Raw genomic sequence first — 55,945 nt, 5'->3', positions numbered from 1 at the left:
CACCAGGGAGTCCGCGCTGCTGCGGGCCCTCGGGCTGACCCGGCCGCAGCTGCGCCGGATGTTGTCGATCGAGGCGCTGGTGCTGGGGCTGATCGGGGCGCTGGTCGGGGTCGTGCTGGGCGGTGTGTTCGGGTGGGCGGCCGTGATGGCGATGCTGGACGGGGCCGTGTTGTCGGTGCCGGTGCCGCAGATCGTGCTGTTCGTGGTGTTGTCAGGGGCGGCGGGTGTGCTGGCCGCTGTGCTCCCGGCCCGCCGTGCGGCCCGGGCCTCCATCGTCGGGGCGCTCGCCACCGGCTGACCGGGACAAAAGGCCAATTAAATGGATAAAACCGAAAAAATCGGATAGAGGGTACGCGCCGCGCTCAGGCTGCCCGGACATACCCGCGGCCCGCGCGCCGAAGGGTCGGGCGTCTTATGGGGGCGGCGCCCGGCCCTTCACCTTGGCGCCCGCTCATCGGGGGACGGGGCCCGGCCACAGCTCGGCCACCGTTTCCGGATCGAGCAGCGGCCGGGCCACCACCTCACCCGTGGCCCGGTCGATCACGATGCACCCACCGCCGACCGTCTCCGGCAACCTGCCGGGATCGTCGGGATCCAGCTCCCGCACCCAGGCGACATATCCGTCATGGAATCCGAAAATCCCCACGGGGAGCGCCTCGTCCAGGGGGCGCACCCCGTTGAAATACTCCTCGGCCAGCGCCCGAGCCTGATCCAGGTTCATCGCGGCCGCCCCTGCCGGTCGAGTATCACGCAGAACACCCCCGTCACGGTCGTGTAGGGAGGCTCGACGGACATGTGACCCCGTTGCGCGTCGATCCAGATGACCTCACCGTCGGCGTTGACCGCGTTCCAGGCGTGGGTCCCGCCTCCCGGCCAGCGCACCACGATGACCGCACAGGCCCCGTGCCCGGCCTCGATCAGCCGCCCCGCGATCATCGGGTACGCGTGCCGCCCCTGCCCGGCGTACTCCAGTCGCTGCCCCACCCACCGCTCGATCCTGGCCCGGCTGCCCCGCTCGCCGGCCAGCAGCGGGCGCCCGATCCTGTCGTACTCGGGGAGCCTGGGCGCGGCGGCGGCCGGCTCGCCGTGCCAGGTGGACAGGACCGCCAGCGCGCAGTCGGCGGCGTTGGAGGCCCGGAACGGGTCGTCGGCCGGCCCGCCGCCGTTGATGAGCCGTATCCAGGTGCCGCGGGGGTCGGGGAAGCGGCTGCCCGGGGGCAACGCCTCGATCAGGTCCCGCTCCACCTGCGGATCCGGGTGTGCGAGCCCACCCGGCACACCGTACGGGCGGCATTCGGCCAGCCTGGGGGGCCGGTGCGGCCGCTCGAACCAGTCGCCCTCCACGACCCGCTCGGCGGGCGCGTCCAGAATGTCGAACGCCCGATGGGAGGTCGCGGCGGCGCCGCGACCACTGCTCGACGACACCGCGCGGGATTCGCCTGGGAGCGCCGCACACGGGCCGGCCGGAGGTGTAAGACGGGACACGGAGGACGGAGGCGCAGGCCGGGATCCGGCCGGAGGCGTGGCTCGGGAGTCTGCCGGAGCCGCAGGGCGCGAGTCGGCCGCAGGTGCCAGGCCGGTCTCGGCGTCGGGCGCCGCACGGCATTCGACCAGGGGCGCCGGAGCGGATCTGGCAGGGGGCGGCGCATCGCCAGGCCGGCCCGTGCCAGGCGCGTCCACAAGCTCCGGCACGTCGAGAGGCTCTAACGTGGCCGCGCCTTGGAAACCCCCGCCCTCGGGCATGGACGCGGCGTCCATTTCAGCGGCCCGTTCATAGTCGAGCCACCGCACTCCCTCCCCGACCGCGGGGTTGTAATGCCCCTCGGGAAGGACCCACCGGACACTCGGCTTGCGCTCGCGGAACACGGCCTGCCTCCTGTCATCCTCGGTGACCGATCGTAGAGGAGTCGTCACTCACGGGAGGCGAAGTCGGGAAGATTCGGCGCTTGAACCACCAGTCGTACCTGGGCAAACAGGTCCAAGTGCACCCGGTTACGTTGACGGTTGGCCCCGCTGTCTCCTCGTAGTGGTAGCGGGCCGATGCCCTCGTACGGATCACGCAGGCTCTCCTCGATGAGCCGGCTGGGTTGGTGCCTGACGCATTGCACTGTGGTCCGAGGCAGTGATCATCGCGCCCTCATCCCCCGGCCATGTGAGGTTGCCACCGCACAGCCGGGGTGCGATTGGTCGGATCAGCACTCGATCACGTTGACGGCCAGCCCGCCTCGCGAGGTCTCCTTGTACTTGTCCAGCATGTCCCGGCCGGTGTCCCGCATCGTCTTGATGGCCTTGTCCAGGGCCACATAGTGCTTTCCGTCGCCGCGCAGGGCGATTCGCGCCGCTGTGATCGCCTTGTTGGAGGCGACCGCATTACGTTCGATGCACGGGATCTGGACCAGGCCGCCGATCGGGTCGCAGGTCAGGCCCAGGTTGTGTTCGATGCCGATTTCGGCGGCGTTCTCCACCTGCTCGGGCGTGCCGCCCATGACCTCGGTGAGGGCGGCGGAGGCCATGGAGCAGGCTGAGCCGACCTCGCCCTGGCAGCCGACCTCGGCCCCGGAGATCGAGGCGTTCTCCTTGAAGAGGACGCCGATGGCGGCGGCGGTGAGGAGGAAGCGGACGACGCCGTCGTCGTCGGCGTGGGGGACGAAGCGGGTGTAGTACGTCAGGACGGCCGGGATGATGCCGGCGGCGCCGTTGGTGGGGGCTGTGACGATGCGGCCGCCGGCGGCGTTCTCTTCGTTGACCGCCAGGGCGAACAGGGTCACCCAGTCCATGGCCTGGAGCGGGTCCTTCTCGGGGGGCTCGGTCTGCAGGCGGCGGTAGAGCTGGTTGGCGCGGCGCTTGACCTTGAGGCCGCCGGGCAGGACGCCCTCCTTGGCGATGCCGCGGCGGACGCAGTCCGACATGACGTGCCACAGGTTGAGGATTCCGGTGCGGATCTCCTCCTCGGTGCGGCCGAAGGCCTTCTCGTTCTCCAGCACCAGTGCCGAGATCGACAAGCCCGTGTTCGAGCAGTGTTTGAGGAGCTCCTCGCCTGTGGTGAAGGGGTACGGGAGCACGGTGTCGTCGGGCTTGATGCGGTCGGCGCCGGTGGCCTTCTCGTCCACGACGAAGCCGCCGCCGACCGAGAAGTAGACCTTCTCGCGCAGTTGCTCGCCGGAGGCGGAGAAGGCGGTGAAGCGCATGCCGTTCGGGTGTTCGGGGAGGGAGATCTTGCGTTCGAAGATCAGGTCCTCGCCGACGACGAAGGGGATCTCATGGGTGCCGTAGAGGGCGACCGTGCCGGACGCGCGCATCGCGGCCAGGCGGTCGTCGATCGTGTCCACGTCCACGAGCTCGGGCTTCTCGCCCGACAGGCCCAGCAGGACGGCCTTGTCGCTGCCGTGGCCCTTGCCGGTGAGGCCGAGTGAGCCGTACAGGATGGCCTTGACGCGCGCCACGCGCGGCAGGAGGCCGTCCTCGTGCAGGCCGCGGGCGAACTTGTGGGCGGCCGCCATCGGGCCCCCCGTGTGGGAGCTGGAAGGCCCGATGCCTATCTTGAAGAGGTCGAAGACGCTGATCGCCATTGATGGGGCGCCCTTCGTGCTAGGCCGGGGCCCGCGATCGGGCCCCGGCAAAATGGGTCAGGACTCGCCTGAGGTGAGCCCGGCGTACTCCTCGGCGGACAGCAGGTCCCGCGGGTCGCCTTCCACGCGGACGCGGAACATCCAGCCCTCGCCGTACGGGTCGCTGTTGACGAGCGACGGGTCGTCCGCGACGGCCTGGTTGATCTCGACGATCTCGCCGCCGACAGGCGAGTAGATCTCACTCACGGACTTGGTCGACTCCACCTCGCCGACGGAGTCGCCGCCCTCGACGTTCGAACCGACATCGGGGAGCTGCACGTAGACCACGTCACCGAGGGCCTCGGCGGCGTAGGCCGTGATGCCGACGGTCACGGTCAGCCCGTCATCGAGCCCGGCCACCCACTCGTGCTCCTTGGTGTAGCTCAGCTCGTCAGGGATGTTGCTCACTTCTTCCTCCTGTAAAAGGGCAGCTCTACCAGGTCCATAGGTTCTTGGCTGCCCCGGATGTCCACAGCCAGGCCTTCTTCGACGCCGGTGTCCACGTAGGCCATCGCGATGGGCTTGCCCAGGGTCTGGGAAGGCGCACCGCTGGTGACCTCGCCGACGACGGCGCCGTCTTTGGTGACCGGGTAGCCATGGCGCGGCACCCGGCGGCCCCGCGCGACCAGGCCGACGAGGCGGCGCCGCGGCGGGTCGTCCTTGACCGCCTCGAGCGCCGACCTGCCGACGAAGTCGCCGGGCTTGTCGAATTTCACCACTCTGCCCAGCCCCGCGTCGAACGGGGTGAGCTCGACGCTGAGCTCGTTGCCGTACAGCGGCATGCCTGCCTCGAGGCGGAGCGTGTCGCGGCTGGACAGGCCCGCGGGCTTGATCCCGTACGGCTCGCCGGCCGCCATGAGGGCGTGCCAGAGCGGCGCGGCGTCCTCGTTCGCGACGAAGAGCTCGAAGCCGTCCTCGCCGGTGTAGCCGGTACGGGCGATCAGCGCCTGCCGGCCGTCCACCACGCTGGGCAGGCCCGCGTAGTACTTGAGACCGTCGAGGTCGGCGCCGGTGAGGGTGGCCAGAATCTCCTGGGAGCGCGGGCCTTGGACGGCGATCAACGCGTACTGGTCGGAGCGGTCATCGACGACCACGTTGTACGCCTTCGCGCGCTCCTTCAGCTCATTTCCGACTTTTTCGTAGTTCGAGGCGTTCGCTACCACCATGAACTCCTCGTCCCCGAGCCGGTAGACGATGAGGTCGTCGAGCACTCCGCCCTGCCCGTTCACGATCATGGTGTATCTGGCCCGACCGGGCGTCAACGCCGACAGATGTCCGACCAGCGCGTAGTCCAGGGCCTGTCCGGCCTGCGGGCCCGTCAGGAAGATCTCTCCCATGTGGGAGAGGTCGAACAGCCCGGCCGCCTGCCGGACGGCGTTGTGCTCCGCGGACTCGCTGCCGTACCGGAGCGGCATGAGCCACCCCGCGAAGTCGGTGAGCGTGGCGCCGAGGCTCTCGTGAACGTCTCGTAGCGGTGTCGGTCGGGACATTTATCGCACCTCAGGACAGGATCGGATGCCAGCATCCTCCCCCTCTGTCATCGATGCCTGAGAGCTTCGCCCGGGTTTTGCCGGACTTTCACCTTCGGCGAGGCCCACAGGCCTGCTTTCCAGAGGTCACCTCGTCCGTGCGGTCCTTTGCCTTGAGAGGTTCGCGGGGAGGGCTTGCTCCTTCAGGGACCCTGACCGGCTTGTCAGGGTGCTCTCCCGCACGGTTTCGTCGGTGATGTCCGCAAGCCTAGTGCCGTTGTGGGGGTCTTGTCGCGTACGGGCCTTTCGTGAACCGCTCGGGTGGCGCCGACGTTTGAGTGGGCATGAATCGGCGAATGGCGGCGCTCGGACTCGTGGCCGCTCTGACCATCACGTCCTGCGGCGACCAGCAGGCCACAGTGCAGCCGGCTCGGTACGAGGCCAGCCTGACGGTGCTCGAAGGCGGTGGGCACGGCCCGCAGTTGTGCATGGTCGTGGCCGAGTCGCTCCCGCCGCAGTGCGGCGGCCCCGATGTCGTCGGCTGGGACTGGAGCAAGGTGAAGCACGAGTCGCTGCGCGGGGTGAAGTGGGGTGAGTACCGGGTGGTCGGGACCTGGGACGGCGCCAGGCTGACCCTGACGGAGCCGCCGGGGGAGCCGGTGCGGCGCCAGGAGGGTCCGGACGGCCACGACAGGTTCGCGAGCCCGTGCCCCGAGCCCGCGGGCGGCTGGCGGCCCGTCGAGCCGGCGAAGACGACCGAGCGGACCATGAACGAGGCGATCGAACGGGCCAGGACGGCCGAGGAGTTCGCGGGCGCCTGGATCGACCGGCTCGGGCCAGAGCCCGGCCCCGAGCAGGAAGAGACCCTCGACGCGCGTAAATACGTGGTCAACCTGAGGTTCACCGGCGAGTTGCAGGGCCGGGAGGCGTGGATCCGCGAGGTGTGGGGCGGCGCGCTGTGCGTGACCGGCGCCCGGCACGGCGAGGCCGAGTTGCAGCGCATCCAGCGGGAGGCCGAGGCCGCGGTGGGCGACGGCCTCGTGTCGGCGTCCACCGATGAGATCTCGAACCAGGTGAAGGTGAGCACCTGGCTTGCCGGCGACGACCTGCGCCGCACGTTCGACCAGAAGTACGGCGCAGGTGTCGTCGTCTTCGACAGCGTGCTCAAGCGCGTCGGCTAGCGGCCGGCCGCCCGATGGCGTGCTCAGCCCGTCCGCTGACGGCAGGCGGCCACGAAGGTTTCGAAGATCGCGCAGTCCTCGGCCGCCTCCGGGTGCCACTGCACGGCCATCGTGAACGGCCCCGAGTCCGTTTCGACCGCCTCGATCGTGCCGTCCTCGGCGGTGGCGGTGACCGTGAGACCGGCGGCGAGACGGTCGATGGCCTGGTGGTGGTAGTGCGGGACCGTCACGGGTTCCGTGCCCAGCGCCTTGGCCAGGCGCGTGCCCGGCACGGGGACGACGGGCAGCGGGCCGAAGCGGCCGGGCGCGGGGGAGTGCCCCTCGTGCCCGACCACGTCGGGGAGGTGCTGGTGCAGGGTGCCCCCGAGGGCGACGTTGAGCACCTGGAGGCCGCGGCAGATCCCCAGGTACGGCAGCCCGGCGTCGAGTGCCGCGCCCAGCAGGGCGAACTCGGCCTCGTCCCGGAACTTGCGGACGTAGCCGACCTTCTCCCCGGGCTCCTCGCCGTACCTGGCCGGATCGATGTCGCCCCCGCCGGCCAAAATGAGCCCGTCCAGTCGCTCGACCAGCCGCGCCGGATCGCCGGCCGGCGGCAATACGACCGGCTGCCCGCCGGCGCGGACGACCTGCTCCACGTACATGTACGGCAGCAGCGCGACGGTCATGTCCGCCCACACCGTGAACTTCGCCGGCTCGACGTAACAGGTGATCCCGATGACCGGACGCACGATTCCTCCTAGAGCGGCGTCACGTAGGCGCCGGAGATGCCGCCGTCCACCAGGAACTCGCTGGCCGTGATGAACGACGCGTCGTCGCTGGCCAGGAACGCCACCGCCGCTGCGATCTCCGTCGCCTCGGCGAAACGCCCCACAGGAACGTGCACCAGCCGCCGCTGCGCCCGCTCCGGATCCTTGGCGAACAACTCGCGCAGCAGCGGCGTGTTCACCGGCCCCGGGCAGAGCGCGTTCACCCTGATGCCCTCCCTGGCGAACTGCACGCCCAGCTCCCGCGACATCGCCAGCACCCCGCCCTTGGAGGCGGTGTAGGAGATCTGCGACGTCGCCGACCCCATCACCGCCACGAACGACGCCGTGTTGATGATCGAACCCTTCCCCTGCCGCCGCATGTACGGGATGACGTGCTTGCAGCACAGGTAGACGCTGGTCAGGTTGACCTCCTGGACGCGCCGCCAGGCGTCGATCCCGGTCTCCAGGATCGAGTCGTCGTCGGGCGGCGAGATGCCGGCGTTGTTGAAGGCGATGTCGACGCCGCCGTACGTGTCGTACGCCGTCCGGAACATCCGGACGACGTCGTCCTCGCTGGTCACGTCGGCCTTGACGAAGAGGCCGCCGACCTCGTTCGCGGCCTTGGCGCCCGCCTCCTCGTCGACGTCCACGCAGACGACCTTGGCACCCTCCTCGGCGAACCTGCGGGCCGTGGCCAGCCCGATGCCGCTGCCCGCGCCGGTGATGACCGCCACCCGATCCTGCAACCGCTGCACGATGTATCACTCCCAGGAGATGAAGACGTTCTTGGTCTCGGTGAACGCCGCCAGGGCGTCGGGGCCGAGCTCCCTGCCGAGGCCGGACTGCTTGAAGCCGCCGAAGGGGGTCCAGTAGCGGACGGAGGAGTTGGAGTTCACCGAGAGCGCGCCCGACTCGACGGCCCTGGCCACCCGCAGGGCCCGCCCGACGTCGCGGGTCCAGATGGAGCCGCTCAGTCCGTACGGGGTGTCGTTGGCGATCCTGACGGCGTCCGCCTCGTCCTTGAACGGCACCACCGACACCACGGGCCCGAAGATCTCCTCGGTGAACGCCCGGTCGGTGACGTCGGGAGTCAGCACGGTCGCCGGGTACCAGTAGCCCTTCCCCTGCGGGCACGTTCCCTGGAGGTAGGGGTCCTGGACGAAGCCGCGGACGCGTTCCAGGTGCTCGGCGCTGATCAGCGGGCCCATCTCGGTGCTCTCGTCGAGCGGGTCGCCGACCTTGACGGCCCGGACGGCGGGGACGAGGAGCGCCATGAACGCGTCGTACACGTCGGCCTGGACGAGCAGCCTGGAGCGGGCGCAGCAGTCCTGGCCGGCGTTGTCGAACACCGCGTAGGGCGCCGCCTTCGCCGCCTTCTCGAGATCCGCGTCCGCGAAGATGATGTTCGCCGACTTGCCGCCCAGCTCCAGCGTCACCCGTTTCACCTGCGCGGCCGCTTTGGCGGCGATCTCCTTGCCCACCTCGGTCGAGCCGGTGAACACGATCTTGGCCACGTCCGGGTGCTCGACCAGCCGGGCCCCCGCGACCTCCCCTGCCCCAGGCAGAACCTGGAGCACCCCCTCGGGGAGGCCCGCCGCCAGGGCCAGCTCCGCCAGCCTCAGCGCCGTCAGCGGAGTCCATTCCGCAGGCTTGACGATCACGGTGTTACCGGCCGCGAGCGCGGGGGCCACGCCCCACGACATGATCAGCATGGGGAAGTTCCATGGCACGATGACGCCCACGACACCCAGGGGCTCCTGGAACGTGATGTCCACGCCGCCGGGCACCGGGATCTGCTTGCCGTGGTCACGTTCGGGGGCGGCCGCGTAGAAGTGCAGGACGTCGCGTACGGCGCCGGCCTCCCACCTGGCGTTCGCGATCGGGTGCCCCGCGTTGGCCAGCTCCAGCCCCGCCAGCTCCTCACCGTGCTCGCCCACGAGGTCGGCGAAACGCCGCAGCAGCCGCGCCCGGTCGCCTGGCGTCACCTCCCGCCACGCCGGGTACGCCTTCCTGGCACGCTCCACCGCCCGGTCGACCTCGGCCGCGTCGGCCAGTTCGACCTCGGCGAGCACGTCTTCGGTCGCCGGATTAACGATCTTCATTCTCACATCCGTTCAAACCCGCGGAACAACTCCCAATCCGTCACCGCCGCGTCGAACGCGGCCAGTTCTACCCGTGCGTTGTTCGCGTAGTGCTCGACCACGTCCTCGCCGAACGCCACGCGGGCCAGCTTCGACCCCTCGAACAGGGCCAGCGCGTCGCGCAACGTGTGCGGCACGGTCTCGGCTCCGGAGGTGTAGGCGTTGCCCTCGAACGCGTCCTCCAGCGGCAGCTCGTTGTCGATCCCGTACAACCCGGCCGCGATCAGCGCCGACACCGCCAGGTAAGGGTTGACGTCGCCGCCGGGCACGCGGTTCTCCACACGCAGCGACAGGCCGTGGCCGACGAGGCGCAGCGCGCAGGTGCGGTTGTCGACGCCCCACTTGACGGCCGTGGGGGCGAAACTGCCGGGCACGTAGCGCTTGTAGGAGTTGATGTTGGGGGCGTACAGGAGGGTGAGCTCGCGCAGGCAGGCCTGCTGGCCGGCGATGAAGCGGGCGCCGAGCGGCGAGAGCCCGTACGGCCCTTCGCCCGCCATCACCGGGTCGCCATCCACAGTGCGCAGCGAGATGTGGATATGGCAGGAATTGCCCTCGCGCTGGTTCGGCTTGGCCATGAAGGTGATCGACTTGCCGTCCTGGGCGGCGATCTCCTTCGCGCCGTTCTTGTAGATGGCGTGGTTGTCGCAGGTCTTGAGCGCCTCGTCGTAGCGGAAGGCGATCTCGTGCTGGCCCAGGTTGCACTCGCCCTTGGCGGACTCGACGTACAGGCCGGCGCCTTCCATGCTCCGCCTGATGCGGCGCAGGAGCGGCTCGATGCGGGCGGTGCCGAGGAGGGAGTAGTCGACGTTGTAGAGGTTCGCGGGCGACATGTCGCGATAGGCGCGCTTCCAGGCGTCCTCGTAGCTGTCCTCGTAGACGCAGAACTCCAGCTCCGTGCCCACGTACGCGGCCAGGCCGCGCTCGGCCAGGCGGGTCAGCTGCTTGCGCAGGATCTGGCGGGGCGAGGCGGTCACGTCGCCGCCGCCCTCCCACGCCAGGTCCGCCATCAGCATCGCGGTCCCCTCCTGCCACGGCACCCGGCGCAGCGTCGCCAGGTCCGGCTTCATCACGAAGTCGCCGTACCCGCGGTCCCAGGACGACATCGCGTACCCGGCGACGGTGTTCATGTCCACGTCCACCGCGAGCAGGTAGTTGCAGCCCTCGGAGCCGTGGTGCAGCACCTCGTCGAGAAAGTAGCGCGCCGACAACCTCTTGCCCTGCAACCGGCCCTGCATGTCGGCGATCGCCAGCAGCACGGTGTCGATCCGCCCGGCGGCCACCTCGTCACGCAGCTCTCCGACGCTCAGGAACCCTTCGCTCACGTGACGTCGCTCCGATCTGGCCTAGCGCGCTTTCCCGTTGATTGGGCTAGTCTCAGACCATTGATGTGCATGCCGGGATCGCTTGTCAAGACCTGAGGACACGTTGGACGAGTCGGCGCGTTTGATGACGGTGTTGCGCCCGGTCAGGGCGGGCAACGCCTTCGAGGAGACCGTGGAACGGCTGCTCCAGGCCATCAAGCTGGGCGTGGTGGCGCCGGGCGACAAGCTGCCGGCGGAGCGCGAGCTGGCCGTACGGCTCGGCATCAGCAGGGTGACCCTCCGCGAGGCGATCCGCGCCCTGTCGGACGCGGGCTACCTGGATGTACGGCGGGGGCGGTATGGAGGGGCCTTCGTCACGTACGAGCCGCCCAAGCCCGACGCGGGCGACCTCCGGCAGGCCGTGGCGGAAATGGGCGTGGACGACCTCGCCGACGCGCTGACGTTCCGGCTGGCCGTGGAGTGCGGCGCGGCCCAGGTCCTGGCCGCCTCGGGGCTGACCGGCGAGAAGCGGGCCGACCTGCTCCGCAGGTTGTCGGAGCTGAACGAGGCGTCCCTGGAGGACTACCGCCGCCTCGACACGGCCTTCCACCTGTCCATCGCCGAGCTGACGGGCTCGACCCTGCTGGCCACGACCTGCGCCGACGCGCGGTCCCGGGTGAGCGACCTGCTGAACGCCATCCCGATGCTCCAGGTCAACCTGGACCACGCCGCCGTCCAGCACCAGGCCATCGTGGACGCCATCCTGGCCGGCGACCCAGACGCGGCGCGCCGGGCCATGACCGAGCACCTGGAGGGCACCGCCGCCCTTCTGCGAGGGTTCCTCTCCTGACGCGATCCCGGCAAGCGCCTCGTACCATCGTTCCTAAGTCATGGGGGATTGGTTTCAGCACGACATCGTCGCCACAGGACGGCTGCCGCTGTTCTGTTACTTCGTCACGCTCATCGTTGCCTTCATCGCCACGCGCATCAACGTGCGCCTGATCAGGGCGAAGGTCGGCTGGTTCCGCAACGTGAACGTGGGGGAGATGCACATCCACCACGTCGTGTTCGGCGTCATCCTGATGCTGATCGGCGGCGTGACCGGGCTCATCGTGTCGTCCGCCTCGCAGGCGGGGTACGTGGTCGCGGCCTGCGTGTTCGGTGTCGGGTCCGCGCTGGTGCTGGACGAGTTCGCGCTGATCCTGCACTTGCACGATGTGTACTGGGAGGAGGAAGGGCGCACGTCGGTCGACGCGGTCTTCATCGCCGTCGCCGTGACCGGCCTGCTGCTTATCGGCCTGCGTCCGTTGATATGGGACTACGGCACCTGGGTCAATCCCACCGCGCTGATCATCGCCAACCTGGTGCTGGCGGTGATCACACTGCTGAAGGGGAAGATCTGGACGGGCATGGCGGGGCTGTTCGTACCTCCCATGCTGCTGGTCGGGGCGATCCGCCTGGCGCGGCCCGGGTCGCCGTGGGCGCACTTGTTCTTCGCCAAGAAGTCGCCGCGCAAGATGGCGCGGGCGATCCATCGTGAGGAGAGGTGGCGGAGGCCGGTGATCCGGGCCAAGATCGCCTTCCAGGAGTTTCTCTCCGGGCGTCACGATCTGCCTTCCACACGACGTGGCCGTCGGCATAGTTGAGGTACGGCGCTTCCTTCCTGGTACGCGGGGCTGATGGAGAAGTCCCCGATTCCCTGGACGACCTCCCCAGCCCGGCTGAGGGCGCTGTGCCTCTGCCGCATGCGGTGTCGCCCGGGCAGCGGACGACGGCGACGTCGACTACGAGGCTGAGGACGTGCCCGATATCGACTGATCTTCGCGGATCACCGGTGTGAGCAGGGGGCGCTTGGCGGTGCGGCCGTCGCCTGAGGAGCGGCCGCGGAGACGGCGGCCGAACCACGGGCCCAGATACGCCGCCAGCCACCGCGCCTCCGTCGCCGCCAGCCGCCAGGCGGGCGGCGTGGGCAGCGGGGGCAGCGGAGCCATCCAGGTGTCGTCGCTGCCCGGCAACCCCAGGGCGTGCGCCACGGCGTCGGCGAACCTGGCATGGCCGGCCGGGCTCGCGTGCAGCCGATCGAAGCTCCACATCCTGGCGTCGGCGATGTACGCCAGCGGGAAGGTGTCGATCAGCGTGACCCCGTGACGGGCGGCGGCCGTGCGGATGCGGTCGTTGAAGTCGAGCAACCTGGGCACGAGCGGCCGGGCCAGCGGCGTGATTCTGGAGATGTCGGGGAAGGTCACGGTGACCACGTGGGCCCCGGCGCCGGTCAGGGCGGCGAACATGTCCTCGACCACGCCGGCCACCGCGGCGGGGTCGAAGCCGGGTCGGGTCACGTCGTTCATGCCCGCCATGACCGTGGCCAGGTCGGGGCGCAGCTCCAGGGCGGCCGGCAACTGCTCGTCGCGGATCTGGGCGGCCCGGCGGCCGCGGACGGCGAGGTTGGCGTAGAGCAACTCGGGATTGGCGCGGGCCAGGTGCTCGGCGACGCGGTCGGCCCAGCCGCGGTGGCCGCGGACGTCGTCGCCGTCGCCCAGGCCCTCGGTCTGGCTGTCGCCGAGCGCGACGTATCGGCTGTAGGTCATGAGGTCGTCCTTCCGGCGTGGGCGGCGCGCTCGCTCAGCGTCCGCGCGGTCTGCAGGCACCAATCGCGCATCTCCCGCTCCAGCCGGCATCCGGCCAGGCAGGACAGGTAGGGGCCGATGCGGCCCCCTTCTCGCAGGAACGTCGCCTCGTCCCGGTCGCCGCGCAGGCGCACCAGGGTCTGCTCGAAGGACGCCAGTTTGGCGGCGGCCTGCTCGGCCCGCTCCTGGAGTTGCGCGATCACCGGAGCCGGGTCGAGCACGTCCACGGCGTGGACCTTGACGGCCAGGTCCTCGCGAATGAGCAACGGCTTGGCCGGTGCCGCGGCGAAGGACGCCAGCTCCGCGACGCCGGCGTCGGTGACCTTGAACACTCGCTTGTTGGGGCGTCCTTGCTGGACGACCTCCCGGCCGGTCACCAGGCCTTCGGCTTCGAGCTTGGTCAGCTCGGCGTAGAGCTGCTGCGGGGCGGCGTACCAGAAGTTGGAGACGCCGACGTCGAAGATCTTGGTGAGCTGGTAGCCGCTGTACTGGCCGTCGAGCAGGGCCGCGAGGACGGCGTGTCGGAGGGCCATAGGCTAGTCATGCCCATGATTAGTCATGGACATGACTATAGGCCGGAGGCGGCCCTCACGCTAGAGGGCGATGACCGAGCGGAGGACGAGCCCCGTGCCCAGGAGCACGACCATCGTGGCCGTGCCGAGCGGGGCCAGGCCGGACACCTTGGCGGCCAGGCGGCGGCCGGCTGAGGCACGTTGTTCCAGGCGGTCCACCAGCTTGACCAGGAGCAGGCCGGTGATGGTGAGAGTCGCGGCCATGCCGATGCCGTAGGCGGTCACCAGCGCCACGCCGAACCAGGTGCGGCCGAGAGCGATCGCGCCGAGGAGGACGATCAAGGCTGATGGGCTGGGGACGAGGCCGCCGGCCACGCCGAGTCCGACAAGTCCGGCGCGCCGTCGCTTGCCCCGACCCTCGACCGCGTGCTCGTGCTCGTGTTCGTGCTTGTCCGGGTGCTCGTGCTCGTGGCCGTGCTCGTGGCCGTGGCCGTGGCCGTGGCCGTGCCCGTGGCCATGACTGTGGCCGTGGAGGGTGCCGTGGCGGGCGTTCAGGAGGAGGCGGAGGCCGATGACGGCGATCAAGGCGCCGCTGGCCACGCCCAGCCAGGCCAGCACCGACTCCCCGGCCAGCGCCGTGAACACGGTCAGCAGCAACCCCACCACCAGCACCCCGACCGTGTGCGTGGCCGTCACCGTCGCGCCCACCACGACCGCGTCGCGCGGACGGCCGCGCCGCCCGGCCAGGTACGCGGCCATGATGGTCTTGCCGTGCCCGGGGATCAGCGCGTGCCCGGCGCCCAGCACCACGGCCAGCCCGACGGCCAGCAGTCCGAGCGGCACCGTCAGCGAGTCCGAGCCGACCAGTTGGGTGAACGTCCGGTCCAGGGCGGTCAGCGCGTCGCCGATGGGCCTGCCGATCTCGACTCCACCGGGCACGGCCGCGCCACCGCCGCCGTCCGAGGCGCCCGGGGCCGACAGGCCAGCGCCCAGGCGGGACACGGTCAGCGTGGCCGTGCGCTGGTCGAGCGGGTCGGACAGCAGGTCGTCCGGGTACGCCCGCAGCTCCCGACTCACGCTCACGGCTGGCACCGACGAGCGCGTCAGGCGCACCCCGTCCCCGACGGCGGTGATCTCCCGCCAGCCGATCCTGTCCTGCTCGAACCCGTCGTTGAACTCCACGGCACCCGAAGCGCGGACCGCGGCGACGAGCCGGCAGGTCAGCCGGCTGATCTCGAGACCCCCTTCGCCGGGCGCGTAGGCGAACTCGGAGCCCGCCACCCGCCACGGCACCGCCCTGCCCGCGACCACGAGCCGCTGGGCAGCGGCGAGCGCGGCGCAGCGGCGGGCCGCGTACCCGGCGTTCACCTGCGGCTTGGCCTGCAGGGTCGGCAGCTCGGCCAGGTCCACGACGGCGAGGTTGCGCACCTCGGAGGGGGTGATCCGCAGGCCGTTGTAGTGGTTGACGGTGAACTTGCCCATCGGGTGTGACGACGACGCCTGGGCCGCGCCGGGCAGCAGGACGCCCGCGCACAGGGACAGCAGCAGGGCCGCCACGGCGGACAGCAGGCCGAGCCGGACCGGTCTCATGAGAACCTCGCGAGGGCGGACAGTGACGGATCGAAGCCGGGGTCGATGCGCATCGAGCGGCCGAGAGCCTGCTCGATCTTGGCGCGGTGATAGCTGAGCAGCGGGTTCCGCCAGCCGGTGGAGGTGGCCTTCTTCGCGTACGGCAGCGCCTCCTCCGGCTGGCCCGCCTTGTACAGGGACCAGGCGAGGGCGTCGGCGGCGACGGGGTTGGAGTTGCGGTCGTACTCGGCCCTGGCGTGCTTCACGGCCTGCTGCGGGTCCCCGTGGTCGGACTCGAACTCGGCCCACGTCAGGTGGTCCCGCACGCCCGCGGACTCGAAGAGTCGCCGCTGTGCCTTGAGCAGCGTCCAGTCAGGCTGCTGCCCGGCCTTGAGCTGGGTCTCGCCCTGCTCGATGAGGTATTGGGGGAGCGGGAGCCGTTCGACCACCCGCTCGTAGATGCCGAGCGCCTCGGTCAGGCGGCCGCCGAGCGCCGCCGCCTTGGCCTGGCCCGCGAGGGCCGGCGTGTAGGCGGGGTAGGCCTGCAGGGCCTTGGTGTACCAGTCGTTCGCGGTGGCCAGATCGCCGGAGTGAAGCGCCAGCTCGCCCAGGTAGTAGCGGGCGTAGGCGACGTCGGCGGGCAGCCACGCGTCCTTGTGCGCGTACTCCAGGTACTTGCGGGCACCGTCCACGTCGCCGCGCAGCTCGGCGGCGTACGAGGCGCGGGCGAACGCCGCCACCCCCGGGCGCAGGTCCAGCATCTTGGCCACCGCCCGCTCGGCGCCGCGCAGGTCCCCGAGCTGGGTCTTGGCGTCCGCCAGCACGCCGTAGGCCGCGGCCGAGTACGGGTTGGCGTCGAGAGCACGCTGGGCCAGCCGTACCGCGTCGGAGAACTCGTGGCGGCCCGCCGCCAGGGCGGCCTGGCCCGCGAGCACCGCGTCGTCGCCGGCCCTCAGCTTGGCGGCGGTGTCGAGCGCGCCCTCGGCCTTGGCGTAGTACGACGGGTCGCCGGTGATCCTGGCCTGGTCCACGTACTGGGAGGCGAGCTCCGCCCAGCCCCGGTAATCGCCGGGCAGGCGCTTGAGCCGCTCCTGGAGGGTCTCGGTGTAGGGCTTGGCCGCCGCGGCAGGCTCGGGCGCGGGCGTCACGGAGAAGGAGACGATCGTAAAGATCATTGCCCCGATGAGGGCGAATCCGGCGAATGTCGCGAGGGTGCGCATGTCGAAGGCTCCAGAGCTGGATGTCGGGCCGGCCGGCCGTGACGGGGAGCACGGCCGGCCGGCCCTCTCTGTGGCGGCAGACGATGGGAGACGGGAGTCTGCCGCCGGGGTGGACCGGCCGGTTCGGAGAGAGAGGGAACCGGCCGGTCGGGTCTAGCGCTGGTTCACAGCGACGTTGCTGGGCAGCGGGATGTACGGGAACGACTGCCCGAACGGCTTGTCGTTCCTGTCCACCTTGTCCGTCAGGCCGGGCACGAGCTTGCCGGACTGCGCGGCGCCGGCCACGGCCTGCAGCTCGATGTCCACGACGTCGTCGCCGAGGCGGCGGCCGTTCGGGAAGCCCTGCAGGTCACCGGCCAGGACGCCGAGCCTGTTCGGGTCCTTGGAGGGCGGGATCGACATGTTGAGCCGCAACTGCTCGGAGGGGCGCAGCTTGCCCGCGTCCTTGTTGAGCACCTGCGAGTTCAGGTCGGCCTTGATCGGGCCGTTCTGCTTGGCGATGCCGGTCAGGAAGATCTCGACCAGGTCGTTACGCGGGGTCGCGGGGGCCTTGATCCCGTAGATGGCCTCGAGCAGCCTCGCGACCTCGGGGTCGGTGACCCGCTTGACCAGCGCGTCCACGTCGGCGTCCTTCGACGGGTCCAGGGCGTTGTAGGCGTCCTTGAGCCCGGCGGGCGAGACGACCTCGTTCACCAGCGGGTTGCACAGGCGCGAGACCTGGACGAACCTGCTGCCGTTGAACTTGTCGGTCGTCGAGCAGATGCCGATCACCGGGTTGCGCGTGGGGTCGCCCTTGAGCGCCAGGTCCTTCTGGGGCACCTGCAGGCCGATCGTGTTGACGTTGTAGCCCCTGGTGGTGTCCTGGCCGACCTCGGACAGGTTGCCGCCGTAGAGCAGGTCGAACACGCGCAGGTCCAGGAAGAACGCCTCGTCCGACTGGCCGGCGAAGGTCTTGCCGCCGTTCGGCAGGTTCTTGATGGACTGGGCGCGCAGGGTGCCGTAGTCGGGCATGGAGGCCGGGCCGACGTTGCTCGGCGCGGCGATGCCGTCGGAGACCAGCGTCTGGGTGCCGCCCGGCGTGATGCGCTTGAGCGTGTAGCGCTGGCGGAAGAGCAGGTTGGGGTCGTTCAGCGAGGTGACGGGGCCGTTGTTGTACAGGAACGTGGTGTTGCCGCGCTTGTCCTCGTCGCGGAACGTCCACTGGTAGGTGATGTCGGTCTTCGCGTCACCGTCGTTGTCGATCTTGATGTTGTACCGCGCGCGGGTGTTCCACGGGTAGAAGTTGGGGCCGCCGTTGGGCTCCTGGAAGCCGTTCCAGTTGGCCAGCAGGGTCACCGAGTCGGGCTTGTCGGGGCTGACGAACGCGTACACGTCGGTGTTGTCGTGCTGCGGGTCACCCGCGATCATGGGAGCCTCGCGGTGCGAGGAAGCGATGCCGGAGTCGGTACGGAGCACGGCCAACGACGACGCGGCAACCGCTGCGGCGAGGCCAAGTCCGACAAGAGCGCGCCGGTTGATCCGGAGCTCCATTTTCGGTCCTTTCGAAGGGCTGATCGGTTGGTGCGAGGTTCCGGCCGGGTTCCTCGACGCCCTATTCGTCCGCGGGCCGCATCCGGATGTCGGTCTCCTCCTCAAGGATGAGGGTCAACCAAAGTTGACATACTTAGGTCGTCAATTTAGGTTGACCGGTGTGGATTTCGCGGTCTCGTTCGTTGGAGCAGATCGAGCTTTGTGATGTCGAGACGGGAGATATGATGATCAAGGAGCTGCTCGCCTACGTGCGGCCGCACCGGAAGGTCCTGCTCGTGGGCGGGGTGCTGAGCTTGATCGGCTCGGCGGCCGGGTTATCGATGCCGTTGCTGGCCAAGTACGTCGTGGACGCCTTCGGCGGAGCCGGATCCATGGCCGGGCCGCTGCTGGGGTTAACCGCGGCGGTGCTGATCGGTGCCGTCGTGTCGGCCGGCGGCAGCTACTTGATGGAGCGCACCGGCGAGGGGATCGTGCTCGGCGCCCGGCGCAGGCTCGTGGACCGGATGCTCCGGCTCAGGGTCGCCGACGTGGACCGGCTCAAGCCCGGCGACCTGCTGTCGCGGGTGACCGGTGACACGACGTTGCTGCGCTCGGTGCTGACCAACGGCATCGTCGAGTCGGTCGGCGCGGCGTTCATGCTGGTCGGAGCCATCATCATGATGGCGGCCATGGACGGCGTGCTGCTGCTGATCACGCTGCTCGTGATCGTGGTGATCGGCGGGCTCGTCGCGCTCATCATGCCGAAGATCCAGCGGGCGCAGTCGCAGGCCCAGGAGGCCGTGGGCGAGATGGGCGCGGTGCTGGACCGGGCGCTGCAGGCGTACCGGACCGTCAAGGCGAGCGGCGCGGAAGAGCGGGAGATCGCCGTGGTCGGCGACGCGGCGGTGCGGGCCCGCGACCGGGGGCTGCAGGTGGCCGGGTGGACGTCGCTGGCCGGGGTGGCGACGTGGATGGCGGTGCAGATCGCGTTCCTGTGCGTGCTGGCGGTCGGCGGAGCCAGGGTCGCGTCGGGCACGCTGGAGGTGTCGTCGCTGATCGCGTTCCTGCTCTACCTGTTCTACCTGGTGCCGCCGATCGGGCAGCTCGTCCAGGGCGGGGTCCAGCTCCAGCAGGGGCTGGCCGCGATGAAGCGCATCAAGGAGATCGAGGAGCTTCCGGCCGAGCCCGCTGAGCCGGTCGTGGTGGCGGGCGCGGTCGAGCCGATCGGGGTCACGTTCCAGGATGTGGTGTTCCGGTACGGCGAGGACCGTCCCCTCGTCCACGACGGGGTCAGCTTCGAGGTGCCGCCCGGCGGGCTGACCGCGCTGGTGGGGCCGTCGGGGGCGGGCAAGTCCACGGTCTTCGGCCTGCTCGAACGCTTCTACGAGCAGCAGGACGGGAAGATCGTGATCGGCGGGCGGGACATCCGCGACTGGCCGATCGGCGAGTTGCGCGCCGCGCTCGGGTACGTCGAGCAGGACGCCCCCGTGCTGGCCGGCAGCCTCCGCGAGAACCTGCTCTTCGCCGCCCAGGACGCCACCGAGGAGGAGTTGCGCCGCGCCATCGCCCGCACCAGGCTCGACGACCTGGTGGGCAGGCTGCCCGAAGGGCTGGAGACGGCGGTCGGGCACCGCGGCGTGCTGCTGTCCGGCGGCGAGCGGCAGCGGGTCGCCATCGCCCGGGCGCTGCTGCGCAAGCCCAGGCTGCTGCTGCTCGACGAGGCGACCTCCCAGCTCGACGCGGTCAACGAGATGCGGCTGCGCGAGGTCATCGCCGAGGTCGCCACGGAGACGACCGTGCTGGTCATCGCGCACCGGCTGTCCACGGTCACGAACGCCGACCGGATCGTGGTCATGGAGGCGGGCAGCGTACGGGCGGTCGGCACCCACGACGAGCTCGTCGGCGCGGACTCCCTGTACCGGGAGCTGGCGGCCACCCAGTTCCTGGTGAGTTAGTCTCTTCGTGAATGAGTCCATTCACGAAGGGGCCCGCCATGACCAGGACCGTTCGCGCGCCGCGAGGCACCACGATCACCGCCAAGGGCTGGCCGCAGGAGGCCGCCCTGCGCATGATCCAGAACAATCTCGATCCCGAGGTGGCCGAGCATCCCGAGCAACTCGTCGTGTACGGGGGATCCGGCAAGGCGGCGCGCGACTGGCCCTCCTTCGACGCGATCGTCAGGACGCTGACGACGCTGGAGGGCGATGAGACCCTGCTCGTGCAGTCCGGGCGGCCCGTGGGCGTGTTCCGGACGCACGAATGGGCGCCGCGCGTGCTGATCGCCAACTCCAACCTGGTGCCCGACTGGGCCAACTGGGAGGAGTTCCGGCGGCTGGAGGCGGCCGGGCTCACCATGTACGGGCAGATGACCGCCGGGTCGTGGATCTACATCGGCACGCAGGGCATCCTGCAGGGCACGTACGAGACGTTCGCGGCCGTCGCCGCCAAGCGGTTCGGCGGGACGCTCGCCGGGACGATCACGCTGACGGCGGGACTGGGCGGGATGGGCGGCGCCCAGCCGCTGGCCGTCACCATGAACGGCGGGGTGGCCATCTGCGTCGACTGCGACCCGCGCTCGGTCGCCCGCCGCATCGAGCACCGCTACCTCGACGTCGAGGCCGCCTCGCCCGAGGAGGCGCTGCGGCTGGCGTACGAGGCCCGCGACGCGCGGCGGCCGCTGTCGATCGGGGTCGTGGGCAACGCCGCCGACGTCGTGCCCGCGTTGCTGGCCCGCGGGGCCGAGATCGACATCGTGACCGACCAGACCTCCGCTCATGATCCGCTGATGTACCTGCCGCTCGGGGTCGCCTTCGAGGACATGGCCGCGTCGCGGGAGAAGGACCCCGCCGGGTTCACCGAGCGGGCCCGTGCCTCGATGGCGCGGCATGTGGAGGCCATGGTCGGGTTCAAGGACGCGGGGGCCGAGGTCTTCGACTACGGCAACTCCATCAGGGGCGAGGCGCGGCTGGCCGGGTACGCGCGGGCCTTCGACTTCCCCGGGTTCGTGCCCGCGTACATCAGGCCGCTGTTCTGCGAGGGGAAGGGGCCGTTCCGGTGGGCGGCGCTCAGCGGCGACCCCGCCGACATCGCCGCCACCGATCGGGCCATCCTGGAGCTCTTCCCCGAGAACGAGGCGCTCAGCCGGTGGATCAGGAAGGCCCGGGAGAAGGTGCACTTCCAAGGGTTGCCGGCGCGGATCTGCTGGCTGGGCTACGGCGAGCGCAACCTGGCCGGGGAGCGCTTCAACGACATGGTGGCGTCGGGCGAGCTTCAGGCGCCGATCGTGATCGGGCGGGATCATCTGGACAGCGGGTCCGTCGCGTCGCCGTACCGTGAGACGGAGGCCATGGCGGACGGGTCGGACGCGATCGCGGACTGGCCGCTGCTGAACGCGATGCTCAACACGGCGTCCGGGGCCGCCTGGGTGTCGATCCACCATGGGGGTGGGGTCGGGATCGGGCGGTCCATCCACTCCGGCCAGGTGACGGTGGCCGACGGCACCGCCTTGGCCGGGGAGAAGCTGAACCGGGTCCTCACCAATGACCCCGGGACGGGGGTCATGCGGCACGTGGACGCCGGCTACGACCGCGCCGCCGAGGTCGCCGACGCCCGCGGTGTCCGCATCCCGATGCGGGAGTCCTGACGCACCCGCCGGGGCCAGCCGGGATGAGAATGCCGGGCAGACAACGTTGGAGGTGGCGTGGCGGACGGATATCACGGTGGGCTCGGTGTGCTGCTGGACGGCCGGAGGTTGTCGCCCGTCCAGCGCAGGATCGCGCACTATCTCAGCGAGCACCTGGACGAAGCGATCTTCCAGTCCAGCGTCGAGCTGGCCGAGCGGGCCGGAGTCAGCCAGCCGTCGGTGACCAGGTTCGCCATGGTGCTCGGTTTCGCCGGATACCCCGAGCTACGTCAGGCACTGCGGCCACTCGTGCTGGGCGGCGGCGACGCAGGAGCGGTGGCCCAGCCGCAGGAGAGCCTGCTGCGCGGCGCCATCGACTGTGAGATCCGCAACCTGGCCCTGGTCCGGGAGCGACTGGCGGCGTTCCCGCTCAAGGAGCTGGGCGAGCAACTGGCCGCCACCGAGCCCCTGCCCGTCCTGGGCCTGCGGGTCTCCTGCGGTCTTGCCACCACGTTCGCCTACTATGCCCGCCGCATCCACCCCGACGTACGGCTGCTCACCCACGGCGGGTCGGAGCTGGCCGACGGGCTGCACGCGGCGCGGCGGGCCGGGGCGGAATGGCTGGTGGCCGTGGTGCTGCCGCGTTACCCCAGGGAGGCGGTGCAGGCCCTGGAGTACGCGGAGAAGCTCGGCCTCAGGGTGGCGGCGATCACCGACAAGCCGGACTTCCCCGCCGAGGTGGTGCTGGACGCGCCCGTCAGCGACCGGCTCGTGTTCGACTCGCACGCGGCGCCGCTGGCCCTGGCCATGGCCCTGGTGGAGGCCATGGCGGACGCGGCGCCGCTCCGTACGCAGGCCCGGCTCGAGGAGTACGAGCGGATGACCGACGAGACCGGGACGTTCCTACCCGGCGATCTTCCGTAGCGACCGCATCGACCAGATCGTGGTGAGCACCGCCAGCCCGATGAACACGGCGAACGCGATCGGGATCGACGTGTCCGCCAGCCGCCCGGCGAACAACGCCCGCCCCGCCTCGACCGCGTGGTAGAGCGGGTTGATCGGCGCGATCGCCTTCATCCAGTCGGGCGCGAAGGAGATCGGCACGAACAACCCCGCCAGCAGCATGATCGGCAGCATGAACAGGTTGAGCGTCTGCGACATGCCGTTCTCGTCCCGTACGGTCAGCGCCAGCCCTTGCGACAATCCTGACGCGAACAGCCCGGTCGCGGCCATGAGCAGCAGCACGAGCACCAGCTCGACGGCCCCGATGCGGACGCCCATCGCGATGGCCACGACCAGCACCAGGATCGCCTGGCACACCAGCACGATCATGTCCTTGGCGACCCGCCCGAGCACGATGGCCGGGCGCCAGGCGGGGCTGACGGCGTACCGTTCGAGCGAGCCGTTGCGCAGCTCGGCGATCAGGCCGAACCCGGAGAACAACGACCCGAAGACCGCGATCATCATCATCGCCGCCGGCGTGAACATGCGGAGTGCCTCCTCCGTCGAGCCGCCGGGCGTCATGGTCTTCAGCAGCGGTGCGAACATCACCAGGTAGAGCACCGGCTGCAGGATGCCGAAGAGCGGCCAGACCGGGTTGCTGAACGACTTCTTCAGCTCGTAGCCGGTGAAGAGGGCGGTGTGGCGGATCATGCGGCGGCTCCGGTGTCACGCAGCGAACGGCCCGTCTTGGCCAGGAACACGTCGTCGAGCGTGGAGCGGTCGAGCGCGATCGAGCTGAGCTTGACGCCCTGCTCCTCCAGCGCCCGCAGCAGCGCGGGCAGCGTGTGCTCGCCGTCGTCCACGTAGACGCGCAGCAGGTCGTCGTCGAGGCGGGTCTCGCGGGCCAGCGGGCCGAGCGTCTCGGCCGCCCGCGCGTGATCGTCGACCCTGAGCGTGATCACGTCGCCGGAGACCTCACGCTTGAGCTCGGCGGGGGTGCCCTCGGCCACGACCTGGCCGTGGTCGACGATCATCAGCCGGTCGCACAACACGTCTGCCTCGTCCAGGTAGTGGGTGCTGAGCAGCACGCTGGTGCCCGCCTCGCGGAGCTGCTCGATGCGCTCCCACAGGTTGGCCCGGTTCTGCGGGTCCAGGCCCGTGGTGGGCTCGTCGAGGAACAGCAGCGGCGGATTGTGCACCAGGCCGATCGCGATGGCGACCCGCCGCTTCTGGCCGCCGGAGAGCGTACGGCCGGGGCGGTCGGCGATCTCGGTGAGGTCGAAGCGCTCCAGCACCTCGGCCGTCGCCCGTGCCGGATCGGGGATGGCGTGGATCTTGGCGGCCATCATGATCTGGGCCCTCGCGCTGGTGGTGTCCTCCACCCCGCCGGCCTGGCTGACGTACCCGAGCTGGCGCCGGACGGCGGCGGGCTCCTTCAGCAGGTCGTGTCCCGCGATCAGGGCCGTGCCGGCGTCGGGGGCGATCAGCGTGGCGAGCATCCTGATCGTGGTCGTCTTGCCCGCGCCGTTGGGCCCGAGCACGCCGAAGATCTGGCCCTTCTCGACCTGGAGGTCGACGCCGCGCACGGCCTCGACGGTCTGCGGGCCCTTGCGGCTTCTCGTGGTGAACGTCTTCTTTAAGTCGTGCGCCTCGATGATCAAACGTGACTCCTATGGCAGTTCGCCGGCCTCGACCCGCGCGACGGCCTGCTCGACCCAGTCCAGCTGGGCCTGGAGCATGGCTCTCGTCAGGCGCAGGTTCTCGCGTATGTGATCCGGGGCGCCGTGGTGTCGTTTGAGGCCGATGATGTGGCCCATGGTTTCGACGCCCATTTTGAGCTGCGTCATCCTGCCATACATGGCGTCCAGAAGCTCCTGCTTTTCCAGCCGGTCCATGAACGTCATCGCCACCTGGAACGGGTCCACGATGGGTTTGACCTCATGCCAGGCACCCAGCAGCAGCCGCTGGAACTCCTCGCGCCCCGGCTCCGTGACCGCATAGACGATCTTGCCGCCTTTGCCGCCCTCGACGATCTCCAGCAGGCCCTCGTCGGCCATCTTGCCGAGCCCGTGGTAGATCGAGCCGTAGGCGACGCTGGCCCAGACGTCCGCGCTCATCGCCTCCAGACGCCTGCGGACCCCGTACCCGTTCATGGGGCCGTCGAGGAGTGCGCCGAGGATCAGGATGCGCATCGATGACATGGCTCAAGTTTGTACTCAAATTTGAGTATCCGTCAAGGTCAATAAGCTGACCCCATGACTGAACGACCAACGGCGCTGGTCACCGGCGCCTCGCGGGGTGTCGGCGCGGCCGTCGCCCGGGTGCTCGGGCCGACGCATCACGTCATCCTGGGCGGCAGGGACGAGAACGCGCTTGCCGGCGTGGCCGCGGAGCTGCCCGATGCCCGGACCTGGCCGGTGGAGCTGACGCGGGTCACGGAGGCGGACGTCGCGGGCATCGAGGGGCTCGACGTGCTCGTGCACAGCGCGGGCGTCGCCGGGCTCGGCCGGATCGCCGACCTCCCCGCCGACGCGTGGCGCCGGATGATGGACGTGAACGTCGTCGCGGTCGCCGAGCTCACCAGGCTGCTCCTGCCCGCGCTCCGCGCCGCCCGCGGCCACGTCATATGCATCAACTCCGGCTCCGGCCAGCGTGCCAACCCGCAGTGGGCCGCCTACGCGGCCAGCAAGTTCGCGCTGAAGGCGTTCGCCGACGCGCTGCGGCTGGAGGAGCCCGGCCTCAGGGTGACCACCGTCTACCCGGGCCGGGTCGCCACCGACATGCAGCACGACGTGCGCCGGTACGAGGGCGGCCCGTTCGAGCCGGACAAGTACCTGCGGGCGGAGAGCGTGGCGCGGGCCGTGCTGGCCGCCGTCACCGCCGGTCCCGACGCCCATCTCACCGAGCTGACCCTGCGACCGTCGGCCGGGCCGGCCAACTGAATGGGTCCATTCACTACAGTGGGTCCATGCTGGAACCACTCACGCACATAGGACGGGACCCCGCGACCGGCGGCTACGTCAGGGACGCCTGGTCGGAAGCCGACATGGAGCTACGGGAGTGGTTCGCGGGGGAGGCCGCGCGGCGCGGCCTCGACCTGCGCGAGGACCGCAACGGCAACCTCTGGGCCTGGTGGGGCGACCCCGCGGCCCGGCGCGGCGTGGTGACCGGTAGCCACCTCGATTCCGTGCGGCAGGGCGGCGCGTACGACGGGCCCCTCGGCGTGGTCTCCGCCTTCGCCGCCCTCGACCTGCTGAAGAACCGCGGCGTCACGCCCGGTCGTCCCCTGGGCGTGGTCTGCTTCACCGACGAGGAAGGCGCCAGATTCGGCGTGCCGTGCATGGGGTCGCGCCTGCTCACGGGCGCGATCCAGCCGGACAGGGCGCTCGGGCTGACCGACGACGACGGCGACACCCTGGCCGACGTCATGGCCAGGGCCGGGCGGAAGCCGTACGGGATCGGGCGGGACGAGGAGACGCTGGCGCACGTCGGCACGTTCGTGGAGCTCCACGTCGAGCAGGGCCGCGGGCTCGTCGACCAGGGACGTCCCGTGGGTGTGGCGAGCTCGATCTGGCCGCACGGGCGCTGGCGGTTCGACTTCCGCGGCCGGGCCGACCACGCGGGCACCACCAGGCTGGCCGACCGCGACGACCCCATGCTGCCGTTCGCCCGCATGGTGCTGGCCGCCCGCGCGGGCGCGGAGCGGCGCGGCGTGGTGGCCACGATCGGCAAGGTGCACGTCTCGCCCGGCAACGCCAACGCCATCCCCGGCCTGGTCTCCGCCTGGCTGGACGCTCGCGGGGCGGACGAGCGGGACGTGCGGGACCTCGTGGCGGAGCTGGCGGAGGGGCTGGACGTGCGCGAGGAGTCGTGGACGCCGGAGGTCGGCTTCGACGCGGCCCTCAGGGACCGGCTGGCCCGGGTGGCGGGCGGCGACACGCCCGCGCCCATCCTGCCGACCGGCGCCGGGCACGATGCCGGAATCATGGCCGCGGCGGGCGTGCCGGCCGGGATGTTGTTCGTCAGGAACCCCACCGGCGTGTCCCATTCCCCCGATGAGCACGCCGAACAGGCAGACTGCGAGTCGGGAGTCGTGGCACTGGCGGACGTGCTGGAGGATCTGTGTCGCTGACGTACTGGTGCGAGCAGGCCTGGGTGCCCGACGGCATCGCGGACGACGTGATCGTGGTGGTCGAGGGAGACCGGATCGCGCGGATCGGCCAGGGCCCGCCGCCCGCCGGCGCAGAACGGCTGGCCGGGCTCACCGTCCCCGGCCTGGCCAACGCCCATTCGCATGCCTTCCATCGCGCGCTCAGAGGCGCCGCGCAGGAGGGCAAGGGTGACTTCTGGACCTGGCGGGATCGGATGTACGAGGTGGCCGCCCGGCTCGACCCCGACGCCTACCTGCGCCTGGCCACGGCGGTCTACGCCGAGATGGCGCTGGCCGGGGTGACCTGCGTGGGCGAGTTCCACTACCTGCACCACGCGACGGGCGGCAAGCCGTACGACGACCCCAACGCCATGGGCCACGCGCTCGTCCAGGCCGCCCGCGCCGCCGGGCTGCGCATCGCGCTGCTCGACACCTGCTACCTGACCGGCGGCATGGGCGCACAGCTGGCCGGCGCGCAGGACCGGTTCGGCGACGGGAACGCCGAGCGCTGGGCGGTCAGGGCCGACGACCTGGCCGCCTGTTACGAAGGCCAGGCGGACGTGGAGATCGGCGCGGCCATCCACTCGGTGCGGGCGGTGCCGCCCGAGCAGATGCCGGTCGTCGCCGAGTTCTCCCACCGGCACGCCGCGCCCCTGCACGTACACGTCTCCGAGCAGCCGGCGGAGAACGCGGCCTGCGTCGAGAGGTACGCCGCCACGCCCGTCCAGCTCCTCCACGAGCACGCGGCGCTGGGGCCGCGCTCGACCGCCGTGCACGCCACCCACCTGACCGACGTGGACGTCGAGCTGCTCTCGCATTCGGGCACGTTCATCTGCATGTGCCCCACTACCGAACGCGACCTCGCCGACGGCATCGGCCCCGCCAGGACCCTCGCCGACCGAGGCGCGCGGATCACGCTCGGCTCCGACAGCCACGCCGTGATCGACCTGTTCGAAGAGGCGCGTGCGGTCGAGCTGGACGAGCGGCTGGCCAGCGGGAAACGCGGCCACTGGTCCGCCGCCGACCTGCTCGCCGCCGCCACCACGGCCGGCCACACCTCGCTCGGCTTCCCCGACGCGGGCATGCTCGTGCCCGGCGCGCGGGCCGACCTGGTGTCGGTACGCCTCGACTCCGTGCGTACGGCCGGCGCGAGGGGACTGGAGGCCGTGGTGTTCGCCGCCACGGCGGCCGACGTGCACTCGGTCGTGTCCGGCGGGCGCCGCGTGGTCGAAGACGGCAGGCACGTGCTGGGCGATGTCGGATCCCTGCTGGCCGAGGCGATAGGAGCCCTGCGATGACCACGACGCTCATCGACGGCATCGGGCTGCTGTACACCGGTGACCCCGAACGCGAGGAGATCGCCGGCGCGGCGCTGGTCGTGGCCGACGGCCTGGTCGCCTGGGCGGGTCCCGCCGCGCAGGCCCCCGACGCCGACGAGCGGGTGGACGTGGGCGGACGGGCCGTCATCCCCGGCTTCGTCGACAGCCACGCGCACCTGATCTTCGCCGGCGACCGGACGGCCGAGTTCCAGGCCCGCATGTCCGGTCAGCCGTACACCGGGGGCGGCATCAGGACCACGGTCGCCGCCACCCGGCGGGCCGGCGACGCCGAGCTGGCCGCCCGCGCCCGTGCCCTCGTCAACGAGATGCGCGGCCAGGGCACCACCACCGTGGAGATCAAGAGCGGGTACGGGCTGACCGTCGACGACGAGCGGCGCTCGCTGGAGATCGCGGCCGGGCTGACCGGCGAGACCACCTTTCTGGGGGCGCACGTGGTGCCCGCGGACATGGACGCCGACTCCTACGTGCGGCTCGTGGCCGGGGAGATGCTGGAGGCGTGCGCGCCGTACGCCAAATGGGTGGACGTGTTCTGCGAGCGCGGGGCGTTCGACGGGGACCAGACGCGGGAGATCCTGAGCGCCGGGATGAAGGCGGGGCTGGGGGTGCGGGTGCACGCCAACCAGCTCGGCGAGGGGCCGGGCGTGCGGATCGCGTGCGAGCTGGGCGCCGCCTCCGCGGACCACTGCACCCATCTGACCTCGGCCGACGTGGACGCGCTGGCCGCCTCGGAGACGGTGGCGACGTTGCTGCCCGGGGCCGAGTTCTCCACCAGGTCGCCGTACCCGGACGCCAGGCGGCTGATCGACGCCGGGGTCACCGTGGCGCTGGCCACCGACTGCAATCCCGGGTCGTCGTACACGTCGTCGATGGCGTTCTGCGTGGCGCTGGCCGTGCGGGAGATGGGGATGACGCCGCTGGAGGCGATCAGGGCGGCGACGTACGGCGGGGCGCGCGCGTTGCGGCGTACGGACGTAGGCTGGCTGCGGCCCGGAGCCCGCGCGGACCTGGCTGTGCTCGACGCCCCTTCATACGTCCATCTGGCCTATCGGCCCGGCGTACCCCTCGTTCACCAGGTGGTCCAGAACGGACTCCTCCTTGAGGAGGACATCCAGAACCCTCCCTCGGACGTAGTGCTTTAGGGAATCTTTGCATCTGGCCGGACGTTGGCCGGGTATAGAACGCAGCTGCGGAACGAGGTGCCTGGGGATGGCAAGGCCTACGGGGAGTCGCACGCAGGAGCAGCACGTCGCGGATCGAGATCTGCTGGGGACCTACCTGGCGGAAATCGGCCGGGTCCCGCTGCTCACGGCGGAGGAAGAGGTGGAGCTCGCCAAGCGGATCGAAGCGGGACTCTTCGCCGAGCAGTTGCTCGACAGCGGGGGCTCGGAGCCGCGCATCGGGGATGCGGCCGACGAGGAGCTGGAGCGTCTGGCCATCTCGGGTCAGCGGGCGAAGGACGAGTTCATTCAGGCCAACCTGCGCCTTGTGGTGGCGGTGGCCAGGAAATATTCGGGTCGGGGGATGCCGCTCATCGACCTGGTCCAGGAGGGGAACCTGGGCCTGGTGCGGGCGGTCGAGAAGTTCGACTACCGGCGGGGATACAAGTTCTCCACGTATGCGACGTGGTGGATCAGGCAGTCGGTGGGGCGGGCCATCCACGAGCAGGCGCGGCCCGTGCGGCTGCCGACGCACGCCGGGGAGCAGATGACCCGGCTGATGCGGGTACGCCGGGACATGCTGGCCGAGTTCGACGCCGAGCCGACCGACGACGATCTCGCCCAGATCCTCGACCTGCCGATCGAGCGGGTGCGTGAGCTGCGGCGCTGGGCCTCCGATCCGGTCTCACTCCAGCTGGGGGTGGGCGACGAGGACGAGACCGAGCTCGGCGACATGATCGCGGACGAGACGTGGGCCGACCCCGAGCAGCAGGCGATCGAGATCCTGGAGCGGGAGCGGCTGGAGTTGTGGCTGACCGGGCTAGAGGGCCCGACCAGCGAGATGTTGCGGTGGCGCTACGGGTTGTTGGACGGGCGTGAGCACACGCTGACGGAGGTCGGCGAACGGTACGGCATCGGCCGCGACCGCGCCCGCCGCATCGAACGCGACGCCCTGGCCCGCCTCCGCAAGATGGCCACCGCCGCAGCCTGACCCACCTGCCCTTCCCAGCCGTCGGCCCCGTCCACACGGAGCCGGCGGCTCGCCTTTCGGCACGGGCCCATGCGCCGCGGCGGGGGCTCGGCGCCTGTTGCGGTGCTCAGTCGGCGGGGTGGAGGAGGCGGCGGAGGAACTCTTCGACGGCTGCCTCGGCGGCGACGCGGTCGCCGCCCCTCGCCACCAGCAGCACGCTCTCGTTGATGGCCGCCAGCAGCATGTGGGCGTGCAGGTCCAGGAAGTCGGGCGGGACCGCCTTGGTGGCCTTCAAAGCGGATTTCAGCATGCCGAACGAATACCGCTCCTCCATGGCCCGCCACCGCTCCCACCCCAGCACCGCAGGCGCGTCGATGAGGACGATCTGCTTGACGACCGGGTCCCCGGCGAGCCTGATCCAGGCCAGGACCCCCGCCTTGAGTGACTCGGCCGGGGAGGTGATGCCGCGCACCGCATCCATGATCTTGACCTGGACGGCCGACTCCGTGGCCTCCAGCACCGCCTCGAACAGGACGTCCTTGCCCGCGTAATGGTGGTAGAGCGCCCCCTTGCTCAGCCCCGTCTCCTGCAGGACCGTCTCGACCGAGGTTTCGTCGTAGCCCCGCTCGGCGAACAACCGCGTGGCGATCGCCAGGACCCTGTCGCGGGTTGCCGCGCCGCGTTCCGCCTTGAGGTTCATGGACTCACTGTAGACAAACCGACCGTCAGTCTGTAATTTCATAGACCGACAGTCGGTCTGTAATTGGAGGGTTCATGGACGGTATCTCCTATGTGGACGTGGGCCAGGGGCCGGTCGCGCTGTTCGTCCACGGCGTCGGCACCAGCTCCTACCTGTGGCGCAACGTCATCGCCGAGCTCCGCGGCGAGCGCCGCTGTGTCGCCATCGACCTGCCGTCGCACGGTGGGAGCGCGCCGCGCGACGATCTGTCGATCCCCGCGCTCGCCGAGGCCGTGGAGGAGCTGTGCGAAGAGCTCGGCCTCAGCGAGGTGGATCTCGTCGCCAACGACACGGGCGGCGCCGTCGCCCAGGTCTTCGCGGTACGGCACCGCCACCGGCTCCGTACGCTCACCCTCACCAACTGCGACGTGCACACCAACACGCCGCCGGAGGCGTTCAAGCCGACCGTCGAGCTGGCGGCCAGGGGTGAGCTGGCCGAGCTCACCGCCGCCGTGCTCGACCAGCCGGAGCTGCTGGCCAAGACCGCCTTCGGCGACGGCTACGAGCGGATCGACGATCCGGCCGCGCTGGTGGACGCGTACCTGCGGCCCGTCTTCGCCAAGCCGGACGGCGGCCGGGCCTTCGAACGCCTGCTGACCTCCATCGACGCCAAGGACATGATCGCCATCGAGCCGCAGCTCACCGTGCTGACCGTGCCCACCCTCGTGGTGTGGGGCACGGGCGACGTGTTCTTCGACGTCAGCTGGGCCCGCTGGCTGCGCGACACGATCCCCGGAGTCAGGGAGATCGTCGAGATCGAGGGCGGGCGGTTGTTCTTCCCGGACGAGCGGGCCGCCGAGCTGGTGCCGCATTTGCGGCGCTTCTGGGCGCAGGAGTCATAGGCTGCGTTAGGTGCATGTCGAGACGCTGCGTCGTTATCCGGTCAAGTCGATGCTGGGCGAGGAGGTCGCGGCGAGCGAGGTGACCGAGCGCGGGCTGGCCGGTGACCGGGCGCGCGCGGTGCTCGACGTCGCCACCGGGAAGATCGCCAGCGCGAAGAACCCGCGGCTCTGGCGGGATCTGCTGACGATCGAGGGGGCACGCGTCCCGGGGAATGCGGAATTGTCCAGGCTGCTGGGGCGGGACGTGCGGCTGATCGACGTGCCGCCGGAAGGCGCCGAGTTCGAACGCTCCGTTCCCGAACGGGTGCTGGCCGAGGGGATCGAGGCGGAGGTGCCCCACACCGTCGGCACGCTAGGGGCCGCCGCGCCCGGCGGCACGTTCTTCGACTTCGCGCCGATCCACCTGATCTCGACCTCCACCGTGGAGCGGATCGGCGCGCTCAGCCCGCGCGGCCACGTCGAGGCGCTCCGCTACCGGCCCAACCTGGTCATCGCGACTGCCCATCAAGGCTTTCCCGAGAACGCCTGGGTGGGCAGGGAGCTGCAGGTCGGCGACGAGGTGGTGCTGGAGGTCATCGTGGCGAGCCCGCGCTGCGCGGTGCCGACGCTCGCCCACGGGCCGCTGGGGCGAGACGTCGACGCGCTGCGCACGGTGGCCAGGCACAACCGGGTGCCGGTGTTCGACATGGGGCCGCAACCGTGCGCGGGGGTGTACGCCCGCGTGGCGCGGCCCGGCCGGGCCAGGAAGGGCGACCCGGTACGCCTCTCCTGACTCAGGCCAGCGGCGCCAGGTACTTGTCCAGGTCGTCGAGGATCTTGCCGGCGGCCGTGACGCCGATGCCCAGCATCCAGATCTCGTCGTCCACGTTGTGGGCGTTGCCCGACTTGACCGCCTCCAGGCCCTTCCACAGCGGCCCGCCGGTCACCGTGGCCTGCGACTTGGCGGCGGCCTCGCCGTACGCGCTGTAGAAGATCGCGTCGGCGTCGGCCTTGGCGATGTTCTCCTGGCTCAGCTTGCCGAAGCGCTTGTCCTCCTGGTCGGCGAGCTGCTGCGCCGTGGGCCTGGGGATGCCGGCGTCGCCCACCACGATGCCGCTGAACGACTCGGGGCCGTACATCCGGATTTCGGTTGGCATGAACCGCACGATGCCGACCTCCAGCTTCGAGAACTTCGTGCCGACCTCCTTGGCCCGCGTCTCGTAGGTGGACAGCAGCTGCGTGGCCTGGTCCTTCTTGCCCAGCGCCTCGGCGTCGAGCAGGAAGTTCTCCTTCCAGGTGACGCCGACCCTCTCGGTGAACACGGTAGGCGCGATCTTGCTGAGCTTGTCGTAGAAAGCGGCCTGCCGGAACTTGGAGCCGAGGATGAGGTCCGGCTTGAGCGCCATGATGGCCTCGATGTTCGGGGCCTGGAGGGTGCCCACCGCCTTGGTGGCGGACAATGACGAGCCCAGGTACTGCGGCCACTTCTGGTTCTCCTGGGCCTGCGCCGCGCCCACAGGCGCCAGGCCGAGCGAGACCATCGTGTCGAGTTTGTCCGTGTCGAGCACCACGACCCGCTGCGGGGTCATCGGCACCTTCGTCTCTCCCATGGCGTGCTTGACGGTCCGGGTGGGACCGGTCTCCTGGGAGGAGGTGGCGGTCCCGCACGCGGCGAGGGTGAGCAGGGGGAGCATGGCGGCGACGGCCAGGCGGAGGCGCATGAGCATTCCTTGATCTCTTAAGTTAGGCAAACCTAAGTATCGCATGCCGGTAATCGCATCACCGAAATAGCGGGCCGTGAGGCGCCCGAAACGTACCTGAAACACCAGTGTGGCGAGATTCACGAATGTGAAACACACCTGGTCGCGCCACGAAACCCCAGGCGAACACGCTGTGGCCACACGTCACATGTAAGGAGGGTCGCTTCGATGATCGACAGCGGCACTACCGCCTGGATGCTGGTATGCACCGCCCTGGTGCTGCTGATGACTCCGGGCCTCGCGTTCTTCTACGGGGGCATGACCAGGGCCAAGAGCGTCCTGAACATGATGATGATGTCGTTCGTCAGCATCATCGTCGTCACGGTCGCCTGGGTGCTCTACGGCTACTCCCTCGCGTTCGACGCCGTCGGCGATGGCTCCGGCTTCATCAACAAGATCGTTGGTGGGTTGGACTACCTCGGCTTGAGCGGGGTCTTCAACGCCGTGTACGAGGGCCTCATCCTCGAGGGCGGCAACGTCACTGCCGAAGCCGCGGCGGCCGACAACTTCCCGCTCATGGTGTTCTCCGCATTCCAGCTGACCTTCGCCATCATCACCGTGGCGCTGATCAGCGGCGCGATCGCCGACCGGGCCAAGTTCGGCGCCTGGGTCGTGTTCTCCTTGCTGTGGGCCACGGTGGTCTACTTCCCCGTCGCTCACTGGGTCTGGGGCGGCGGCTGGCTCACCCAGCTCGGCATCGAGGACTTCGCCGGCGGTACGGTCGTCCACATCAACGCCGGCGCCGCCGCGCTCGCGCTCGCGCTCGTCCTGGGCAAGCGCAAGGGCTGGCAGAAGGAGCCCATGCGGCCGCACAACCTCACGCTGGTGCTGCTCGGCACCGGACTGCTGTGGTTCGGCTGGTTCGGCTTCAACGCCGGCTCGGAGCTGGCTCCCGACCAGACCGCCGGTCTGGCCTTCATGAACACCCAGATCGCCACGGCCGTCGCCGCCGGCGCCTGGATGCTGGTGGAGAAGCTGCGCGACGGTCACGCGACCACGCTCGGTGTCGCCTCCGGCGCGGTGGCCGGTCTGGTCGCCATCACCCCTGCCTGTGGTTTCGTCGACCCGTGGGCGGCCGTGGTCATCGGCCTGCTCGCCGGTGTGGCCTGCGCCTACGCGGTGGGCCTGAAGTACAAGCTGGGCTACGACGACTCGCTCGACGTGGTCGGCGTGCACCTGGTCGGCGGCGTGATCGGCGCCGTCTCGCTGGGCTTCTTCGCGGCCTACCCGTTCCTGCCCGGCCAGAACAAGGGCATCCTGATCGAGGGCGGGCAGATCAGCCAGCTCGGCCTCCAGGTGCTCGGCCCGGTCGTGGTCGGCCTCTACTCCTTCGTGATCTCCTGGATCCTCGGTAAGATCATCGACAAGACGATGGGCTTCCGGATCCCGGAAGAGGCCGAGGTCACCGGCGTCGACATCACCACCCACGCCGAGACCGGCTACGACATCGGCACCTTCCACGCCTCGGGCGTGACGTCCTCCAACGGCCCCGCCCCCGCTCCTAAGAAGGTGGACGCATGAGGCTCATCACGGCGATCATCAAGCCCTTCAAGCTGGATGACGTGAAGGCCGCGCTGGAACAGTTCGGCATCAAGGGAATGACGGTCAGCGAGGCGAGCGGCTACGGCCGGCAGCGCGGCCACACCGAGGTCTACCGCGGCGCCGAGTACCAGGTCGACCTGGTGCCCAAGGTCCGGCTGGAGGTCCTCGCCGAGGAGGATGACAGCGAGGACGTGATCGACGTCATCGTCAAGGCCGCCCACACCGGCAAGATCGGTGACGGCAAGGTCTGGTCCGTTCCCGTGGACACCGTCATCCGCGTGCGAACGGGAGAGCGGGGCCCGGAGGCCCTGTGATGGATCCGCAGCGAAGCGAGGACATCCATCACAGGATCGTCCTCGCGGAGCGAGGCCATTGACACGGCAGCGAAGCTCCGACAACGGCGTCGGAGCGGAGCTCGGCAGGGTTTCCATGATTGATCTGCGGCGAAGCTACGCCGATGACCCGGACAACGGTGTCCGGGCGAAGCTCGGCAAGGGGGCACAGGAGTGAGGGGAGAGGCCCGTTCGTACGCCGCGGCCCGCAAGGAGCGGACCGCGGACACCGACCGCTGGCTCAAGGATCTCTTCCGCACGGCGAGCGACGGCGACCACGTCTCATTGGTCGCCGTCGGCAGCCTGGGAAGGGGCGAACTGGCCCCCAGCAGCGACCTCGACCTGGTTCTGCTGCACAACGGTCGGCCCGACGTGGCCAGGATCGCCGACCGGATCTGGTATCCGATCTGGGACTCGGCGGTCAGCCTTGACCACTCCGTGCGCACTGTCGAGGAGGCCGTGGCCGTCGCCAGGCAGGATTTGAAGGCCGTGCTCGGCCTCATCCAGGCCAGGCACGTGGCCGGCGACCCCGAACTGACCAGGAAGGCCAGGGAGGCGGTGCTCGCCGAGTGGCGGGCGGACTCCCGGCGCAGGCTCGGCGAGCTGCGGGACGCGGCCGACAAGCGGGCCCAGACCAGCGGTGAGCTGGCCTTCCTCCTCGAACCTGATCTCAAGGACGGTCGCGGCGGGCTCCGTGACGTCCAGGCGATGCAGGCCGTGGCGGCGGCCTGGGTCGCCTCCGCGCCGGGTCCCCGGGCGCGGGAGGCGTACGAGTTCATCCTCGACGTGCGGCACGCGCTGCACGTCGTCACCGCCCGCGGCACCGACCGGCTGGTCCTGCAGGAGCAGGACGCCGTGGCGGGACTGCTCGGCCTGCTCGACGCCGAGGCGCTGATGCGCAGGCTCGCCGAGGCGGGCCGCACGATCTCTCATGCTTTCGACGGCACCTGGCGCACCGTTGACCGGCTCCTGTCAGGGCCGGCGCCCCGAGGCCGCCGTCCGCTGGCGGACGGCGTGGTGGAACACGGCGGCGAAGTGGTGCTCGCCCGTGGGGTCACCCCTCGTAAGGACCCTGTCCTGGTGCTGCGCGCGGCGGCCGCCGCGGCCGACTCCGGGCTGCCGCTCGCGCCCGCGACGGTGTCCGTTCTCGCAGCTCAGTCGCCTCCCATGCCGGTGCCGTGGCCCGACGAGGCCCGTGACGCGCTGGTGTCCATCCTCGGTGCGGGCCGCGCCGCCGTGCCCGTGTGGGAGGAGCTCGACCAGGCCGGCATTCTTGTCAAGCTGCTTCCTGACTGGGAGCGGGTACGCCACCGTCCGCAACGCCACCCGATCCACCGCTTCACCGTCGACCGGCACCTCATCGAGGCCGCCGCGAACGCCGCCAGCCACACCCGCGAGGTCTCCCGTCCCGACCTGCTGCTGATCTCGGCGCTCTTCCACGACATCGGCAAGGGCTGGCCCGGCGACCATTCGGCGACCGGCGAGGTCGTGGTCCGCGACATCGCCACCCGCATCGGCCTGCCCGCGCCCGACGTGGACACCCTGGCCACCGTCGTACGCCACCACCTGCTGCTGCCCGAGACCGCCACCCGCAGGGACCTCGACGACCCCGTCACGATCGAGAAGGTCGCCGCCACCGTCGGCTCGCGCGAGGTCCTCGAACTGCTGGCCGCGCTCGCGATCGCCGACGGCAACGCGACCGGTCCCGCCGCCTGGAACAGCTGGAAGGCCGGGCTGGTCGCGGACCTCGTGCGCCGGGTCAGGTCCGTGCTGGCCGGCTCGCCGCCACCCAAGCCGCCCACCCTGTCGGCGGAACAGGCCGGGCTGGCCAGGCACGGCGGCGGCGCCGTGCGCGTCAACGGCGGTTCCGTCACGGTCGTCGCCCCCGACCGGGTGGGGCTGCTCTGGAGCGCCGCCGGCGTGTTGTCGGCGCACCGCCTCATCGTGCGCTCGGCCTCGTCCGCCTCCGCGGGCTCCACGGCCGTGATCGAGTTCTCCGTGGTCCCCGAGTACGGCACCCCGCCGGACCCCGCCACCCTGGAGTCCGACCTCCGCCTCGTCCTTGCTGGTCGTCTTGACATCGAGCAGCGGCTGGCCCGCCGTTCGCGGGCCGTGCGGCCGCCCCGTGTACCCGTGGCCCCACCTCGGGTGACCCTGGTCGACGACGCCTCCGCGACGGCCACCGTCGTGGAAGTCAGGGCCCATGACAGGCCCGGACTGCTGTGGCGTATAGGACGGGCGTTCGGGGAGTGCGGTCTTGACGTGAGAGCCGCTCGCGTAGAGACTCTCGGCGCGGAGGCCGTGGACGTCTTCTACGTTGTCGATCGCGCCGGTCGCCCCCTCAGCGACGACGCGCAGAGGGCGCAAGTCCGCGATCAAGTGCTTTCCGCACTGCGATAACCAGCACACGACTGCCGTCACCTATGTAACGATTGTGTCGGAATTGCCGGTTTGGTCGGTTGCTCGGATACCTTGTGGACGGCTTGAGGGCCCGTTGCCAACGGGACGATGTGAGGGGTAGCGGAAGCAGTGACTACGGGGAACTCCGACAGCGGCGTCGCCGCGAAGCGGGACCGAGGGAAGCGGTCGCTGCCACGCTTTGGCCTGCGCAACTGGCGCGTGCGGTGGCGTCTCACCGCACTCATCCTGGTCCCGACGATCGCCGCCGTCGTGCTGGGCGGCGCACGCGTGGTGGGCTCGGTCCAGAGCATCGGCGACTACGACCGTACGGCCACCGCCGCCGAGCAGGCGGGCCGCATCCGCGACCTGGTTCAGGCGATCGGTCTGGAGCGTGACACCGGTGGCTGGATCGGCGCGAGCCGCGCGATGCGCAAGACGCTCGCCCAGCCGATCGCCGAGCGCAAGGCGGCCGTCGACAAGCTGGTCGCGACCGTACGCGACGACCTCGGCACGATCGACGACTCCTACGGCCCGCGGGTGGTGAAGGCCGCCGACCAGGCGCGAGGCGACCTGAGCCGGCTGACGAGGATCAGGGCCGAGGGCCAGACCCGCACCATCCAGTACGACTTCCTCACCGACAGCCTGCTCAAGCTGCACGACGAGCTGAGCCTCATGTCCGAGGACTCCCTGATCGTCGGGCAGTTCCGCGCGCTGAGCGCGCTCGCCCGGGCGAAGGAGGAGGTCTCCCGGCAGCGTGTCCTGCTGCTCCAGGCCTCCTACAACCCCAACAACGTGGACGCCAAGACCGTCGAGCAGTTCATCGCCTCCAACGCCCGCCAGCTGGACGACATCGCCACCGTCGGCACGGAAGCCGGCGTCGAGGCCGGTGTGGAGCTGTCCAAGCTGCTGACCGCCAAGCCCGAGTACGTCGGTGTCCAGCTCACCAAGTCCCGCGCGATCACGCTGGCCAGCGGCCGGGCGCCTGGTGTCCGGATCACGGACAACCTGATCTCCGCCAAGGCCAGCCGCCAGGAGTGGTTCGAGAACAACGGCGTCGTCATCGACGTCCTGCACGACCTCGAGCAGGACCTGGCCGCCAAGGTGAACCTGCGCAGCCAGGAGCTGCGCGAGTCCGAGATCCGCAGCGCGATCATCGCGGGTTCGCTGATCGTCGCGCTGCTGGTGCTGGTCCTGCTGCTCACCGTGGCCATCGCCCGCTCCATGGTCACCCCGTTGCGCCGGCTGCGTACCGAGGCCCTGGAGATCGCCGGCTTCCGTCTGCCCGACGTGGTCCGCCAGCTCCGGGTCAACGGCGACGCCGCGGTCGGCGACGTACGGCCGATCGAGATCGAGGGCAATGACGAGATCGGCGAAGTGGCGCGGGCCTTCGACCAGGTGCACCGGCAGGCCGTGCGCCTGGCGGGCGAGGAGGCGGAGCTGCGGGGCAACATCAGCTCGATGTTCGTCAACCTCTCGCGCCGCACCCAGACGCTGGTCGAGCGGCAGATCTCGCTGATCGACGGTCTGGAGAAGGGCGAGCAGGACGGCGCCAGGTTGTCCGACCTGTTCAAGCTCGACCACCTGGCCACCCGCATGCGCCGCAACTCCGAGAACCTCCTGGTCCTCGCCGGTCACGAGGCGACCCGGCGGCGCAGCCAGCCGGCGAAGCTGGTCGACGTCGTCCGCGCCGCGCTGTCGGAGGTCGAGGGCTACGAACGCGTCCAGGTCCGGGTGCACCGCGCCACGTCGGTGCTCGGCAGCTGCGCGAACGACCTGGTCCACCTGGTCGCCGAGCTGGTCGAGAACGCCATCCAGTTCTCCCCGAACACCTCCCAGGTCGTGGTCACCAGCAGTCTCATCGAGGGCGGCGGCGCGCTGCTGTCGGTGAGCGACACCGGCATCAGCATGACCGAGGACGAGCTGGCCGAGGCCAACCGCCGCCTGGCCGAGCCGCCGGTCGTGGACGTGTCGGTCTCGCGGCGCATGGGCCTGTTCGTGGTCGGCCGTCTGGCGCTGCGCCACGGCATCAGAGTGCAGCTCAGAAGGGGCGACGGCGCCGGTCTGATCGCCATGGTGCTGCTGCCGCCCACGTTGATCGCCGACGGCACGCAGCAGCCGCTGCCGCAGCGCCCGGCGTTCGGCGGTGGGACCGCGCCGGCGTTCGGTGCGAGCTCCGGTGCGCCCGGATCGCAGGCGCCCTCCTTCGGTGCGCCGGGACCGCAGGCGCCGGCGAACGGGACGTTCCGGTCGTTCGGCAACTTCGAGTCGGTGGACCGCGACCCGCGCTCGTACGACAGCATGCCTGGCCCGCAGCGACCCGGGCCCGGGCCCGGGCCGTTCGGCTCCGATCCCGGTCGCGCCGGGATGTCCGGGTTCACCGCCGACACCGACGGGGGCTCTTACCGCAGGCAGACGCCCTCGTTCGAGTCCGGGGCCTACTCGTCGTACCCGAGCGTGGGGTCGCACCCCTCTGGAAATGGCGCGTTCCAGACGCCTCCGTCGTACGCCACGAACGACGTCCGCAGACCTGACCCCACGCCGTCGGTCGAGGTTTCGCCGATGGAGCCGGAGCAGGAGGAGTTCCTGCCGATCTTCGCGTCGGTGGAGTCCGCCTGGTTCCGCCGGCCGCCCGGCGAGCAGCCGAAGCACGCGGCCGAGGTCGAGGGTAGGGCCACTCCCGCGCAAGCCGTACCCTCTGGGGAGGAAGCGTGGCGAACGGCCGCAGACGCCGGATGGCGGGCGGCGGCCGCAGCCAGCGAGCCCAGCCTCGGCGGCATCACCGCCGCCGGGCTGCCGAAGCGCACCCCCAAGGCCAACCTGGTGCCCGGCACCGCGAGCCAGCAGCCCGCGGCGCCGGCACAGCAGCCGCAGCAGCGGCAGGCGCCTGCGCAGCCGGTCTCCGCAGACCGGATACGCAGCCGGATGGCCAGTTACCAGCAGGGTGTGCGACGGGGCCGCCAGGAACTTCGTGGACAGGAGGAACAGAGTGAGTAAGCGTCCCGCCGGGGAGGATGCGTGACAACCCTTAGCCATGAAGCGCACAAGTTCGACTGGCTGATCACCGACTTCGTCCGCAACACGCCAGGAGTCGCGCATGCCGTCGTGGTCTCCGCGGACGGCCTGTCCTTGGCCGCTTCGGAGGGATTCCCGCCGGACCGGGCGGACCAGCTGGCCGCCGTCTCGGCGGGCCTGCTGAGCCTGACGGTGGGCGCGTCCAGGGTGTTCGAGGGCGGCGCGGTGACGCAGACCGTCGTCGAGATGCAGCGTGGCCTGCTCCTCGTCATGGCGATCAGCGACGGCTCGGTGCTCACGGTGCTGGCGGGTCCTGATTGTGACATGGGGTTGGTGGCGTATCAGATGACGCTGCTGGTAGACAGAGCGGGTCAAGCGCTCACGCCTGCCCTGCGCGCCGAACTCCAGGCCGCCAGGACGCGGTGATGTGATGGAACTGATGGGAGAGGGCCGTGTACGGCACTGACGGAATCGGGGAAGAAGAGCCCCTGTTCCGTCCTTACGCGGTGACGGGCGGCCGTTCCGAGCCGCGCTATCACCTCGCCATGGAGACGTTGATCTCATCCATGTCGATCCCGGACGAAGAGATGGTCCTGCTCACCCCCGAGCAGGAGGCCATCATGCAGCTGTGCAGAACGTTCCGGTCGGTCGCTGAGATCTCGGCCCTGCTCCGCGTCCCGCTGGGCGTGGCGAGGGTGCTCGTGGCGGACATGTCCGACGAAGGACTTGTCCGCCTGCACCAGCCACGCCTCAGCCAGGGACAGCCAGACCTCAACATGCTCGAAAGGGTGCTCAGTGGACTACGCAGGCTCTAGCCCCGGGCTTACGTCGACGAAGATCGTCGTCGCCGGGGGGTTCGGCGTCGGCAAGACGACGTTCGTGGGGGCGGTGTCCGAGATCCTCCCGCTCACCACGGAAGCGGTGATGACCGACGCGTCCGCGGGCATCGACGACCTCGGGATGACCCCGAACAAGCAGACCACGACCGTGGCCATGGACTTCGGCCGGGTCTCGCTCGACCGCGACCTGATCCTCTACCTGTTCGGCACGCCCGGGCAGCACCGGTTCTGGTTCATGTGGGACGACCTGGTGCGGGGCGCGATCGGCGCGGTGGTGCTGACCGACACCCGCCGCCTGGCCGACAGCTTCCCCGCGATCGACTACTTCGAAGAGGCCAAGCTGCCCTTCGTGATCGGCATCAACGGGTGGGACGGGCAGTTCCTGCACTCCGACAACGAGGTCAGGGAGGCGCTCGCGCTCCCGCCGCACGTGCCGGTGGTGCGGACGGACGCCCGCGACCGCGAGTCGGTGAAGTCGACGCTGATCGCGCTGGTCGAGCACGTCGTACGCCTGCGCGCGGCGCCCGTCCACTAGTCCAGGGCGCCCGGGCCGGCGAGTTGAGCACCGGGACGAGCTGCCGCACAGCCGGTCGAGGACGTCCTTGAGCTCCGGGAACATGCGTCCAGGGGGAAACGCCCGTCCAGACGCTGCTCGCGTACGAGCGGGCGCTGTCCGAGGACTAGCGATCGAGGCGCTGGTAGAGGCGGACGGACAGGACGAAGAACACGACGGTGATCGCCAGCGGCCACAACACCGCCATGAGGACGGAGTGCTGGGCCACCCACGAGACCCCGCCCCAGCCCGGGTTGCCGAACAGCTCCCTGGCCGCCGCCACCGTGGCCGACAGCGGATTCCACTCCGAGATCGTGCCCAGCCAGCCCGGCATGGTGTCCGGGGCGACGAAGGCGTTCGACAGGAATCCGATCGGGAACTCCAGAGTCTGGATCGCCACCACCGCACCCGGGTCCCTGGTCAGCAGCCCCAGGTACATCCCGGCCCACAGCAGCGAGAAGCGCAGGAGCAGCAGCAGGCCCACCGCGCCGAGCGCGCCCGGCAGCGTGGCCGGGCGCCAGCCGACCGCCAGCCCGCAGACCAGGAGGCCGGCCAGCACCAGCACCGAGTGCAGCAGGTCGGCGATGGCACGCCCGATGAGCACACCCGACGGCGCCATGGGCATCGAGCGGAACCGGTCCGTGACGCCCTTGGAGGCGTCGGTGGCGACCGCGACCATGGTGGCGCTCAGGCCGAAGAGCATCGTCATGCCGTACATGCCCGGCATGAGGAACGCGAAGTAGTCCGCCCCTTCCGGCACCTTCACCGCGCCGCCGAACAGGTAGCCGAAGGCCAGTGTGATCATCACCGGGAAGAGCACCCCGAAGACCACCGTCATCGGCTGATTGGCCCAGTGGATCAGGTCGCGCCGGGCGACCGTCCACCCGTCGGCCAGAGCCCACCACAGCCGACGTTCCTTCGTCGAGATCGTGCTCATTTCGCGCCGCCTCCCGTGAGGTCGAGGAAGACTTCGTCCAGAGTCGGCCTGCGCAGCGCGACGTCCTCGGCCTCGATCCCGGCCGCCGACAGCGCCGCCAGCACCTCCGTCAGGGCTCTCACCCGCTCGCTCACCGGCGCGGAGACGTGCCTGGTGTCGTGATCGACCTCGGCCGGGCCCGACGCGACCCGCTCGACGATGCCGGCGGCCTCCCCGACCCGCCCGGGGTCGTGGATCACCACGTCGAGCCGGTCGCCGCCGAGCTTGGCCTTGAGCTCGTCGGGCGTGCCCTCGGCCACCACCCGGCCCGCGTCGATCACCGAGATCCGGTCCGCGAGCTGGTCGGCCTCCTCCAGGTATTGGGTGGTCAGCAGCACGGTGGTGCCGTCGGACACCAGGTCGCGAACCACGCGCCAGATCTCCGCCCGGCTGCGTGGGTCGAGCCCCGTGGTCGGTTCGTCGAGGAAGAGCACGGGCGGGGCGAGGATCAGGCCGGCCGCGAGGTCGAGCCTGCGCCGCATGCCGCCCGAATACTCCTTGGCCGCCCCCTTGTGCTCGAGCCCGAAGCGTTCGAGCAGTTCGTCGGCCCTGACCCGGGCCGCCGCCCCGCCCAGGTGGTAGAGGCGGCCGAACAGCTCGAGGTTCTGCCGCCCGGTCAGCAGCTCGTCCACGGCCGTGTGCTGGCCGACGAGGCCGATGTTGCGGCGCACCAGGCGAGGCTGGGTCGCCACGTCGAACCCGGCCACCTCCGCGCGGCCGCCCGAGGGGCGCAGGAGCGTGGTGAGGATGCGGACGGCCGTGGTCTTGCCTGCGCCGTTGGGGCCGAGCAGGCCGCAGACCGTGCCATGGCCCACGTCCAGGTCGATGCCGTCGAGAGCCGCCTTGTCGCCGTACGTCTTGCGCAGCCCGTGCGCGAGCACTGCTGACATACCGCCTCCCTCTTCGTACGCTGTACCGTACGCCATACGAATCGAATCGGCAATCGTACGGTGTACCGTACAAGAGTGATGATCGAATCATCGGGAAAGGGCGACCCGGCCCGCAGCCTTGCCCTGCTCTGGCGCACCAGCGAGCGGTCCAGCCGCAAGGGCAAGCCAGAGCTGAGTGTGGACCGCATCGTGCGCGCGGCCATCGAGGTCGCCGACGCCGAGGGGCTGCAGGCGCTGTCCATGCGCCGCGTGGCCGAGCGGCTGGGCGTGGGGACGATGTCGCTCTACACGTACGTGCCGGGCAAGCCGGAATTGTTCGACGTCATGCTTGACACGGTCTACGGCGAGACCGCCAGGCCGGAGGACGTCCCCGGCGGCTGGCGGGGCAGGCTGGAGCAGATCGCCAGGGAGAACTGGGCACTCTACCTGCGCCACCCATGGTTGCTCCAGGTGGCGGCCAGCCGGCCGGTGCTCGGGCCGAACGTGACCGCCAAGTACGACTACGAGCTGCGTGCCGTGGACGGCATCGGCCTGACCGACGTGGAGATGGACTCGGTGATCACCTTGATCACCGGCTTCGTGCACGGCGCGGCGCGGGGCGCGGTCGAGGCCGCGCAGGTCGAGAACCAGACGGGCATGAGCGACGAGCAGTGGTGGGCCGCGCACGCGCCCTTCTTCGCCCGGATCGCCTACGCCGACCGGTTCCCGACGGCCGCCAGGGTGGGGCAGGCGGCGGGCGAGGCGCTCAACGCGGCCTACAGCCCGGAGCACGCCTTCGAGTTCGGACTGGAGCGCGTGCTCGACGGCATCGAGGCCCTGGTGAACAGGCGGGCGAGGCCTGGTTCACCGGACCGGTGAGCGAGCCTCAGCGGGGGATCCAGTCCTTCCACACGATCTTGTTCTCCGCCACCCACCGGACGGCCGCCTCCTCGGCGGTCATCTTCTCGTTGATCATGTCGCCGGCGACCGCGTTCTGGTCGTCGTTGGTCCAGTTGAAGTTGCGGACCAGCTCGTACGCCTTGCCGCCGTTCTCCGCGAACCGCTTGCTGACGATCTTGTCGAGCAGGTACGGCGGGTAGTCGCAGGCGACCTTCGCGGCGTCGGCGTCACAGCCCACGGCATACGGGGGCAGCGCGATCTTCACCAGTTTGACCTTGGTGAACAACCATTGCGGCTCGTAGAAATACATCAAAAGGGGTGTCCGGTTCCGCGTCGCAGCCTGGGCGGCCTTGATCAACGCGTCCTCGCTGCCCGAGTAGACGACCTTGTAATTCAGCTTGAGATTCTTGACGAGGGCCTCGTCATTGGTGACGAACGTCGGATCGCCGTCCAGGATTTGTCCGGCATTTCCGGTCTTTTCAGTCCGGAAAAGATGGGCGAAGTCGTTGAGGTTGCGGTAGTCCGTGATGCCGGGATATTTCTTGACCATCCACTCGGGGACGTACCAGCCGATCACACCCTTGTTCCCGGTGAGGCCGGCCGACAGGGCCACCTTCTTCTTCTCGATGTACTCCTTCTTCAGGTCCGGGTGGCCCCAGTTCTCGATGATCACATCCACCTTGCCGGATTCGAAATCCCGCCAGGATTGATCTTCTTTCACCGCCCGCTTGTTCACCTTGTAACCCAGTTCCCGCTCCAGCAGGTACGCCAGCACGGCGGCCTGGGCCTCATATCCGACCCAGGCGTGGATGTCGAGGTTGACGGTCCCCTTGGACCCGGCGGCGGTTTCGGGCTCCTCGCCGGTGCAGGCGGTCAGGAGCAGGGCCGCGACCAGCGGCCCGACGAGCGTCTTCAAGCGCATGAGAGGTCTCCGAGGTCGCGGCCCCCGGCCAATGAGGAGCCGCGACGTGACATGGCGATCTCATGCCGACTTCTGAGACCGCACGACAGGGTCACTTGGGGATCCAGGCCTGCCACTTGGCGGTGTTGGCCTCGACCCACTTCTTGGCGGCCTGCTCGCCGGTCATGCCGTTGTTGGTCATGTCGTCGGCGACGGCGTTCTGGTCCTCGTTCGTCCAGGTGAAGTTCTTGACGAGCTCGTAGGCCTTGCCGCCGGTGTCGGCGAACTTCTTGCTCACGATCTTGTCGAGGTCCATCTCCGGGTAGTCACAGGCGACCTTCTTGGGGTCGGCGTCGCAGCCCTCGGTGTAGGCGGGCAGGTTGACCCGGACCAGGTCGGTCTTGCTGAACAGCCAGTGCGGGTCCCAGAAGTAGAACAGCAGCGGCTTCTGCTGCGTCTGCGCCTGCTGGGCGCCCTTGATCAGGGCCGCCTCGCTGCCGCCGACCACGACCTTGTAGTTCAGCTTGAGGTTCTTGATCAGGGCTTCCTCGTTGCTGACGTACGACGGGTCGCCGAACAGCAGCTGGCCCTTGTCACCGGACTCGGAGGTCTTGAACAGCTCGGCGTACTTGTTGAGGTTCTTGTAGTCGGTGATGTCCGGGTACTTGTCGGCCATCCACTTCGGGATGTACCAGCCGATGACGCCCTTGTTGCCGGTGGAGCCCGCCTCGACCGCGACCTTCTTCTCCTCGATGAACTGCTTCTTCAGGTCCGGGTGGCCCCAGTTCTCGATGATGACGTCGACGTCGCCGGTCTCGAAGCCCTCCCAGGCCAGCTGCTCCTTGATCTCGGGCAGCTCGACGGTGTAGCCGAGCTCGTTCTTCAGCAGGTACGCGACCACGTTCGCGCTGGCCTCGTACCCGACCCACGGGTTGATCGCGATCTTGACAGTGCCCCCGGCGCTGCTGGCACCGCCCTGCGGCGCGGCGGTGGAGCTGGGCGAGGTCTCGACCGTGGCCCCGCCGCAAGCGGTGGCGAGACCAAGGGTGAGTCCAGCAGTGAGCAGGCCTGCGAGCAGGCGAATCTTCATGGGGACTTCCTCTTTCGGGGGGAAGAGCGCCTGTCGGCGCCCTGCGTGATGCGGTCGAGCATGACTCCGAGCAGCACCGTCGCGATGCCGGCGACGAAGCCGAGCCCGAAGTCGGTCCGCTGGGAGAAGCCGAGGACCACGTCGTAGCCGAGCGCCCCGGCCCCGACGAGGCCGCCCACGACGACCATGGCCAGCGTCATCACGATGCCCTGGTTGGCGGCCAGCAGGATGGCTTGCCTGGCCATCGGCAGTTGCACCTTCCACAGCAGCTGCCCCCGCGTCGAGCCGGCCGAGGACGCCGCCTCGACGACCGTGGCGGGCACGGCCTTGATGCCGTCCTCGACCAGGCGCACCACCGGCGGAACCGCGTAGATGATCGAGGCGAAGATCGCGGTGAACCTGGTGGTCTCGAACAACGCCAGCGCCGGCAGCAGGTAGACGAAGGCCGGCATGGTCTGCGCGGCGTCGAGGAGCGGACGCTGCACGGCCGAGTACCGCGGCGAGCGGGCCGCGGCCACCCCGAGCAGCAGGCCGATGACGAGGGTGACCAGCACCGCGACGGCGACCGTGGTCATCGTCTGCATGGCGTGCTCCCACGTGCCGAGCAGCGCGATCGCCAGCAGGCAGCCGAGCGCGATCAGCGCCGGCCGCACGCCGCTGACCCGCCAGGCGACCGCCAGCACCGCGAGCGTGACCAGCCACCACGGGGCCGAGGTGAGCAGCGTCTCCAGCGGGTTGAGCAGGGAGGCGGTGACGAGGTCCTTGATGAACGTCGTGACGGGGTACCAGGTGGTCTCAGCCCAGCGGACGGCGTCGTTGACCTCGGCGACGACGTTGATCGTCCAGCTCTCCGGCCACACGCGCGGCAGCACGGGGATGAGCGCCAGCCCGACGGCGGCCAGCACGCCGGCCGCCACCAGGTCGATCCTGCTCAGTTTGGCATGCGGCCTGTTCATGGCCGCACTCCGTGAGGCGCGCTCGGTCGCCCCTGCGCCGCCGCCTTCCCCCGCTCTGGTCGCTCCGCTCCCGCCGCTCCTCCAGCCGACGGCGCTCCCTCGCTGGGCCACCGACATCATCATCCGGTCGAGCACCACGGCCATGACCACGATGGCCACGCCGGCGGGGAGCATGATGCCGACCTGCGCCCGCGACAGCCCGCGGATGATGTCGCCGCCCAGGCCGGGCGCCGAGATCAGGTTCGCGATGACGACCATGGACAGGGCCATCATGATCGTCTGGTTCACCGCCAGCGCCATCGTGGACCTGGCCAGCGGCAGGTAGACCTTGAACAACGTCTGCCGGCGGGTGGCGCCCAGAGACGCGGACGCCTCGACCGCCGTGGGGGAGACCTCCGAGATGGCCAGCGCGGTGATGCGGATGGCCGGCGGAATCGAGTAGATCATCGTCGCGATGGCCCCGGCCGGCGCGCCGATGTGGAAGAACAACGCCAGCGGAGCGAGGTACGCGAACGTCGGCATGATCTGCATGACGTCCAGCACCGGCGTGATCGCCCGACGTGCCCGGGCGGACAGCCCGGCCCAGACGCCGATCGGAATCCCGATCGCCAGCGACAGCAGCACTGCCGCCGCGACCAGGGCCAGCGTGTCCACGCTCGACTGCCAGAGCCCCAGGAAGCCGAACGCGCTGACGCCCGAGACCGCGAGCAGCGCGATGCGCCAGCCGCCGGCCAGCCAGGCCAGCGCGCCCATGACGCCGGTGAGGCCGGGCCAGCCGAGGGCGTACAAGGTGGTCTGGAACAGGTCGTAGAGCCCGCCGACGAAGAGGCGGATGTAGTTGAGGAAGTACAGGAAGAGCGGATTGTCGTTGCGGTGGTCGTCGATCCACTCGCGCAGCTCGGTGACGGCCAGGAACTGCGGGGCCTCCTTGTCGTGCGGCAGCGTCCCCGTGCCACGGAAGGCCAGGTACGCCGCCGCGAACAGGACGACGGCCCCCACCGGCGCCACCCACCGGGGCACCTTCACCCTGGGCGGCGCGCTGACCGCAGTGGTACTGCTCATGCGCCCGCCTTGACCGGGACGTCCTGCCCCGAGAGGAAGGTCAGCAGGTCCACGCGGTCCACGACGCCCGCCAACTGGTCGCCGTCCACCACCTTGATCGGGCGGCCGGAGGCGGAGGCCAGGCCGATCGCGTCCTTGATGATCGTGGTGACCGGCAGCTCCGGCCCGTCCAGCGGCTCGCCGGGCTCAGGGTCGCGGCAGATCCAGCGCAACGTGAGCACGTGGCTCCTGGGCACGTCGCGGATGAAGTCGGACACGTAGTCGTCGGCCGGCGCGCCCACCAGCTCCTCCGCGGTGCCGAGCTGCACGATCGAGCCCGCCCGCATGATCGCGATCCGCTCGCCCAGCTTGAGCGCCTCGGACAGGTCGTGGGTGATGAACACCATCGTCTTGCCGACCTCGCGGTGCAGCCGGATCACCTCGGCCTGCATGTCTCGCCTGATCAGCGGGTCGAGTGCGCTGAACGGCTCGTCGAACAACATCACCTGCGGGTCGACCGCCAGCGCCCTGGCCAGGCCGACGCGTTGTTGCATGCCGCCGGAGAGCTGGTCGGGGTAGGCGTCGGCGTACCCGTCGAGGCCGACGAGTGAGAGGATCTCCCCGGCTCGCGCGTGCCTGGCCGCCCTCGGCATGCCCTGGATCTCCAGGCCGTACGCCACGTTGTCGATCACCTTGCGGTGCGGCAGCAGGCCGAAGTGCTGGAAGACCATGCTGACCTGGTGGCGGCGGATCTCGCGGAGCCGTGCGGGGGAGGCGCGACCGATGTCCTCGCCGCCGATCCTGATCTCGCCAGCGGAGGGCTCGATGAGCCGGGTGAGGCAGCGTACGAGGGTGGACTTGCCGCTGCCCGACAGGCCCATGACCACGAAGACCTCGCCGGGACGCACTTCGAAGCTCACGTCCCTGACGGCGGCGGTGCAACCGGTCTTCTCTCGCAGCGTGGCGGGTTCGAGATGCCGGTCCTCGCTGTCCAGCACTCTTTGTGCCCTGGACCCGAAGATCTTCCAAAGGCCCTCAACGGTGATAGCCGCGCTGTCGGGAGAATCTCCCACACCCGCCTCCTCGTTTGCCGGGGCTCAACATATGTCGTGAATAACGTCAATCTCAAACGGTGTGACCGTCAGGAGATCAGGGTGCTTCCGGCGTGTTATGCGTTGAATCGTTCAAATCACCCATATGCTGACATGAGGTGCATTGGGGGCTTATTTCTCGCTTCACGGACTTGGTAGATGGAGTCCCAACTTCGTCACATCAGTCACAGAACTTGAATTTTGCCAAGTTATGTTCGGGTAGCCTCCCCAGCGTGTGATGTGTTCCAATTACCGGCACTTGCTGATTTCCTCAGGGGACACAGCACCCTTCAAATACGCCGATATCGGGCGAGGTGCGTTCGGTGAGCACAGAGCTGAGCCACAGGCAGGCCAGCGAGGGAAACTGGCGTCTGCGAAATTGGCGTGTCCGCGCACGGCTCGTCGCCCTGATCCTGATTCCGACGGCCGCCGCCGTGCTGCTGGGCGGCATCCAGGTGCTCGCCTCGACCGCCGCGGCGAGCGACTTCGCACGGACGAACCAGTTCGCCCAGTTGTCGCAGGAACTGGGCGCGCTCACCCACGCCGTCTCCGGCGAGCGGGCCAGGACTTCTTGGTACATCGCGCGCAACCGGCCCGCGAACATGCTTGCCGAGGTGCAGGCGCAGATGTCCGAGGTCGACACCGAGGCCAAGGACGTGCGCGGCATCACCGGGCAGCTGGCGAGCGAGGTCACCGGCCGTACCGCCGACCAGCTCGAGCAGCTGATCAACCGTCTCGACGACCTGACCGCCTTACGCAAGCAGGCGCTGGACGCCAATCTTCTCCCCGGCCCCGCCGTCGAGCTCTACACCAAGGTGATCAACGACCTGCTGTCCGCACACACCGAGCTGATCAAGGGCAGCGCCGACGACGAGCTGTTCCGGCAGACCCGCATGCTCGACGCCCTGGCCCGGGCCAAGGAGAGCGTCTCCTACCAGCAGGCGCTGGTCACCATCGTCCTGGTCGAGGGAGCGTTCGACCAGGACCAGCTCAAGCGATTCCTCGGCGAGCAGTCCAAGGAGACCAACGAGCGCGACAGCGTCGCCGCCGAGGCCACCGCAGAGGAACGCCGCTTCTTCGACGAGACGGTCAACGGCAACACCTCCGAGCGCATGTTGTTCCTGCGTGAGCTGGTGCTGATCAGGGCCACGAACGGGCTGCCGCTGCGCGGCCTCGACCTCGGCAGGCGCGACGACGCGAAGGAGTGGTTCGAGGCGTCCAAGGTCGTCGTCGACACCATGCGCACGGTCGAGGATCGCCAGGCCCGCGGCATCGTGGCGCGCAGCGAGGCGCTCAGCGCGGACGAGCGGCAACGGGCGTTCGTGACCGCGGGAGCCGTGCTCGCGCTGCTGGTGGCCGTGCTGCTGATCACCACCGGCGTGGCCAGGTCGCTCGTGCGGCCGCTGCGCCGGCTGCGCGGCGAGGCCCTGGAGATCGCCGGCAAGCGGCTGCCCGCCTTCGTCCAGCACCTGCGTGAGTCCCGCGACGGCGCGATCGACGCCGAGGTCCCGCCCATCGGGATCTTCTCCAAGGACGAGGTCGGCGAGCTCGCCCGGGCCTTCGACGAGGTGCACCGCGAGGCCGTGCGGCTGGCCGGTGACGAGGCGCGGCTGCGTGCCAACGTCAACGCCATGTTCGTCAACCTGTCCAGGCGCAGCCAGACGCTGGTCGAGCGGCAGCTGACGCTGATCGAGAAGCTGGAGCAGGGCGAGCGCGACGACGCCCGGCTCGGCGACCTTTTCAAGCTCGACCACCTGGCCACCCGCATGCGCCGCAACAGCGAGAACCTGCTCGTCCTGGCCGGGCAGGAGGCCGCGCGCAAGTGGAGCGAGCCGGTCGAGCTGATGGACATCGTGCGTGCCGCGCTCGGCGAGGTCGAGAGTTACGACCGGGTCAGCATCCAGGTGCAGTCGGACGTCGCCATCGCCGGGCAGGCCGTCACCGACGTGGTGCACCTGATGGCCGAGCTGATCGAGAACGCGGTCTCCTTCTCCTCGCGGGACACCAAGGTCGTCATCTCCAGCAGCCGCATCGACGGCGGGTCGCTGATGTTGTCGGTCACCGACAACGGCATCGGCATGAGCCAGGAGGAGCTGGGCGAGGCGAACTGGCGGCTGGCCAACCCGCCGGTGGTGGACGTGTCGGTGTCGCGGCGCATGGGGCTGTTCGTGGTGGGCCGGCTGGCGTTGCGGCACAACATCCGGGTTCAGCTGCGCCGCCAGGACATCGGCGGGCTGACCGCCATGGTGCTCATCCCGCCGATGTTGCTCACGGCCGTGCCCGGCACGATGCCCGCCGGCCAATCGCCTGCCATGCAGTCGCCGGGCCCGCAGTCGTTCGGGTCGCAGCCGTTCGGGTCCCAGCCGTTCGAGTCTCAGCCGTTCGAGTCGCAACCTTTCGAATCGCAGTCGTTGTTCGAGAGCCAGTCGTTCGGGTCCCAGCCGTTCGGGTCCCAGTCTTTCGAGTCTCAGCCGTTCGGGTCCCAGTCTTTCGAGTCTCAGCCGTTCGGGTCCCAGTCTTTCGAGTCTCAGCCGTTCGAGTCCCAGCCGTTCGAGTCCGAGCCGTCCGGCTCGCAGCCGTTCGGCTCCCCGTCGTACGCGCCGGAGCCCTTCGCCTCGGAGCCGTTCGGTGGGGGGAGTCAGGCGGACGTGCGGGTGCCGCGGCAGGGGCAGCAGCCGGGTCCGGCCTTCGGGCCCGGTCACCCGTCGTTCGACGTCCCGGCCGCCCCGGAGCCGTCGTCGTGGTTCAGCTCGCCGCACCCGAATTCCGGCCCGGCGTCCCCGGAGCCGCCGCCGGACTTGACGACGCCGCCCGCGACGTACCCGTCGTTCGCCACGCCGGCGGCATCCAAGGACGAATTCCTGCCGATCTTCGCCTCCGTGGAGGACAGCAGCTGGTTCTCCAAACCGGCGCCGACCGCCGACCGCCGGGACCCCGCCTGGTCGTCGCCCGCCGACCAGGCTTGGCAGGCCGCCGGGGCGACCGCGGAGCCGGTGCAAGGCGGGACCACCAACTCTGGCTTGCCGAAGCGGACGCCGCGCGCGAATCTGGTACCGGGCACCGCAAACCCGAAGCCGCCGCCCGCTCCCGCTCCTCCGCTGTCCCCTGATCACCTGCGTGACAGGCTGGCCAGCTACCAGCAGGGCGTGCGCAAGGGGCGCTCAGAGCTCGAGGAGGACTCATGAAGGAGCTGAGCCAAGCCGCCAGGGACATGAACTGGCTGGTCAGCAGCTTCGTCGACGAAGTTCCCGGCGTCGCGCACGCCGTGGTCGTCTCCGCCGACGGCCTGCCCATGGCGTTCTCCCGAGATTTCCCCAAGGACCGTGCCGACCAGCTGGCCGCCATCGCGGCCGGGCTCGTCAGCCTCACCCAGGGCTCGGCGCGGGTCTTCGAAGGCGGAAGCGTCACCCAGACGCTCGTGGAGATGGACCGCGGGTTGTTGCTGGTGATGTCGATCAGTGACGGATCCTCCCTGGCGGTGCTGGCCGCGCCCGACTGCGACATGGGGCTGGTGGCGTACCAGATGACGATCCTGGTGGAGCGCGCGGGACAGGTGCTGACACCGGCGGTGCGGGCCGAGCTGTCCTCGGGTCGTTCGTGGTGATGAGGAGCAGACGTGGCATCGTGGCATAACGAGCCGGAGGCCGAGCGCAGCTCGCTGGTCCGGATGTACGCCGTCACGGGCGGCAGGACCACGGCGCGTAGCGACCTAGCCATGGAGGCACTGGTATCGTCGGCCACCTCGGCGCAGCTCGGCCCGACCTACGCCCGCGAATACCGTGCGATCAGCGAGTTGTGCCGTCAGGTCAGGTCCGTGGCGGAGATCTCCGCGCTGCTGAGCGTCCCGCTCGGCGTCGCGCGGGTGCTGATCGCCGACATGGAGGCGGACGGGCTGGTCAAGGTGTACCAGCCGCAGTTGGAGGCGGGCCTGCCGGACAGGGGCCTGCTCGAAAGGGTTTTAAGTGGACTTCGCAGGCTCTAGCCGGCTCACCTCCACGAAGATCGTCGTGGCTGGCGGCTTCGGCGTGGGGAAGACCACGTTCGTGGGCTCCGTCTCCGAGATCATGCCGCTGACCACCGAAGCGGTGATGACCGAGGCCTCCCAGGGCATCGACGACCTCGAACACACGCCCGGCAAGACCACCACCACCGTGGCCATGGACTTCGGCCGGCTCACGCTCGACCGTGACCTGATCCTCTACCTGTTCGGCACGCCCGGGCAGCACCGCTTCTGGTTCATGTGGGACGACCTCGTCCGAGGGGCCATCGGCGCCGTGGTGCTCGTGGACTCGCTGCGGCTGGCGGACAGCTTCCCGGCCGTCGACTACTTCGAGGAGTCGGGGATGCCGTTCGTGGTCGGCCTGAACGGCTGGGACGGGGAGTTCCCGCACGTCGAGAGCGAGGTGCGGGAGGCGCTCACACTATCCGGTCACGTGCCGATCGTCCGGACGGACGCCAGGGAGCGGCAGGCGGTCAAGCACACGCTCATCACGCTCGTGGAGCACGCGCTCACCGCACGCGCTCATTGAGAGTTCCACCAGTACGCGGCCACGAGCTCGGCCACCAGCGTCTCCGTCAGCAGCGCCACGTCCGGGTCGTCGTCGTGCGCGTAGCGGACGGCGGTCGCGGCGTCCTTCACCTCCGCGCCCACCGCGATCACGGTGGACCCGCGCTCGCGTACCCAGTCCATGGCCTGGGCGTCGTAGCGGGAGCCCGGGAAGAGCAGGGCGCGGTAGTCGAGGGTCTTGGTCAGGTACACGTCCACGTGTGCCCAGTCACCCGTCTCACAGGCGTCGGCGGCGCGGCGCGGGCCCTCCCTGACCATCAGCGCGGACTGCTCGGCTGACGACAGGCGCTCGGCCGGGGCGATCGTGTAGACGCCGTGCGGGCCGTCCAGCAGCTCCATGGTCAGGGGGAGCCACTCGTCGCGGCGATCGAGGAGGTCCGCTGTGGCCTCCGCGCTCTTCTTGATCAGCGCGGGAACATCGCGATCCGCTCCGGTCAGCTTCGTCTCCAGCGCCAGGAGGAGCGCCAGGGTGTGCTGGAACGTCCGGCAGGCGACGCCGCCGCGTTCCTTGCCCGCGTGCATCGGGATCACCAGGTCGGCTCGCTCGGCCAGGGGCGAACCAGGCACGTTGGTCAGGGCCGCCACGAACGCCGGGCCGCGCGCGTAGCGGTCGCTCGCGTCCAGGGTCTCCCTGCTGCCGCCGGTCGCCGAGATCGGGATGATCAGGGTGTCCTTCGAGGACGGGTACGTGGCCGTCGCCGAGGCGTAGTCGGCGTAGGCGTCGACGCCCGCGGCGCGCAGGCGCAGGGCCGCCACGCCGGCGGCGTAGCGGGAGCTGCCCATGCCCAGGAACAGCACCCTTGCCGGACTCTCCGGGAGCTTCGCGAAGGGGTCTTCTGCGGTCAGGGCGTCGGCCAGGGCCGTCAAGGACTCCGGCTTAGACTCCAGGTCGGAGAGGTAGAGCTCAGAATTCACGAAATGTTCTCCTCGGGGTACCAGGTGCGGAGGACGCCCATAGGGGCGTAGCGCCAGCGGGGGAGATGGCGGGCTGCGTAGATCAGCTCGCGGCACTCCTGCTCGACCTCGAACGGGCGGATCAAGGTCTCGTCGAGGAGGTCCGGGCGGTTCTTCGCCGCCAGGCGGGCCTTGTAGGCGGTCAGCATCGTCGTGCGGGCCTTGGCCGCCCAGGCGGCTGCTTCGTCGGGCGGGGTGTTCCTTCTCTTGATCGCCACCTGGGCCACGTGCTCCAGGCTCGTCGTCAACTGTGCCACGTCCCTGGCCGAGGGTTGGCCGGGGTCCGCGTCCGTGACGGTGGGGTTGCCGTCGAAGTCGATGACCGCGTAGCCGTCTCGCCATCTGAGCATCTGGCCCACGTGGAGGTCGCCGTGGATCCTGATGCGTGGGGTGGTGATGGGCCGGTGCAAGCGGGCCAGCTCGCGCTCGAGATGTCCGGCTCGTGCGGCCAGCCAATGCCCGTCCTCGCCATCCGTCACCTCCAGCGCCTCGGCCAACGCCGCCTCCGCCCTGGCGATGGGGGTGGCCGGCGGTGGGG

52 protein-coding genes, 1 pseudogene and 2 riboswitches (1 of these 55 cut by a window edge) are annotated in these 55,945 nt (G+C 70.0%); of the genes and pseudogenes, 26 read left to right on the top strand and 27 right to left on the bottom strand.

The window, feature by feature from the left end; all coding sequences use genetic code 11:
- Positions 1-298, top strand: partial view of an ABC transporter permease gene (locus ETD86_RS09400; RefSeq protein WP_138665717.1) — the end only. 2,192 nt of this gene lie to the left of the window's left edge; the window shows 298 of its 2,490 coding nt (coding positions 2,193-2,490); its start codon lies beyond the left edge, outside the window; its stop codon occupies positions 296-298.
- Between the two features lie 153 nt (positions 299-451).
- On the opposite strand, the gene ETD86_RS09395 is transcribed toward ETD86_RS09400, so the two are convergent.
- The 5 genes from ETD86_RS09395 to gcvT form a co-directional block, all read right to left on the bottom strand.
- Positions 452-721: a hypothetical protein gene (locus ETD86_RS09395; RefSeq protein WP_138665716.1), complete on the bottom strand. Its 270-nt coding sequence runs from the start codon at positions 719-721 to the stop codon at positions 452-454.
- Positions 718-1,425 (bottom strand): toxin glutamine deamidase domain-containing protein, encoded by a 708-nt coding sequence (locus tag ETD86_RS09390; protein ID WP_138665715.1) that lies wholly within the window; start codon positions 1,423-1,425, stop codon positions 718-720. Before ETD86_RS09390 ends, ETD86_RS09395 begins: the two co-directional genes overlap by 4 nt.
- A 767-nt stretch (positions 1,426-2,192) precedes the next feature.
- Positions 2,193-3,569 carry an L-serine ammonia-lyase gene (locus tag ETD86_RS09385; protein WP_138665714.1) on the bottom strand — a complete coding sequence of 459 codons (1,377 nt, stop codon included), beginning with the start codon at positions 3,567-3,569 and terminating at the stop codon, positions 2,193-2,195.
- Positions 3,570-3,626: 57 nt separating this feature from the next.
- Positions 3,627-4,016, bottom strand: coding sequence for a glycine cleavage system protein GcvH (gene gcvH, locus ETD86_RS09380; protein ID WP_138665713.1), 390 nt, complete (start codon positions 4,014-4,016; stop codon positions 3,627-3,629).
- A complete protein-coding gene (gene gcvT / locus ETD86_RS09375) occupies positions 4,013-5,098 on the bottom strand; it encodes a glycine cleavage system aminomethyltransferase GcvT (protein ID WP_138665712.1) in 1,086 nt (361 codons plus the stop codon). Before gcvT ends, gcvH begins: the two co-directional genes overlap by 4 nt.
- Positions 5,099-5,132: 34 nt before the next feature.
- Positions 5,133-5,228: riboswitch (glycine riboswitch) on the bottom strand.
- Positions 5,229-5,327, bottom strand: a riboswitch (glycine riboswitch).
- Between the two features lie 94 nt (positions 5,328-5,421).
- Between gcvT and ETD86_RS09370 the strand changes: the two genes are divergently transcribed.
- Positions 5,422-6,258 carry a hypothetical protein gene (locus ETD86_RS09370; RefSeq protein ID WP_138665711.1) on the top strand — a complete coding sequence of 279 codons (837 nt, stop codon included), beginning with the start codon at positions 5,422-5,424 and terminating at the stop codon, positions 6,256-6,258.
- 23 nt (positions 6,259-6,281) lie between these two features.
- Here the strand turns inward: ETD86_RS09370 and ETD86_RS09365 are convergent, their stop codons facing one another.
- From ETD86_RS09365 to ETD86_RS09350, 4 genes are read right to left on the bottom strand one after another with little or no spacing between them, the layout of a single operon-like run.
- Positions 6,282-6,986: a gamma-glutamyl-gamma-aminobutyrate hydrolase family protein gene (locus tag ETD86_RS09365; protein ID WP_342779249.1), complete on the bottom strand. Its 705-nt coding sequence runs from the start codon at positions 6,984-6,986 to the stop codon at positions 6,282-6,284.
- Positions 6,987-6,994: 8 nt separating this feature from the next.
- A complete protein-coding gene (locus ETD86_RS09360) occupies positions 6,995-7,759 on the bottom strand; it encodes a 3-oxoacyl-ACP reductase (protein WP_246147807.1) in 765 nt (254 codons plus the stop codon).
- Between the two features lie 6 nt (positions 7,760-7,765).
- Positions 7,766-9,106 (bottom strand): aldehyde dehydrogenase family protein, encoded by a 1,341-nt coding sequence (locus ETD86_RS09355; protein WP_138665709.1) that lies wholly within the window; start codon positions 9,104-9,106, stop codon positions 7,766-7,768.
- 2 nt (positions 9,107-9,108) lie between these two features.
- Positions 9,109-10,467: a glutamine synthetase family protein gene (locus ETD86_RS09350; RefSeq protein ID WP_138665708.1), complete on the bottom strand. Its 1,359-nt coding sequence runs from the start codon at positions 10,465-10,467 to the stop codon at positions 9,109-9,111.
- A 124-nt stretch (positions 10,468-10,591) separates the two neighbouring features.
- On the opposite strand from ETD86_RS09350, the gene ETD86_RS09345 reads away from it, so the two are divergent.
- Both ETD86_RS09345 and ETD86_RS09340 read left to right on the top strand, forming a co-directional pair.
- The gene (locus ETD86_RS09345) at positions 10,592-11,296 is read left to right on the top strand and encodes a FadR/GntR family transcriptional regulator (protein ID WP_138665707.1); all 705 of its coding nucleotides are present in this window, start codon (positions 10,592-10,594) and stop codon (positions 11,294-11,296) included.
- Positions 11,297-11,336: 40 nt separating this feature from the next.
- Positions 11,337-12,092, top strand: coding sequence for a hypothetical protein (locus tag ETD86_RS09340; RefSeq protein WP_138665706.1), 756 nt, complete (start codon positions 11,337-11,339; stop codon positions 12,090-12,092).
- Between the two features lie 138 nt (positions 12,093-12,230).
- Here ETD86_RS09340 and ETD86_RS09335 read toward each other — a convergent pair whose 3' ends face one another.
- The 5 genes from ETD86_RS09335 to ETD86_RS09315 all read right to left on the bottom strand — a co-directional run bounded on the left by ETD86_RS09335 (position 12,231) and on the right by ETD86_RS09315 (position 17,904).
- Positions 12,231-13,034 carry an SGNH/GDSL hydrolase family protein gene (locus ETD86_RS09335; protein WP_138665705.1) on the bottom strand — a complete coding sequence of 268 codons (804 nt, stop codon included), beginning with the start codon at positions 13,032-13,034 and terminating at the stop codon, positions 12,231-12,233.
- Entirely contained in the window at positions 13,031-13,606 is a 576-nt protein-coding gene (locus tag ETD86_RS09330) for a PadR family transcriptional regulator (protein ID WP_138665704.1), read from the bottom strand. The genes ETD86_RS09335 and ETD86_RS09330 overlap by 4 nt, the downstream gene beginning before the upstream one ends.
- Positions 13,607-13,666: 60 nt before the next feature.
- The gene (locus ETD86_RS09325) at positions 13,667-15,175 is read right to left on the bottom strand and encodes a nickel/cobalt transporter (RefSeq protein ID WP_246147806.1); all 1,509 of its coding nucleotides are present in this window, start codon (positions 15,173-15,175) and stop codon (positions 13,667-13,669) included.
- A complete protein-coding gene (locus ETD86_RS09320; RefSeq protein ID WP_138665703.1) occupies positions 15,172-16,374 on the bottom strand; it encodes a tetratricopeptide repeat protein in 1,203 nt (400 codons plus the stop codon). Before ETD86_RS09320 ends, ETD86_RS09325 begins: the two co-directional genes overlap by 4 nt.
- Positions 16,375-16,527: 153 nt before the next feature.
- Positions 16,528-17,904: a DUF4331 domain-containing protein gene (locus ETD86_RS09315; RefSeq protein WP_138665702.1), complete on the bottom strand. Its 1,377-nt coding sequence runs from the start codon at positions 17,902-17,904 to the stop codon at positions 16,528-16,530.
- A 221-nt stretch (positions 17,905-18,125) separates the two neighbouring features.
- Here ETD86_RS09315 and ETD86_RS09310 point away from each other — a divergent pair, with 221 nt between their 5' ends.
- From ETD86_RS09310 to ETD86_RS09300, 3 genes are read left to right on the top strand one after another with little or no spacing between them, the layout of a single operon-like run.
- Positions 18,126-19,838, top strand: coding sequence for an ABC transporter ATP-binding protein (locus ETD86_RS09310; protein ID WP_138665701.1), 1,713 nt, complete (start codon positions 18,126-18,128; stop codon positions 19,836-19,838).
- A gap of 38 nt (positions 19,839-19,876) precedes the next feature.
- Positions 19,877-21,526: a urocanate hydratase gene (gene hutU / locus ETD86_RS09305; RefSeq protein WP_138665700.1), complete on the top strand. Its 1,650-nt coding sequence runs from the start codon at positions 19,877-19,879 to the stop codon at positions 21,524-21,526.
- Positions 21,527-21,583: 57 nt separating this feature from the next.
- Positions 21,584-22,429: a MurR/RpiR family transcriptional regulator gene (locus tag ETD86_RS09300; protein ID WP_138665699.1), complete on the top strand. Its 846-nt coding sequence runs from the start codon at positions 21,584-21,586 to the stop codon at positions 22,427-22,429.
- Here the strand turns inward: ETD86_RS09300 and ETD86_RS09295 are convergent.
- The 3 genes from ETD86_RS09295 to ETD86_RS09285 are packed head-to-tail and all read right to left on the bottom strand — an operon-like array spanning position 22,409 to position 24,648.
- Complete coding sequence (locus tag ETD86_RS09295) at positions 22,409-23,158, bottom strand: ABC transporter permease (protein WP_138665698.1); 750 nt, start codon at positions 23,156-23,158, stop codon at positions 22,409-22,411. The genes ETD86_RS09300 and ETD86_RS09295 overlap by 21 nt on opposite strands.
- Positions 23,155-24,108: an ATP-binding cassette domain-containing protein gene (locus tag ETD86_RS09290; protein ID WP_211369924.1), complete on the bottom strand. Its 954-nt coding sequence runs from the start codon at positions 24,106-24,108 to the stop codon at positions 23,155-23,157. Before ETD86_RS09290 ends, ETD86_RS09295 begins: the two co-directional genes overlap by 4 nt.
- A 9-nt stretch (positions 24,109-24,117) precedes the next feature.
- Positions 24,118-24,648 carry a PadR family transcriptional regulator gene (locus ETD86_RS09285; RefSeq protein ID WP_138665697.1) on the bottom strand — a complete coding sequence of 177 codons (531 nt, stop codon included), beginning with the start codon at positions 24,646-24,648 and terminating at the stop codon, positions 24,118-24,120.
- A 54-nt stretch (positions 24,649-24,702) separates the two neighbouring features.
- Here ETD86_RS09285 and ETD86_RS09280 point away from each other — a divergent pair, with 54 nt between their 5' ends.
- The 5 genes from ETD86_RS09280 to ETD86_RS09260 all read left to right on the top strand — a co-directional run bounded on the left by ETD86_RS09280 (position 24,703) and on the right by ETD86_RS09260 (position 30,085).
- A complete protein-coding gene (locus ETD86_RS09280; RefSeq protein ID WP_138665696.1) occupies positions 24,703-25,389 on the top strand; it encodes an SDR family oxidoreductase in 687 nt (228 codons plus the stop codon).
- Between the two features lie 26 nt (positions 25,390-25,415).
- Complete coding sequence (locus ETD86_RS09275; protein WP_138665695.1) at positions 25,416-26,579, top strand: allantoate amidohydrolase; 1,164 nt, start codon at positions 25,416-25,418, stop codon at positions 26,577-26,579.
- Positions 26,570-27,895 (top strand): formimidoylglutamate deiminase, encoded by a 1,326-nt coding sequence (locus tag ETD86_RS09270; protein WP_138665694.1) that lies wholly within the window; start codon positions 26,570-26,572, stop codon positions 27,893-27,895. Before ETD86_RS09275 ends, ETD86_RS09270 begins: the two co-directional genes overlap by 10 nt.
- A complete protein-coding gene (gene hutI / locus ETD86_RS09265) occupies positions 27,892-29,076 on the top strand; it encodes an imidazolonepropionase (protein WP_138665693.1) in 1,185 nt (394 codons plus the stop codon). Before ETD86_RS09270 ends, hutI begins: the two co-directional genes overlap by 4 nt.
- A 67-nt stretch (positions 29,077-29,143) precedes the next feature.
- On the top strand, positions 29,144-30,085 hold the full coding sequence (locus tag ETD86_RS09260) for a sigma-70 family RNA polymerase sigma factor (RefSeq protein ID WP_138665692.1): 942 nt from the start codon (positions 29,144-29,146) through the stop codon (positions 30,083-30,085).
- A gap of 106 nt (positions 30,086-30,191) precedes the next feature.
- Here the strand turns inward: ETD86_RS09260 and ETD86_RS09255 are convergent, their stop codons facing one another.
- A complete protein-coding gene (locus ETD86_RS09255) occupies positions 30,192-30,764 on the bottom strand; it encodes a TetR/AcrR family transcriptional regulator (protein ID WP_138665691.1) in 573 nt (190 codons plus the stop codon).
- 74 nt (positions 30,765-30,838) lie between these two features.
- Between ETD86_RS09255 and ETD86_RS09250 the strand changes: the two genes are divergently transcribed.
- Together ETD86_RS09250 and ETD86_RS09245 are read left to right on the top strand one after the other, a co-directional pair.
- Positions 30,839-31,645: an alpha/beta fold hydrolase gene (locus ETD86_RS09250; protein WP_138665690.1), complete on the top strand. Its 807-nt coding sequence runs from the start codon at positions 30,839-30,841 to the stop codon at positions 31,643-31,645.
- Between the two features lie 10 nt (positions 31,646-31,655).
- Positions 31,656-32,417, top strand: a complete 762-nt coding sequence (locus ETD86_RS09245; RefSeq protein WP_246147805.1) for an MOSC domain-containing protein — start codon at positions 31,656-31,658, stop codon at positions 32,415-32,417.
- Between the two features lies 1 nt (position 32,418).
- On the opposite strand, the gene ETD86_RS09240 is transcribed toward ETD86_RS09245, so the two are convergent.
- Positions 32,419-33,345 (bottom strand): ABC transporter substrate-binding protein, encoded by a 927-nt coding sequence (locus ETD86_RS09240; protein WP_246147804.1) that lies wholly within the window; start codon positions 33,343-33,345, stop codon positions 32,419-32,421.
- A 207-nt stretch (positions 33,346-33,552) separates the two neighbouring features.
- Between ETD86_RS09240 and ETD86_RS09235 the strand changes: the two genes are divergently transcribed.
- The 7 genes from ETD86_RS09235 to ETD86_RS09205 all read left to right on the top strand — a co-directional run bounded on the left by ETD86_RS09235 (position 33,553) and on the right by ETD86_RS09205 (position 42,044).
- Positions 33,553-34,905, top strand: a complete 1,353-nt coding sequence (locus tag ETD86_RS09235; protein ID WP_138665688.1) for an ammonium transporter — start codon at positions 33,553-33,555, stop codon at positions 34,903-34,905.
- The gene (locus tag ETD86_RS09230; protein WP_103955876.1) at positions 34,902-35,240 is read left to right on the top strand and encodes a P-II family nitrogen regulator; all 339 of its coding nucleotides are present in this window, start codon (positions 34,902-34,904) and stop codon (positions 35,238-35,240) included. Before ETD86_RS09235 ends, ETD86_RS09230 begins: the two co-directional genes overlap by 4 nt.
- A 192-nt stretch (positions 35,241-35,432) precedes the next feature.
- Positions 35,433-37,658: a [protein-PII] uridylyltransferase gene (locus tag ETD86_RS09225; protein ID WP_138665687.1), complete on the top strand. Its 2,226-nt coding sequence runs from the start codon at positions 35,433-35,435 to the stop codon at positions 37,656-37,658.
- A 219-nt stretch (positions 37,659-37,877) separates the two neighbouring features.
- Complete coding sequence (locus ETD86_RS09220) at positions 37,878-40,652, top strand: nitrate- and nitrite sensing domain-containing protein (protein ID WP_170222966.1); 2,775 nt, start codon at positions 37,878-37,880, stop codon at positions 40,650-40,652.
- Positions 40,653-40,673: 21 nt separating this feature from the next.
- Positions 40,674-41,096, top strand: coding sequence for a roadblock/LC7 domain-containing protein (locus ETD86_RS09215; protein WP_138665685.1), 423 nt, complete (start codon positions 40,674-40,676; stop codon positions 41,094-41,096).
- Between the two features lie 26 nt (positions 41,097-41,122).
- Positions 41,123-41,485: a DUF742 domain-containing protein gene (locus ETD86_RS09210; RefSeq protein ID WP_138665684.1), complete on the top strand. Its 363-nt coding sequence runs from the start codon at positions 41,123-41,125 to the stop codon at positions 41,483-41,485.
- Positions 41,466-42,044, top strand: a complete 579-nt coding sequence (locus tag ETD86_RS09205) for a GTP-binding protein (protein WP_138665683.1) — start codon at positions 41,466-41,468, stop codon at positions 42,042-42,044. The genes ETD86_RS09210 and ETD86_RS09205 overlap by 20 nt, the downstream gene beginning before the upstream one ends.
- Before the next feature lie 145 nt (positions 42,045-42,189).
- Here ETD86_RS09205 and ETD86_RS09200 read toward each other — a convergent pair whose 3' ends face one another.
- Positions 42,190-42,999 carry an ABC transporter permease gene (locus ETD86_RS09200; protein ID WP_138665682.1) on the bottom strand — a complete coding sequence of 270 codons (810 nt, stop codon included), beginning with the start codon at positions 42,997-42,999 and terminating at the stop codon, positions 42,190-42,192.
- Positions 42,996-43,928: an ATP-binding cassette domain-containing protein gene (locus tag ETD86_RS09195; RefSeq protein ID WP_138665681.1), complete on the bottom strand. Its 933-nt coding sequence runs from the start codon at positions 43,926-43,928 to the stop codon at positions 42,996-42,998. Before ETD86_RS09195 ends, ETD86_RS09200 begins: the two co-directional genes overlap by 4 nt.
- A gap of 78 nt (positions 43,929-44,006) precedes the next feature.
- On the opposite strand from ETD86_RS09195, the gene ETD86_RS09190 reads away from it, so the two are divergent.
- The gene (locus tag ETD86_RS09190; protein WP_138665732.1) at positions 44,007-44,786 is read left to right on the top strand and encodes a TetR/AcrR family transcriptional regulator; all 780 of its coding nucleotides are present in this window, start codon (positions 44,007-44,009) and stop codon (positions 44,784-44,786) included.
- 7 nt (positions 44,787-44,793) lie between these two features.
- Here the strand turns inward: ETD86_RS09190 and ETD86_RS09185 are convergent, their stop codons facing one another.
- From ETD86_RS09185 to ETD86_RS09170, 4 genes are all read right to left on the bottom strand, one after another.
- Positions 44,794-45,729, bottom strand: a complete 936-nt coding sequence (locus tag ETD86_RS09185; protein WP_138665680.1) for an ABC transporter substrate-binding protein — start codon at positions 45,727-45,729, stop codon at positions 44,794-44,796.
- A gap of 91 nt (positions 45,730-45,820) precedes the next feature.
- A complete protein-coding gene (locus tag ETD86_RS09180) occupies positions 45,821-46,798 on the bottom strand; it encodes an ABC transporter substrate-binding protein (RefSeq protein WP_138665679.1) in 978 nt (325 codons plus the stop codon).
- A complete protein-coding gene (locus ETD86_RS09175; RefSeq protein WP_138665678.1) occupies positions 46,795-48,816 on the bottom strand; it encodes an ABC transporter permease in 2,022 nt (673 codons plus the stop codon). The genes ETD86_RS09180 and ETD86_RS09175 overlap by 4 nt, the downstream gene beginning before the upstream one ends.
- A complete protein-coding gene (locus ETD86_RS09170) occupies positions 48,813-49,793 on the bottom strand; it encodes a quaternary amine ABC transporter ATP-binding protein (RefSeq protein ID WP_138665677.1) in 981 nt (326 codons plus the stop codon). Before ETD86_RS09170 ends, ETD86_RS09175 begins: the two co-directional genes overlap by 4 nt.
- Before the next feature lie 416 nt (positions 49,794-50,209).
- Here ETD86_RS09170 and ETD86_RS09165 point away from each other — a divergent pair, with 416 nt between their 5' ends.
- The 4 genes from ETD86_RS09165 to ETD86_RS09150 all read left to right on the top strand — a co-directional run bounded on the left by ETD86_RS09165 (position 50,210) and on the right by ETD86_RS09150 (position 54,415).
- Entirely contained in the window at positions 50,210-53,071 is a 2,862-nt protein-coding gene (locus ETD86_RS09165) for a sensor histidine kinase (RefSeq protein ID WP_246147802.1), read from the top strand.
- Positions 53,068-53,490, top strand: a complete 423-nt coding sequence (locus ETD86_RS09160; RefSeq protein ID WP_138665676.1) for a roadblock/LC7 domain-containing protein — start codon at positions 53,068-53,070, stop codon at positions 53,488-53,490. The genes ETD86_RS09165 and ETD86_RS09160 overlap by 4 nt, the downstream gene beginning before the upstream one ends.
- A gap of 63 nt (positions 53,491-53,553) precedes the next feature.
- Positions 53,554-53,868: a DUF742 domain-containing protein gene (locus tag ETD86_RS09155; RefSeq protein WP_246147808.1), complete on the top strand. Its 315-nt coding sequence runs from the start codon at positions 53,554-53,556 to the stop codon at positions 53,866-53,868.
- Positions 53,849-54,415, top strand: a complete 567-nt coding sequence (locus tag ETD86_RS09150) for a GTP-binding protein (RefSeq protein ID WP_138665674.1) — start codon at positions 53,849-53,851, stop codon at positions 54,413-54,415. The genes ETD86_RS09155 and ETD86_RS09150 overlap by 20 nt, the downstream gene beginning before the upstream one ends.
- Here the strand turns inward: ETD86_RS09150 and ETD86_RS09145 are convergent.
- Together ETD86_RS09145 and ETD86_RS54965 are read right to left on the bottom strand one after the other, a co-directional pair.
- Positions 54,409-55,368 carry an SIS domain-containing protein gene (locus ETD86_RS09145; RefSeq protein WP_138665673.1) on the bottom strand — a complete coding sequence of 320 codons (960 nt, stop codon included), beginning with the start codon at positions 55,366-55,368 and terminating at the stop codon, positions 54,409-54,411. The genes ETD86_RS09150 and ETD86_RS09145 overlap by 7 nt on opposite strands.
- Positions 55,365-55,945 (bottom strand): annotated as a pseudogene (locus tag ETD86_RS54965) (hypothetical protein); the annotation flags it as partial. The pseudogene ETD86_RS54965 and the gene ETD86_RS09145, both read right to left, overlap by 4 nt.

Origin of the sequence: Nonomuraea turkmeniaca (assembly GCF_005889735.1) — a bacterium.
Taxonomy (GTDB): Bacteria; Actinomycetota; Actinomycetes; order Streptosporangiales; family Streptosporangiaceae; genus Nonomuraea; species Nonomuraea turkmeniaca.
This window is presented reverse-complemented; position numbering and strand designations above follow the sequence as displayed.

What these genes read in the sequence shown, in the direction of transcription:
- ETD86_RS09285 (WP_138665697.1), bottom strand. Translation starts at nt 24,648, where the DNA reads ATGTCATCGATGCGCATCCTGATCCTCGGCGCACTCCTCGACGGCCCC.
- ETD86_RS09385 (WP_138665714.1), bottom strand. Translation starts at nt 3,569, where the DNA reads ATGGCGATCAGCGTCTTCGACCTCTTCAAGATAGGCATCGGGCCTTCC.
- ETD86_RS09160 (WP_138665676.1), top strand. Translation starts at nt 53,068, where the DNA reads ATGAAGGAGCTGAGCCAAGCCGCCAGGGACATGAACTGGCTGGTCAGC.
- ETD86_RS09295 (WP_138665698.1), bottom strand. Translation starts at nt 23,158, where the DNA reads ATGATCCGCCACACCGCCCTCTTCACCGGCTACGAGCTGAAGAAGTCG.
- ETD86_RS09190 (WP_138665732.1), top strand. Translation starts at nt 44,007, where the DNA reads ATGATCGAATCATCGGGAAAGGGCGACCCGGCCCGCAGCCTTGCCCTG.
- ETD86_RS09255 (WP_138665691.1), bottom strand. Translation starts at nt 30,764, where the DNA reads ATGAACCTCAAGGCGGAACGCGGCGCGGCAACCCGCGACAGGGTCCTG.
- ETD86_RS09280 (WP_138665696.1), top strand. Translation starts at nt 24,703, where the DNA reads ATGACTGAACGACCAACGGCGCTGGTCACCGGCGCCTCGCGGGGTGTC.
- ETD86_RS09320 (WP_138665703.1), bottom strand. Translation starts at nt 16,374, where the DNA reads ATGCGCACCCTCGCGACATTCGCCGGATTCGCCCTCATCGGGGCAATG.
- ETD86_RS09275 (WP_138665695.1), top strand. Translation starts at nt 25,416, where the DNA reads ATGCTGGAACCACTCACGCACATAGGACGGGACCCCGCGACCGGCGGC.
- hutU (WP_138665700.1), top strand. Translation starts at nt 19,877, where the DNA reads ATGACCAGGACCGTTCGCGCGCCGCGAGGCACCACGATCACCGCCAAG.
- ETD86_RS09395 (WP_138665716.1), bottom strand. Translation starts at nt 721, where the DNA reads ATGAACCTGGATCAGGCTCGGGCGCTGGCCGAGGAGTATTTCAACGGG.
- ETD86_RS09370 (WP_138665711.1), top strand. Translation starts at nt 5,422, where the DNA reads ATGAATCGGCGAATGGCGGCGCTCGGACTCGTGGCCGCTCTGACCATC.
- ETD86_RS09175 (WP_138665678.1), bottom strand. Translation starts at nt 48,816, where the DNA reads ATGAGCAGTACCACTGCGGTCAGCGCGCCGCCCAGGGTGAAGGTGCCC.
- ETD86_RS09345 (WP_138665707.1), top strand. Translation starts at nt 10,592, where the DNA reads ATGACGGTGTTGCGCCCGGTCAGGGCGGGCAACGCCTTCGAGGAGACC.
- ETD86_RS09310 (WP_138665701.1), top strand. Translation starts at nt 18,126, where the DNA reads ATGATGATCAAGGAGCTGCTCGCCTACGTGCGGCCGCACCGGAAGGTC.
- ETD86_RS09335 (WP_138665705.1), bottom strand. Translation starts at nt 13,034, where the DNA reads ATGACCTACAGCCGATACGTCGCGCTCGGCGACAGCCAGACCGAGGGC.
- ETD86_RS09355 (WP_138665709.1), bottom strand. Translation starts at nt 9,106, where the DNA reads ATGAAGATCGTTAATCCGGCGACCGAAGACGTGCTCGCCGAGGTCGAA.
- gcvT (WP_138665712.1), bottom strand. Translation starts at nt 5,098, where the DNA reads ATGTCCCGACCGACACCGCTACGAGACGTTCACGAGAGCCTCGGCGCC.
- ETD86_RS09260 (WP_138665692.1), top strand. Translation starts at nt 29,144, where the DNA reads ATGGCAAGGCCTACGGGGAGTCGCACGCAGGAGCAGCACGTCGCGGAT.
- ETD86_RS09230 (WP_103955876.1), top strand. Translation starts at nt 34,902, where the DNA reads ATGAGGCTCATCACGGCGATCATCAAGCCCTTCAAGCTGGATGACGTG.
- ETD86_RS09180 (WP_138665679.1), bottom strand. Translation starts at nt 46,798, where the DNA reads ATGAAGATTCGCCTGCTCGCAGGCCTGCTCACTGCTGGACTCACCCTT.
- ETD86_RS09235 (WP_138665688.1), top strand. Translation starts at nt 33,553, where the DNA reads ATGATCGACAGCGGCACTACCGCCTGGATGCTGGTATGCACCGCCCTG.
- ETD86_RS09185 (WP_138665680.1), bottom strand. Translation starts at nt 45,729, where the DNA reads ATGCGCTTGAAGACGCTCGTCGGGCCGCTGGTCGCGGCCCTGCTCCTG.
- ETD86_RS09325 (WP_246147806.1), bottom strand. Translation starts at nt 15,175, where the DNA reads ATGAGACCGGTCCGGCTCGGCCTGCTGTCCGCCGTGGCGGCCCTGCTG.
- ETD86_RS09330 (WP_138665704.1), bottom strand. Translation starts at nt 13,606, where the DNA reads ATGGCCCTCCGACACGCCGTCCTCGCGGCCCTGCTCGACGGCCAGTAC.
- ETD86_RS09340 (WP_138665706.1), top strand. Translation starts at nt 11,337, where the DNA reads ATGGGGGATTGGTTTCAGCACGACATCGTCGCCACAGGACGGCTGCCG.
- ETD86_RS09240 (WP_246147804.1), bottom strand. Translation starts at nt 33,345, where the DNA reads ATGCGCCTCCGCCTGGCCGTCGCCGCCATGCTCCCCCTGCTCACCCTC.
- ETD86_RS09200 (WP_138665682.1), bottom strand. Translation starts at nt 42,999, where the DNA reads ATGAGCACGATCTCGACGAAGGAACGTCGGCTGTGGTGGGCTCTGGCC.
- ETD86_RS09155 (WP_246147808.1), top strand. Translation starts at nt 53,554, where the DNA reads ATGTACGCCGTCACGGGCGGCAGGACCACGGCGCGTAGCGACCTAGCC.
- hutI (WP_138665693.1), top strand. Translation starts at nt 27,892, where the DNA reads ATGACCACGACGCTCATCGACGGCATCGGGCTGCTGTACACCGGTGAC.
- ETD86_RS09315 (WP_138665702.1), bottom strand. Translation starts at nt 17,904, where the DNA reads ATGGAGCTCCGGATCAACCGGCGCGCTCTTGTCGGACTTGGCCTCGCC.
- ETD86_RS09250 (WP_138665690.1), top strand. Translation starts at nt 30,839, where the DNA reads ATGGACGGTATCTCCTATGTGGACGTGGGCCAGGGGCCGGTCGCGCTG.
- ETD86_RS09195 (WP_138665681.1), bottom strand. Translation starts at nt 43,928, where the DNA reads ATGTCAGCAGTGCTCGCGCACGGGCTGCGCAAGACGTACGGCGACAAG.